The sequence below is a fragment of the Rheinheimera mangrovi genome, from assembly GCF_003990335.1.
Lineage (GTDB): Bacteria > Pseudomonadota > Gammaproteobacteria > Enterobacterales > Alteromonadaceae > Pararheinheimera > Pararheinheimera mangrovi.
The window spans coordinates 1530996-1587957 of record NZ_CP034683.1 but is presented as its reverse complement, the minus strand read 5'-3'; the positions used below and the strand labels follow the sequence as shown (position 1 = coordinate 1587957).

General features: G+C 43.6%; 61 protein-coding genes and 1 tRNA gene (2 of these 62 only partly in view). 21 read left to right on the top strand and 41 right to left on the bottom strand.

What is annotated here, in order from left to right:
- The 12 genes from pseF to EK374_RS07205 form a co-directional block, all read left to right on the top strand.
- Positions 1-289, top strand: the 3' portion of a protein-coding gene (gene pseF, locus EK374_RS07260) for a pseudaminic acid cytidylyltransferase (RefSeq protein ID WP_127021509.1). 410 nt of this gene lie to the left of the window's left edge; only the last 289 of its 699 coding nucleotides appear in the window; its start codon lies off the left edge, out of view; its stop codon occupies positions 287-289.
- Positions 283-1371: a UDP-2,4-diacetamido-2,4,6-trideoxy-beta-L-altropyranose hydrolase gene (gene pseG / locus EK374_RS07255; RefSeq protein ID WP_127021507.1), complete on the top strand. Its 1089-nt coding sequence runs from the start codon at positions 283-285 to the stop codon at positions 1369-1371. Before pseF ends, pseG begins: the two co-directional genes overlap by 7 nt.
- Before the next feature lie 26 nt (positions 1372-1397).
- Positions 1398-2462, top strand: a complete 1065-nt coding sequence (gene pseI, locus EK374_RS07250) for a pseudaminic acid synthase (protein ID WP_127021505.1) — start codon at positions 1398-1400, stop codon at positions 2460-2462.
- A gap of 150 nt (positions 2463-2612) precedes the next feature.
- Positions 2613-3167: a GNAT family N-acetyltransferase gene (locus EK374_RS07245; protein WP_127021503.1), complete on the top strand. Its 555-nt coding sequence runs from the start codon at positions 2613-2615 to the stop codon at positions 3165-3167.
- A 1-nt stretch (position 3168) separates the two neighbouring features.
- Entirely contained in the window at positions 3169-3426 is a 258-nt protein-coding gene (locus EK374_RS07240) for an acyl carrier protein (RefSeq protein WP_127021501.1), read from the top strand.
- Entirely contained in the window at positions 3426-4172 is a 747-nt protein-coding gene (locus tag EK374_RS07235; RefSeq protein ID WP_127021500.1) for an SDR family NAD(P)-dependent oxidoreductase, read from the top strand. The genes EK374_RS07240 and EK374_RS07235 overlap by 1 nt, the downstream gene beginning before the upstream one ends.
- Positions 4169-4372 (top strand): hypothetical protein, encoded by a 204-nt coding sequence (locus EK374_RS07230; protein ID WP_127021498.1) that lies wholly within the window; start codon positions 4169-4171, stop codon positions 4370-4372. The genes EK374_RS07235 and EK374_RS07230 overlap by 4 nt, the downstream gene beginning before the upstream one ends.
- Positions 4362-5450, top strand: coding sequence for a LuxE/PaaK family acyltransferase (locus EK374_RS07225; RefSeq protein ID WP_127021496.1), 1089 nt, complete (start codon positions 4362-4364; stop codon positions 5448-5450). Before EK374_RS07230 ends, EK374_RS07225 begins: the two co-directional genes overlap by 11 nt.
- Positions 5447-6622, top strand: a complete 1176-nt coding sequence (locus tag EK374_RS07220; RefSeq protein ID WP_127021494.1) for an acyl-CoA reductase — start codon at positions 5447-5449, stop codon at positions 6620-6622. The genes EK374_RS07225 and EK374_RS07220 overlap by 4 nt, the downstream gene beginning before the upstream one ends.
- Before the next feature lie 219 nt (positions 6623-6841).
- Positions 6842-8143, top strand: coding sequence for a phosphoenolpyruvate mutase (gene aepX / locus EK374_RS07215; RefSeq protein ID WP_127021492.1), 1302 nt, complete (start codon positions 6842-6844; stop codon positions 8141-8143).
- On the top strand, positions 8144-9274 hold the full coding sequence (aepY, locus tag EK374_RS07210; RefSeq protein ID WP_127021490.1) for a phosphonopyruvate decarboxylase: 1131 nt from the start codon (positions 8144-8146) through the stop codon (positions 9272-9274). It abuts the gene before it with no gap.
- Entirely contained in the window at positions 9261-10442 is a 1182-nt protein-coding gene (locus tag EK374_RS07205; protein ID WP_127021488.1) for a phosphonoacetaldehyde reductase, read from the top strand. The genes aepY and EK374_RS07205 overlap by 14 nt, the downstream gene beginning before the upstream one ends.
- On the opposite strand, the gene EK374_RS07200 is transcribed toward EK374_RS07205, so the two are convergent.
- Positions 10396-11856, bottom strand: coding sequence for a glycosyltransferase (locus EK374_RS07200; RefSeq protein WP_127021486.1), 1461 nt, complete (start codon positions 11854-11856; stop codon positions 10396-10398). The two genes, EK374_RS07205 and EK374_RS07200, sit on opposite strands and share 47 nt — an antisense overlap.
- A gap of 82 nt (positions 11857-11938) precedes the next feature.
- Here EK374_RS07200 and EK374_RS07195 point away from each other — a divergent pair, with 82 nt between their 5' ends.
- Complete coding sequence (locus tag EK374_RS07195; protein ID WP_164731837.1) at positions 11939-13186, top strand: CDP-glycerol glycerophosphotransferase family protein; 1248 nt, start codon at positions 11939-11941, stop codon at positions 13184-13186.
- Here EK374_RS07195 and EK374_RS07190 read toward each other — a convergent pair.
- The 38 genes from EK374_RS07190 to EK374_RS07005 all read right to left on the bottom strand — a co-directional run bounded on the left by EK374_RS07190 (position 13169) and on the right by EK374_RS07005 (position 49208).
- Complete coding sequence (locus EK374_RS07190) at positions 13169-13558, bottom strand: nucleoside-diphosphate sugar epimerase/dehydratase (RefSeq protein WP_127021482.1); 390 nt, start codon at positions 13556-13558, stop codon at positions 13169-13171. The two genes, EK374_RS07195 and EK374_RS07190, sit on opposite strands and share 18 nt — an antisense overlap.
- A gap of 25 nt (positions 13559-13583) precedes the next feature.
- Entirely contained in the window at positions 13584-14486 is a 903-nt protein-coding gene (locus EK374_RS07185) for a nucleoside-diphosphate sugar epimerase/dehydratase (protein ID WP_127021480.1), read from the bottom strand.
- 59 nt (positions 14487-14545) lie between these two features.
- Positions 14546-14953 carry a nucleoside-diphosphate sugar epimerase/dehydratase gene (locus tag EK374_RS07180; RefSeq protein ID WP_127021478.1) on the bottom strand — a complete coding sequence of 136 codons (408 nt, stop codon included), beginning with the start codon at positions 14951-14953 and terminating at the stop codon, positions 14546-14548.
- On the bottom strand, positions 14946-16754 hold the full coding sequence (locus tag EK374_RS07175; protein ID WP_127021476.1) for a methyltransferase: 1809 nt from the start codon (positions 16752-16754) through the stop codon (positions 14946-14948). The genes EK374_RS07180 and EK374_RS07175 overlap by 8 nt, the downstream gene beginning before the upstream one ends.
- A 14-nt stretch (positions 16755-16768) precedes the next feature.
- On the bottom strand, positions 16769-17524 hold the full coding sequence (locus tag EK374_RS07170; protein WP_127021474.1) for an aspartate/glutamate racemase family protein: 756 nt from the start codon (positions 17522-17524) through the stop codon (positions 16769-16771).
- 7 nt (positions 17525-17531) lie between these two features.
- Positions 17532-18224 carry a class I SAM-dependent methyltransferase gene (locus tag EK374_RS07165; RefSeq protein WP_127021472.1) on the bottom strand — a complete coding sequence of 231 codons (693 nt, stop codon included), beginning with the start codon at positions 18222-18224 and terminating at the stop codon, positions 17532-17534.
- A gap of 11 nt (positions 18225-18235) precedes the next feature.
- Positions 18236-19474 carry a DUF711 family protein gene (locus EK374_RS07160; RefSeq protein ID WP_127021470.1) on the bottom strand — a complete coding sequence of 413 codons (1239 nt, stop codon included), beginning with the start codon at positions 19472-19474 and terminating at the stop codon, positions 18236-18238.
- The gene (locus EK374_RS07155) at positions 19471-20142 is read right to left on the bottom strand and encodes a phosphocholine cytidylyltransferase family protein (protein WP_164731836.1); all 672 of its coding nucleotides are present in this window, start codon (positions 20140-20142) and stop codon (positions 19471-19473) included. Before EK374_RS07155 ends, EK374_RS07160 begins: the two co-directional genes overlap by 4 nt.
- Positions 20139-20537 carry a ParB N-terminal domain-containing protein gene (locus EK374_RS07150; protein WP_127021466.1) on the bottom strand — a complete coding sequence of 133 codons (399 nt, stop codon included), beginning with the start codon at positions 20535-20537 and terminating at the stop codon, positions 20139-20141. The genes EK374_RS07155 and EK374_RS07150 overlap by 4 nt, the downstream gene beginning before the upstream one ends.
- Before the next feature lie 53 nt (positions 20538-20590).
- Entirely contained in the window at positions 20591-21364 is a 774-nt protein-coding gene (locus tag EK374_RS07145) for an NTP transferase domain-containing protein (RefSeq protein WP_127021464.1), read from the bottom strand.
- Complete coding sequence (locus tag EK374_RS07140) at positions 21361-22497, bottom strand: DegT/DnrJ/EryC1/StrS family aminotransferase (protein WP_127021462.1); 1137 nt, start codon at positions 22495-22497, stop codon at positions 21361-21363. Before EK374_RS07140 ends, EK374_RS07145 begins: the two co-directional genes overlap by 4 nt.
- On the bottom strand, positions 22494-22901 hold the full coding sequence (locus tag EK374_RS07135) for a sugar 3,4-ketoisomerase (RefSeq protein WP_127021460.1): 408 nt from the start codon (positions 22899-22901) through the stop codon (positions 22494-22496). Before EK374_RS07135 ends, EK374_RS07140 begins: the two co-directional genes overlap by 4 nt.
- The gene (gene rfbA, locus EK374_RS07130) at positions 22892-23770 is read right to left on the bottom strand and encodes a glucose-1-phosphate thymidylyltransferase RfbA (RefSeq protein ID WP_127021458.1); all 879 of its coding nucleotides are present in this window, start codon (positions 23768-23770) and stop codon (positions 22892-22894) included. Before rfbA ends, EK374_RS07135 begins: the two co-directional genes overlap by 10 nt.
- Before the next feature lie 15 nt (positions 23771-23785).
- Entirely contained in the window at positions 23786-24265 is a 480-nt protein-coding gene (locus EK374_RS07125; RefSeq protein WP_127021456.1) for an acyltransferase, read from the bottom strand.
- Positions 24266-24450: 185 nt separating this feature from the next.
- Complete coding sequence (locus tag EK374_RS07120; protein ID WP_127021454.1) at positions 24451-27294, bottom strand: 6-hydroxymethylpterin diphosphokinase MptE-like protein; 2844 nt, start codon at positions 27292-27294, stop codon at positions 24451-24453.
- Positions 27295-27311: 17 nt separating this feature from the next.
- Positions 27312-27611, bottom strand: coding sequence for a hypothetical protein (locus tag EK374_RS07115; protein WP_127021452.1), 300 nt, complete (start codon positions 27609-27611; stop codon positions 27312-27314).
- Positions 27611-28051 carry a flagellar export chaperone FliS gene (fliS, locus tag EK374_RS07110; protein WP_127021450.1) on the bottom strand — a complete coding sequence of 147 codons (441 nt, stop codon included), beginning with the start codon at positions 28049-28051 and terminating at the stop codon, positions 27611-27613. Before fliS ends, EK374_RS07115 begins: the two co-directional genes overlap by 1 nt.
- A 12-nt stretch (positions 28052-28063) precedes the next feature.
- Positions 28064-29524 carry a flagellar filament capping protein FliD gene (fliD, locus tag EK374_RS07105; protein WP_127021448.1) on the bottom strand — a complete coding sequence of 487 codons (1461 nt, stop codon included), beginning with the start codon at positions 29522-29524 and terminating at the stop codon, positions 28064-28066.
- Between the two features lie 14 nt (positions 29525-29538).
- On the bottom strand, positions 29539-29943 hold the full coding sequence (locus EK374_RS07100) for a flagellar protein FlaG (protein WP_127021446.1): 405 nt from the start codon (positions 29941-29943) through the stop codon (positions 29539-29541).
- A gap of 77 nt (positions 29944-30020) precedes the next feature.
- Positions 30021-30845 carry a flagellin N-terminal helical domain-containing protein gene (locus tag EK374_RS07095; RefSeq protein ID WP_127021444.1) on the bottom strand — a complete coding sequence of 275 codons (825 nt, stop codon included), beginning with the start codon at positions 30843-30845 and terminating at the stop codon, positions 30021-30023.
- A gap of 324 nt (positions 30846-31169) precedes the next feature.
- Positions 31170-31994 carry a flagellin N-terminal helical domain-containing protein gene (locus tag EK374_RS07090; RefSeq protein WP_127021442.1) on the bottom strand — a complete coding sequence of 275 codons (825 nt, stop codon included), beginning with the start codon at positions 31992-31994 and terminating at the stop codon, positions 31170-31172.
- A 237-nt stretch (positions 31995-32231) separates the two neighbouring features.
- A complete protein-coding gene (locus EK374_RS07085) occupies positions 32232-33062 on the bottom strand; it encodes a flagellin N-terminal helical domain-containing protein (protein WP_127021439.1) in 831 nt (276 codons plus the stop codon).
- Positions 33063-33313: 251 nt separating this feature from the next.
- A complete protein-coding gene (locus tag EK374_RS07080) occupies positions 33314-34144 on the bottom strand; it encodes a flagellin N-terminal helical domain-containing protein (protein WP_127021437.1) in 831 nt (276 codons plus the stop codon).
- Between the two features lie 326 nt (positions 34145-34470).
- Positions 34471-36018: a glycosyltransferase family 1 protein gene (locus tag EK374_RS07075; protein ID WP_127021435.1), complete on the bottom strand. Its 1548-nt coding sequence runs from the start codon at positions 36016-36018 to the stop codon at positions 34471-34473.
- A 38-nt stretch (positions 36019-36056) separates the two neighbouring features.
- Positions 36057-37283, bottom strand: a complete 1227-nt coding sequence (gene flgL, locus EK374_RS07070; protein ID WP_127021433.1) for a flagellar hook-associated protein FlgL — start codon at positions 37281-37283, stop codon at positions 36057-36059.
- Between the two features lie 2 nt (positions 37284-37285).
- Positions 37286-39313: a flagellar hook-associated protein FlgK gene (flgK, locus tag EK374_RS07065; protein WP_127021431.1), complete on the bottom strand. Its 2028-nt coding sequence runs from the start codon at positions 39311-39313 to the stop codon at positions 37286-37288.
- A gap of 62 nt (positions 39314-39375) precedes the next feature.
- Entirely contained in the window at positions 39376-40389 is a 1014-nt protein-coding gene (gene flgJ / locus EK374_RS07060; RefSeq protein WP_127021429.1) for a flagellar assembly peptidoglycan hydrolase FlgJ, read from the bottom strand.
- A complete protein-coding gene (locus EK374_RS07055) occupies positions 40390-41487 on the bottom strand; it encodes a flagellar basal body P-ring protein FlgI (RefSeq protein WP_127021428.1) in 1098 nt (365 codons plus the stop codon).
- 13 nt (positions 41488-41500) lie between these two features.
- Complete coding sequence (flgH, locus tag EK374_RS07050) at positions 41501-42181, bottom strand: flagellar basal body L-ring protein FlgH (RefSeq protein ID WP_127021426.1); 681 nt, start codon at positions 42179-42181, stop codon at positions 41501-41503.
- A gap of 10 nt (positions 42182-42191) precedes the next feature.
- Positions 42192-42980 carry a flagellar basal-body rod protein FlgG gene (gene flgG, locus EK374_RS07045; RefSeq protein WP_127021425.1) on the bottom strand — a complete coding sequence of 263 codons (789 nt, stop codon included), beginning with the start codon at positions 42978-42980 and terminating at the stop codon, positions 42192-42194.
- Positions 42981-43002: 22 nt separating this feature from the next.
- Positions 43003-43746: a flagellar basal body rod protein FlgF gene (locus EK374_RS07040; RefSeq protein WP_127021423.1), complete on the bottom strand. Its 744-nt coding sequence runs from the start codon at positions 43744-43746 to the stop codon at positions 43003-43005.
- A 175-nt stretch (positions 43747-43921) separates the two neighbouring features.
- Positions 43922-44326, bottom strand: a complete 405-nt coding sequence (locus EK374_RS07035; protein WP_127021421.1) for a hypothetical protein — start codon at positions 44324-44326, stop codon at positions 43922-43924.
- Positions 44327-44420: 94 nt separating this feature from the next.
- The gene (flgE, locus tag EK374_RS07030; protein ID WP_127021419.1) at positions 44421-45770 is read right to left on the bottom strand and encodes a flagellar hook protein FlgE; all 1350 of its coding nucleotides are present in this window, start codon (positions 45768-45770) and stop codon (positions 44421-44423) included.
- A 20-nt stretch (positions 45771-45790) separates the two neighbouring features.
- Positions 45791-46540, bottom strand: a complete 750-nt coding sequence (locus tag EK374_RS07025; protein ID WP_127021417.1) for a flagellar hook assembly protein FlgD — start codon at positions 46538-46540, stop codon at positions 45791-45793.
- Between the two features lie 11 nt (positions 46541-46551).
- Positions 46552-46968 carry a flagellar basal body rod protein FlgC gene (flgC, locus tag EK374_RS07020; RefSeq protein WP_127021415.1) on the bottom strand — a complete coding sequence of 139 codons (417 nt, stop codon included), beginning with the start codon at positions 46966-46968 and terminating at the stop codon, positions 46552-46554.
- Entirely contained in the window at positions 46968-47369 is a 402-nt protein-coding gene (flgB, locus tag EK374_RS07015; protein ID WP_127021413.1) for a flagellar basal body rod protein FlgB, read from the bottom strand. Before flgB ends, flgC begins: the two co-directional genes overlap by 1 nt.
- 62 nt (positions 47370-47431) lie before the next feature.
- Positions 47432-48271 (bottom strand): CheR family methyltransferase, encoded by an 840-nt coding sequence (locus tag EK374_RS07010; protein WP_206099300.1) that lies wholly within the window; start codon positions 48269-48271, stop codon positions 47432-47434.
- A gap of 7 nt (positions 48272-48278) precedes the next feature.
- Entirely contained in the window at positions 48279-49208 is a 930-nt protein-coding gene (locus tag EK374_RS07005; protein WP_127021411.1) for a chemotaxis protein CheV, read from the bottom strand.
- A gap of 212 nt (positions 49209-49420) precedes the next feature.
- Between EK374_RS07005 and flgA the strand changes: the two genes are divergently transcribed.
- From flgA to flgN, 3 genes are all read left to right on the top strand, one after another.
- Entirely contained in the window at positions 49421-50056 is a 636-nt protein-coding gene (gene flgA / locus EK374_RS07000; protein WP_164731835.1) for a flagellar basal body P-ring formation chaperone FlgA, read from the top strand.
- A 76-nt stretch (positions 50057-50132) separates the two neighbouring features.
- Positions 50133-50474: a flagellar biosynthesis anti-sigma factor FlgM gene (gene flgM, locus EK374_RS06995; protein ID WP_127021407.1), complete on the top strand. Its 342-nt coding sequence runs from the start codon at positions 50133-50135 to the stop codon at positions 50472-50474.
- Positions 50471-50905, top strand: coding sequence for a flagellar export chaperone FlgN (flgN, locus tag EK374_RS06990; RefSeq protein ID WP_127021405.1), 435 nt, complete (start codon positions 50471-50473; stop codon positions 50903-50905). The genes flgM and flgN overlap by 4 nt, the downstream gene beginning before the upstream one ends.
- Before the next feature lie 141 nt (positions 50906-51046).
- On the opposite strand, the gene EK374_RS06985 is transcribed toward flgN, so the two are convergent.
- On the bottom strand, positions 51047-51502 hold the full coding sequence (locus EK374_RS06985; protein WP_127021403.1) for an LPP20 family lipoprotein: 456 nt from the start codon (positions 51500-51502) through the stop codon (positions 51047-51049).
- Positions 51503-51708: 206 nt separating this feature from the next.
- On the opposite strand from EK374_RS06985, the gene EK374_RS06980 reads away from it, so the two are divergent.
- Entirely contained in the window at positions 51709-52866 is a 1158-nt protein-coding gene (locus tag EK374_RS06980; protein ID WP_127021401.1) for a flagellar assembly protein T N-terminal domain-containing protein, read from the top strand.
- A 23-nt stretch (positions 52867-52889) separates the two neighbouring features.
- Here the strand turns inward: EK374_RS06980 and EK374_RS06975 are convergent.
- A tRNA-Arg gene (locus EK374_RS06975) sits at positions 52890-52964 on the bottom strand.
- A gap of 126 nt (positions 52965-53090) precedes the next feature.
- Here EK374_RS06975 and EK374_RS06970 point away from each other — a divergent pair.
- From EK374_RS06970 to EK374_RS06955, 4 genes are all read left to right on the top strand, one after another.
- On the top strand, positions 53091-53957 hold the full coding sequence (locus EK374_RS06970; RefSeq protein ID WP_127021399.1) for a class I SAM-dependent methyltransferase: 867 nt from the start codon (positions 53091-53093) through the stop codon (positions 53955-53957).
- 92 nt (positions 53958-54049) lie between these two features.
- Entirely contained in the window at positions 54050-55174 is a 1125-nt protein-coding gene (locus EK374_RS06965; protein WP_127021397.1) for a DegT/DnrJ/EryC1/StrS family aminotransferase, read from the top strand.
- A gap of 12 nt (positions 55175-55186) precedes the next feature.
- Positions 55187-55990: a phytanoyl-CoA dioxygenase family protein gene (locus tag EK374_RS06960; RefSeq protein WP_127021395.1), complete on the top strand. Its 804-nt coding sequence runs from the start codon at positions 55187-55189 to the stop codon at positions 55988-55990.
- Between the two features lie 238 nt (positions 55991-56228).
- On the top strand, positions 56229-56962 hold the 5' portion of the coding sequence (locus tag EK374_RS06955) for a methyltransferase domain-containing protein (RefSeq protein WP_164731834.1). It continues 397 nt past the right edge of the window; the window shows 734 of its 1131 coding nt (coding positions 1-734); its start codon is at positions 56229-56231; the stop codon falls past the right edge of the window.

Genomic DNA, 56962 nt, shown 5'->3' with positions numbered 1-56962 from the left:
TTTTAGTTTTCCTATTCAGCGCGCTTTATATCGTACTGAACAAGGCAGAGTTCAGGCTGTTGATCCCGCATCTATCCCAAAACGCTCACAGGACTTAGCTGAAACTTTTCATGACGCAGGTCAGTTCTATTGTGGTCGCAGCCAAAGCTGGCTGGATGCCAAAGCGGTGTTTTCAGCCAGTTCTTATCTATATGAGCTGCCACAGCATTTAGTGCAGGATATAGATACTGCAGAGGACTGGCTGCGCGCTGAGCTGTTGCATCAACTGTTGTCAAAGCAAACATGCTAAAACGCAGAACCGCTTTGTTTCGTGTGGATGCCTCAGCAGTGATAGGTTCAGGCCATCTGATGCGTTGCCTGACCTTAGCCAAAGCCTTGCAGCAATCGGACTGGCAAGTACAGTTTGCCTGCCGGGCTCATCCAGGGCATGCAATTGAATGGCTGCGCGAACAGAAGTTTGATGTCATCGCACTGCCACAACCTGTACAGACCCAAGCCAGTGGTTATGCCGCCTGGCTCGGCGTGACAGAACAGCAGGATGCAGTGCAACTGAGTGAGCAATTGCAAGCGCCAGTGGATTTATTGGTGATTGATCATTACGCTTTATCCAGCATTTTCGAGCTGGTCATGGCAGGTTTTTACCAAAAGCTTTTGGTGATTGATGATTTAGCCAACAGAGCCCATCAATGTGACTATTTGCTGGATCAAAATCTTTATCCGGATATGCACAGTCGTTACACAAAGCTGGTCAACCCCGAAGCTCACTTATGGTTAGGCCCTGCTTATGTCTTGCTGCGCCCAGAGTTTGGCCTGTATCAGCGCACTGCCCAGCTACAACCTGCACAATTTTTAGTCTTTTACGGTGGCACAGATGAGCTGAATTTAACCAGTAAGACGATAAAAGCCTTACAGCAACTTCAGAAAACCGACTTTGCTGCCGATATTGTGATAGGACTTGCAAATCCGCACAAAGCAGAACTTGAACACCTTTGCGCTGACGACCTGCGTTTGACTTTGCGTATTCAGACCCCGCATATGGCAGAGTTGATGAGCAAAGCCACTTTAATGATTGGTGCCGGCGGTTCTACCCATTGGGAGCGCTGTGCTTTGGCCTTACCTGCTTTGGTGGTCACTTTGGCGGACAATCAGGTCGCCAGTACATTAGCTTTGGTTGAAGCCGGGGTTTGTGCTTATCTTGGGCGTGGCGAAGATCTCACAGTTACACAATTAACCAACGCAATACAGCAACTGCTGGATAATCCAGAGCGGTTGGAAATAATGTCAGACAAAGCTGGAAAACTGGTACCACAAGGCGGCGGTTGTGCTGCTATTGTAGAGCGACTTAGCCACGAAATTCAGGCCGACCATTAAGGCCTTAGCAGTACAGGAACACAAAGATGAGCAACGCAGCTTTTCAGGATATTCAGTTAGGCCAGTATAAAGTAGGGCCTTCTCATCCACCTTTGATTATTGCTGAGCTGTCCGGCAATCACGATCAGTCGCTGGATAAAGCTCTGGCCATGATAGACGCAGCTGCAGCGGCTGGCGCTCAGGCCATTAAATTACAAACCTACACAGCGGACACCATGACGCTGGATATAGACACAGGCGAGTTTTATATCGAAGATAAAAACAGCCTCTGGCATGGTACGACTTTGTATAAGCTGTATGAGATTGCCTACACCCCCTGGGACTGGCATCAAGCCATCTTTGAGCGCGCCAAAAGCCATGGCATGCTGGCGTTCAGCACCCCTTTTGATTTAACAGCAGTGGATTTTTTAGAATCGCTGGATGTGCCTTGCTACAAAATCGCCTCTTTTGAAAATATCGACCATCCGCTGTTGGCGGCAGTGGCGAAAACCGGTAAGCCAGTCATTATGTCAACCGGCATGGCCAGTCAGTCAGAACTGGCTGAATCGGTGGAAGTGCTAAGAGCAAACGGCTGTAAAGATTTAATTTTACTTAAATGCACCAGCAACTACCCTGCCCGTCCTGTCGATGCCAATTTACTGACTATTCCGCATTTAGCTCAGCTGTTTCAGTGTCAGGCTGGTTTATCGGATCACACCACGGGTATTGGTGTCTCTGTTGCTGCCGTGGCTTTAGGTGCCACTGTGATTGAAAAACACTTTGTGCTCGACAGAAGCGAAGGTGGCGTCGATGCCGAGTTTTCCTTAGAACCGAACGAGCTTAAGCAACTGGTGGAAGAAACCGCCAAAGCTAAAGTAGCCTTGGGTCAGGTCAATTATGGCTGCACTGAAAAAGAAATAGCTTCACGTAAACACCGCCGCTCTTTGTATATCGCTGCCGATTTAAAAGCAGGCGATACGCTCACTACTGAAAACTTACGCGCTATCCGGCCAGGTTTAGGTTTGCCACCTAAATATCTGCCGATGCTTTTAGGTAAAACAGTGACTAAAGATGTGGCCCGAGGCACAGCGATGAGCTGGGATTTGGTTTGATGCTAAACCATGGCTGTCAAAAACAAAATTGTAGGGGCGGGGCTTGTCCCCGCCCGCCTAATAACACCGCGGTGCAGATGGGTCTTGCCCCCGCCCGTCCAATGACACCTCGGTGCAGATGGAATAATCATCATAAAAGGCCGTGCAGTAATGTGGCATAAAGAAGATATCAGCGCCTTTAATGTAGTATTAAAACCTTTGCAGCAGGATGATTTGGCACAAGTACTGATCTGGCGCAATAGCCCGGAAGTCAGCAGCCAAATGCTGGATCAAAGTGAAATTAGCCCAGAGCGGCAACAAAGCTGGTTTGAACGTATATCCTCTGATCCACGCCAAATGCAGTTTGTAATTTATTATAAAAACCAGAAGGTTGGAGCCTGTAATTTAAAAAGCCCTGCAGCTTTGGCTGTGGCAGAATGTGACAGCTTAGAAGCAGGCTTTTATTTAGGTGAAGCCAAATACCGCGGTACTATACTGGCTTTTTTTGCCGCCTTAGCACTAAACCAGTATGCTTTTGAACAGCTGGCGGTTAAAACGCTGAAAGCTGTGGTGAAAAGCAGTAATAATGCAGCTTTACGCTTTAACGAACAATTGGGGTATCAAGCCGATGCGGTGCAGCCTTCAGAGGATATGGTGGCCATGACTTTAATACCGCAGGCACACCAGCAAGCCGCCGCTAAATTCGCAACCTTTATCCGGAATTAATATGAGCAACGAGCTAATTCAAACCAACACAGCCAAACTCACTACCGCTTTTGCCAACGCTTTAGTAGTGGCAGAGAGTCAAATTCATGATGATTTAGCCTACAACAGCATCAAAGAGTGGGATTCCACCGCCCATATGCTGCTGATTGCCGAGCTGGAAAACGTATTTAATCTGATGCTCGATACCGACGATATTATTGATATGAGTTCGGTCGCTAAAGCCAAAACCATACTAGGTAAATACGGAGTTGCATTTTAATGGCGGCTCATGCGCCTGTCAGCCTTATTACAGGAGCCAGCCGCGGCATAGGCCGGGCTACAGCGCTAAAACTAGCAGCTACAGGTCACGAGTTGATTTTAGTGGCGCGGGATGCAGCTGCTTTACAACAAGTACAAGCTGAATGTCAGGCGGCAGGAACGCAAGTTTCTATTCACATAGTGGACATCACAGACCGGGATGCCCTTGTCATACTCTTTAAGCAACTACAAAACCTGCTGCAAGGCAAAGCACTAACTAATTTTGTACATTGTGCCGGGGAAATGCATGAAGCACCTCTTAGCTTTACCCGACTAGCAGATATGGACCATCTAATCGCGCTGAACTTAAGCGCTACAATTCAGTTATGCCAGCTCGTAAGTAAAATGATGCTTTGGCACCGTAGCGGGCATTTACTCTTATTATCTTCTAAAGTGGCTGAATCAGGTTCCGCAGGACAGGCTATTTATGCGGCTACGAAAGGAGCCGTATCCTCATTGGTAAAATCCCTTGCTAAAGAATTGGGCCCTTTGGGTATCCGTGTCAATGCTGTTGCACCAGGTTTTATTGAAACTGATTTAACAGCCCATTACAGTGAAGAGAAAAAACAGCTCTTGATGCAGAATATCAGCCTACGCCGCCTGGGACATGCAGATGAAGTAGCCGCAGTGATCAAATTTTTATGCTCAGACGAAGCACTTTATGTCACTGGCCATATTCTGGCTGTTGATGGTGGTTTTAGTCTATGAAAGGTTTAATTTTTACACTCAAAACGCAGCTCGCTGATGATTCTGCCTCTCCTCAAAAACCTGATTTCAGCTCGCCGAACGCTTTACTGCAGTCTTTATTCAAAGCATTGCAATTGAATGTGATACTTGCGTCTATCAAGAAAAAAGCTGATGTTTTGCACCTATTTTGGATTAAAACGGAGAGCTCATATGCTGATTGAACGTGAGCCATATAGCCTGAGCGCAGCGGAAAAACAGCCCTTGCTGTTGCAAGAGCTTAATGCGCTGACCCAACATCATCAACAGCACTGCTTGCCCTATCAGCATTTGCTGACTGCTCAATGGCCTGATGAAGCACAAAACTCAGCACAGACCACAGCTCAGTTACCTTATCTGGCGGTACGGCTATTTAAGCAACTCAAGCTGCAATCAGTACCTGATGCAAATGTGTTTAAAGTGCTGTATTCCAGTGGCACTACAGGCACACCGTCCCGTATTGTGCTCGACAGCGCCACGGCAGCTATTCAGTCAAAAATTCTGGTGAAAATAATGCAGCACTGGTTAGGCAAAGCCCGTTTGCCGATGCTGATTATTGACCACCCAGGCGTGATTAAAGATCGCAGCAATTTCTCCGCCCGCGGCGCCGGTATTCAGGGCCTGTCCTTTATGGGCCGTAATCATTGTTATGCCCTCAATGATGATATGAGCATTAACTTTGAAGCTGTTGAACAGTTTTGCCAGCAGTTTGGCGATGGTCCTGTCTTTGTGTTTGGTTTTACTTATATGGTCTGGCAGTTTTTTATTCAGCAATTAAAACACCAGCAAAAAACTATTTCGTTGCCAAAGGCTTTATTACTGCATAGCGGTGGCTGGAAAAAACTGCAGGACCAGGCCGTCGACAATACCACCTTTAAACAACAGGTACTGGCTCAAACCGGTATTGGCAAAGTGCATAACTTTTACGGCATGGTAGAGCAAGTCGGCGCTATTTTTGTCGAATGCGAACAAGGCCATCTGCATTGTCCCAGTTACGCCGATGTGCTGGTACGTACACCGGGCAGTTGGCAGACAGCAGCAGTGGGAGAAGAAGGGGTGTTGCAGTTAATCTCCACTTTGCCCCGCAGTTATCCGGGCCATAGTTTGTTATCAGAAGACCGCGCAGTGCTGTTAGGCGAAGACAACTGCCCTTGTGGCCGTATGGGTAAATATTTCCATATTTTAGGCCGCTTGCCGCAGGCCGAAGCTCGGGGCTGTAGTGATACCTTCTCTCCATCAGCAAAGCAGGAAACCGCCCTATGAGCTGGATTCTATTAAACCCTGCAGCGGTCGCAGCAGAACTGCAGCAACCTTTTGCCGAACAAGATTTTGCTTATTGTCAGGCCTTGTCTGAAGCTTTACTAAAAGCTCCCCAAAGCCGGGATTTTCCGGATTTAATAGCCTTGGGTTTCTGGTTACGGCAGGCTAATTTAAAGCCTCTGCTGGCGCCTTATCAAACAGCTAAATTTTTGCGCCAACCTCTGGGGTTAGTATTTCATAGTGCCCCTGCCAATGTTGACAGCTTATTTGTTTATTCCGGTATTTTAAGCTTGCTCTGCGGCAATAAAAACGTCATTCGTTTATCCAGCCGAAGCGGCGGCAGCACAGCGGTATTGATTGAAAAAATCCGCAGCTTGGCCGACGCTTATCCACAGCAAAATGCTCGATTCCAGTTAGTGCAATGCAACTATGACAGCTCTGAATTAAAAAATCTGGTCAGCACTGTGGATGGCCGGGTGTTATGGGGTTCAGACCAAGCCATACAAGCGCAGCGCCAATTGAGCATGCCAGCCCATGCCCGCGAGTTAAGCTTTGGCCATAAGTTCTCTTTGTGTTTGCTTGACGCACAATCACTGTTGGATACAAATCAGCCTGAATTTACACAGCTGGTACAGCTGTTTTATCGCGATCAACTCACCTTTGCCCAACAAGGCTGCTCTTCCGCCAAAGCAGTGATTTGGTTAGGGAATACGCAGCAAGTGCAACAAGCGCAGCAAAAATTTTGGCCTGTGTTAACCGAGCTTATCCAGCAGAAACAACCTTTGAATGCCAGTGAGCAGTATCAGGCGTTAGCCACAGCACAGCAGTTGATTATGAGCAGTGAACACCAATTGATGCTGACTCAGCAGCAAAGTATTTCCCGTTTGGCTGCGAGCAGCTTAGAAGCAGGATTTATTCATCAGCATCAAGGCTGCGGCTTATTTATCGAACTGCAGCTTTCAGAGCTACACCAATTAAGCCCAATGCTGACTCAGGCGCATCAAACTTTAACTGTGTATGGCATAGAAACGATGCTTCTGAAAAACTGGCTGGCAACTGTGCATACAGGTTTGGATCGGGTGGTCCCAGTAGGACAAGCATTGAGCTTTAGTCCGGATTGGGATGGCGTGAATTTGATCGAGCAGTTTAGCCGTAAGATGGTGTGTGTGTTGTAAATTTACAAGACATCATAACTGTACTGTTGTTCTGTTTGTTTTTATCTACTTAAACAAATTATCAGTAGATAAATAATAAGAAATGATAAAGGTATCAGCGGAAAATTCCGGCCAGACAGCAGAAAATAACAAAGAATATGTAAATAAATTTCAGCGTTGGACGATAACCTGTCTGGGTTATACGTCTGACCTCCTCCGTATTATGATTCAGGGATTTTTATGACAAAGACAGTATATGTAGGCATGAGTGCCGATTTAGTTCATCCAGGCCACCTGAACATTCTGAAAAAAGCGGCTGAATTGGGTGATGTCACCGTAGGTTTATTAACAGATCAAGCTATTGCCAGTTATAAAAGAGTGCCTTTTATGACGTTCGAGCAACGTAAAATTGTGATCGAAAATATCAAAGGCGTAAGCCAGGTGGTCCCGCAAACCACTTTGGATTACGTGCCAAATCTGGAACTTTTAAAACCTGATTTTGTCGTGCATGGTGACGACTGGCAAGACGGTGTGCAGGCAAAAACCCGGCAAAGAGTGATCGATGCTTTAGCCCAATGGGACGGAAAGCTGGTAGAAGTACCTTACACTCAAGGTATATCCTCTACCCGTTTACACGCTGCAATGAAAGAAATTGGTACCACCCCTGACGTGCGTCTGCGTTCGCTGCGTCGAATGTTGGCAGCTAAACCTTTAGTTCGCTTTTTAGATATACACAACGCCTTGTCTGGCCTGATCATCGAAAATACGAAAGTAAATACAGCGAACGGATTGCAGGAATTTGATGGAATGTGGGGCAGTAGCCTGACCGACTCAACCGCCAAAGGTAAACCTGATATTGAAGCTGTTGACGTATCATCGCGTATGGTGACCTTGAACGAAGTGCTGGAAGTAACCACCAAGCCTATTATTTATGATGGTGATACAGGCGGAAAGACTGAACACTTTGTTTTTACAGTTAAAACACTGGAACGTCTTGGTGTCTCTGCAGTGATCATAGAAGATAAAACAGGCCTGAAGAAAAACTCCTTGTTTGGCACTGATGTCGAGCAAACTCAGGACAGTATTGAAAACTTTTGCGCAAAAATTCGTGCTGGTAAAAATGCACAGGCTACTCGCGACTTCATGATTATAGCCCGCATTGAAAGCCTGATTTTAGGCATGGGCATTGATCACGCGATGGAGCGGGCTGAAGCGTTTTTGGACGCTGGAGCTGATGGCATTATGATCCACAGCAGAGAAAAAACGCCAGATGAAGTCTTTGAATTCTGCAAAAGATATAATCAGCTAGAAAACCGTAAAACCTTGGTGGCTGTCCCTTCCAGTTACAATAAAGTTACTGAAAAGGAACTGATAGACCACGGCGTGAATGTGGTGATCTATGCCAATCAGTTATTGCGTAGTGCATATCCTGCAATGGTCAAAACAGCACAGTCTATATTGACCCATAGTCGCTCTGCGGAAGCCGACGCCGATATGATGCCCATTCAGCAAATTCTCGAATTGATACCCGGAGGCAAATAAATGATAAGCCCGGCGGAGTTTTCTGCAGAGCTGAGTAAGCTTGGCATCCACTTCTTTACCGGAGTACCAGACTCTTTATTACAAAGTCTATGTGCTTACATTGATGATACCTTGCCAGCAGGCCAACATACGATCACTGCTAACGAGGGCGGTGCTTTGGCGATGGCGGCTGGTTATTATCTGGGTTCAGGTAAACCAGCTTGTGTTTATATGCAGAACTCAGGCTTAGGTAATGTGGTCAATCCCCTGACGTCACTGACCGATGCGCAGGTCTACCGCATCCCCGCCTTGCTTATCATTGGCTGGCGCGGCGAGCCCGGCGTCAAAGACGAACCTCAGCATGTCAAACAAGGCCAGATCACACCACAAATGTTAAGCTTGCTTGATGTGCCCTATTTCAGTTTGACTGCAGCCAGTGACTTCCGAGAAGTACTTTTACAAGCCACCACAGCTATGCAGCACACTCAAAGCCCAGTAGCCTTGTTGGTTCATAAAGACACATTCTCTGCTTATACATCTGCAGCGGCATCCATCGCATCCAGCCAATTCAGCCGGGAAATGGCCCTCAAGACTCTACTACAGCTGACGGACGACAAAACAGCGCTCATAGCGACTACAGGGAAAACCTCGCGAGAGCTCTATGAACTGAGAGAGCAAGCAGGCCAATCACAACGCGACTTCTTAACTGTAGGCTCAATGGGTCATGCCAGTTCAATAGCTCTTGGGCTGGCACTGGCAAGGCCTGATCGAAAAGTGGTTTGTCTGGACGGCGATGGCGCATTATTAATGCATCTTGGTGCTGCGGCTATCATAGGACAAAGCAACGCTGATAATTTGTTACACGTAGTACTGAATAATGGTGCTCATGAGTCTGTTGGCGGCCAACAAACTGTCGCAGGAGATATCGATATTCAATCGATGGCGCTTGCACTTGGCTATCGCCATTATTACAAAGCATCGTCAGTTGCTGAATTGCAGCAGATATGGCACGAATGTGCGGCGGTATCTGGACCGAATATGCTTGAGATCACTATTGCTTGTGGTTCAAGAGCTGATTTAGCCAGACCAAAAAGCACACCAGAGCAAAACAAATTGGCTTTTATGGAACATCTTGGTCATGTCAGTGAATAACCTTTGGACACATTACCAACCGGTGCGTATTTGTAGCGGCCCTTTGCAGCAGTCTCTGCGATCTGCATTGCAACTGGTCCTGCCGGAACAGTCTTCTAAAGCTCAAACTTCCGTACTCCTAATCACTACAGCTGGCTTCACCAAACGTGGTGTTACAGCCCAACTGGCAGAGTGGCTTTTGCCTTTTCAGCTACTGGTAATAGATCAGGTCACTGCCAATCCGGATATAGACAGCATTGATGACTGGATCGAACAGTATGCATGCTATCCGGTTGCAGCGGTAATAGGTTTAGGAGGCGGTAGTGCCATGGATGCGGCTAAAGCCATGGCGGTAATGCTGGCCTTGGCTAAAGCCGAAAGCTCACCTCTAAACAAGTTATTTCGAGAAAAAAGTATCAAACAGCCGAATTCCAGACTACCGCTGCTGTTAATTCCAACTACCGCAGGTACTGGCTCTGAAGTAACGCCTTTCGCTACTATTTGGGATAACAGACACAAGCAAAAATATTCGCTGGCCAGCGACAGTGTTTATCCGGATGTCGCACTATTGGACGCCAGCCTGACCTTGAGTCTGCCAGCAGATGAAACTCTGTATTCAGGTTTAGATGCTTTGTCGCACAGTCTTGAATCATTGTGGAATAAGCACAGTACGCCTATGAGTGAAGCCTATGCAAAACAAGCTATTGCTTTGTTGGCGGATCATTTCATAACAGCCTTATTAATGCCATCCAACCTTGAAGCCCGGCAGGGGATGCAAACGGCCAGTTTGTTAGCAGGTCTGGCGATCAGTACAACAAGGACAGCTATCGCCCACGCGATTAGTTATCCTCTCACTAGCCATTATGCCCTACCCCATGGGCTTGCATGCAGTTTTACCTTGCCAGCTCTACTGGAAATGGTGCAATCCTCAACAAACTGTGCTCATCTGAGTTCTACTCTGCGACTTGCCCAAAACTTATTGCAACAACTGCCACTGGAACAGGCACTACAAGCTAAAATCAATTTTCCGCAGATTTATAGCCATACAAATGAAATGTTTCACCCAGACAGAGCAGGTAATTTTATCATGCCATTTGCCGCCTCAGATCTGACACAGCTGTTGCAACGCACTGAAGTACTGCTTAAAACGGCACAAGTATCAGTAGAGCTGACAGCGCTATTACCATAGTAACGACTATAGATATAATAAGGGCAGAGGTGAGCGCAGCGGCGACCCCTGATGGATAGGGCTGAGTAATGCAGGCATAAGATGCCCGGCTGATTTTTCCAGCCGGTATGTCCAGCTCCTCGGTTAGCTTAGCTTTAATTTCATGAAAAAATGTACTTGCGACAATAATACAATCAATAGCGTCAATGCCCTGCTTTAATTGGACAGGACTGATGACAGGCAAACCACAGAATTGACCACCGTGCAGCTTGGTATTATTGTCGCACACAGCAACAACATGAAACCCTCCGCTAAGATTGGCCAACGCTCTCTCACCACCAGTACCAGCACCAAATACAACTGTACGCAGAGCAGGCGCGTAATCTGCATTTAAAAGACTGTCGTGATGCCGGTATTGAGTCTTGCCAAATCTGTAGCGCAGAGCCCATAACACTTGAAGCGCTCTGTAACGAAAAAATCGTACCCGCTCACCAGTACCGCCCTTTAAGAGAAGCAATCGACGATGACGCGAGATTAATATCTGCCATATTGTCGCAACCACTGTCACATCAGCGCTCGTTTGTCCCGACTGCACGGCGCTTCGGTAATCAAGCCATTGCTGGGTTGTAAGTTGGTGCAGTCGAAACACACCAACCTTATTAGCGGCAAACGTCATTGTTTCCTGCAGCAGGTTTTGATACAACAATGGTATGTTTAAGACTTTGGGCTTAGGCTTGGTTGGTTTTGCAGTAAAGTTATTCGCATGCCGGCGATACTTCACCAGTTCTTGGGGGAAATAATGCATACCATCTGCGAGTAATGCCCTGAAATACATCAAGTGATCTTCGTAGGATGGCTCTGCAGCAGGAGTACCAAACTTGATATAGACATCAGTTCTGTACGCCAGTGCGGCTCCAATATAAGGTAATGGATACGGATGTCTCAGATAGTCATGCAATGCCATGCTTTGAGGCCATTGAAAGGGTTGTTCCTGGACCCTGTATTGCACAGTTCGGCTGCCTGCAAATGAATGTCCCAACTCATTAATTTCTTCAAGCCCATGTGCAACCAGCGCAGGCTTGCCATGAGCAAGCCATTCTTCAACAATTCGGCTAACCCTGTTTGGCGCAGAAATATCATCACCTGCAGATGCGACAACTAACTCACCATCCACAAGATTATCCATAATATGGATAAAATGCCGACCTATCCCCAGATTCTGAACATTTCTATTGAGCGTCAACTGATGCGGACCACGATACTGCGCTGCAATAGATTCAACAAGACGGTAAGTATCATCAGAAGATGCGTCATCTGAAATAATAATCTGCAGGTTACTATAATCTTGCGCCAGTGCAGCATTGACAGCCTGCTCGATAAAATCAGCCTGTTGATAGCAAAATACAAACAATGACACTCGCGGCAATAAAACCATGATACCCCCAACATTTTGATTTATTTTATACAGTTATCACTTTACTATGTCACTGACTATAATCAACTTTTCAGAGTTTATTATGAACTGGACGACATTTTTTACATTTCTTGGCTACCATTGGCGCTACCATGCAGCACTTATTGCGTCCTGGCTGATTCCACGTAGTAAGAAAATCTGGGTTGTCGGAGGTTCAAAAGGTCTTCGCTTTGCAGATAATGCCAGACATTTTGCTCTACAAGCTCGTCGCAATTGGCCCAAGCAAACTATTATTTGGATATCCCCATCTGCAGAAGTGCGAGCTCAAGCGATCGAAGCTGGCATTATGAGTTTTCACCCAACAAGTATGAAGGGACTATGGTATGGGTTTAGAGCTGATTGGCATATTTTTGATGTTAGTTTCACAGACATACACAGGTTTAGTGGTATAGGAGCGAAATGGTTAAACCTTTGGCACGGTGTGCCGCTAAAAAGTCTGGACAACATTAAACCCTGGCAAAGTAAAGATATACAAAGCCGACTGCATGACTGGTGGTATCGCAAGAACAGCCAACATCATAAAAAGTATCTAGCCTACCCAACACAGGCCCATTTTGAATATATGAGTATGGTACTTGAGCTGCCTTTAGAGAATGTTGTTGCAGCCAACCTGCCACGTAATCAGCAATTACTCGATGCAGCATGTCCTTATTTATCATCTGAAGAACTTCAACTGCGCCAGCAACTAAAACAAACCGGAAAAACCTTGATAGGTTACTTCCCTACCTGGCGTGATACAGGTATGGATAAGTTTATGGGCGCAGCGAGTACTGAAGATATTAATGCGCTCAATGCATTGCTGGAAAAATACAACGCCTTACTGATCACAAAATGGCATAGTTGCTCCTATGTTGAATATCAGCACAGAGGAGTCAGCCAAACTGCTGCAGAAATTAACCAAACCCTTGCGCAATCATCACATATTATGGCGTTATCTTTTCTGTGCGATCTGAATACAGTGCTAGATTGTTGCAGCATGCTTATAAGTGACTATTCGGGTGTATTGATAGATTACTTATTGCTACAACGACCGATCATTCAAATCCCCTATGATCAAGAGGAATATAAAAACTTTACTGGTGTATTACCCGATTATGAGCAATTTTCAACCGAAGCAGGCCCATTAACAAAAAGCTTTTCTCAGTTGTTAAATCAATTAGAAAGTTACTTAAGCCATAGCGATGATTGGGAAAAAGAATATAAACTTCGCCAAGAGAAGTTAGCGAATTACTATTTTTCAACTAAAGAAAGCATGACTAAGTTAGAACATTTATTACAACCAGTACAGTAATGCTGCGACCACTACAAAAGCGGATAATATCCAGAAAGCTGCAACAGTAAAGGCTGCAATATAATAAAGAGGATTAGCTTTTGTTAGCATAGATACAGATAAACGTATAATTTTTTCAGGAGAAATCTTTTCTTCGAAAATCAGCTGGTGATGGATCTGTAAACCATAGGTGCTGGCTATAACAATTTTATCTACCGGAAAATCGCGCAATTCCTGTGGTGAAATGATCCGAAATCCATTTAACATTTGTCCATGTTTGCGTTTATCATTGTCCACAAAAACGACTAGCTCGTAATCATTCTTAAGATATTCATACGCATTCAACCCACCACTGCCTGCACCAAATAAAGCAATTCGCGGTTTTATCTCCATAATGACATCCTTTTCACTAAAATTATTAATAAACTTTCTTTGAATGTAAGCCAGCAGCTTTAAACTGTTCAAAACTAGATTCTTGCAAGTTTGCATAATCCGTCAATTGCATCTCTCGCTTTGGTACCTTCCAGTCTCCATAGACAAAACTTAAATAAGATTCGCTGTCTTTGGGTACCGGAACCTCAACCCCATTCCACTTTAACCAATCTTGAGCCGAAAAATGTTTGGCTGGCGCATACCACATTCCCAAACTGGGCATATGTCGGCTTTGACCTTCTATCTCCTCGCGCACACTGAAAGATACAGTAAAAGGCCTTATTTCTTCAGAATTCTGCCAACGAAGCAACACGCTTTGGATCCGCTCGTGGGCATCACACAATACGTCTATAGACCAACCTTCAGGCGCAGATAAACTAACCATTTGTTCAGCAAGCCAATGTGAAAAAAATGGAGCTAAATCCGGGGTAATGGCAAAGTCGACATCATCATCCCAGGGGATTATATCGCCGTCACGAACCAACCCCAACAAAGTACCGAAGTCTACCCACAACATCAGTTGATCATGCTGAGCTTGCTGAGATAACTTAGCTATCAGCTGACTCGCCAGAACTAATGTTGCCGCATGCTCAAATGGCTTAAGCGCTTTGAGCTGCTCCTTCGCAGGCACAACAATCAACGCTTCATCAATTAGGAGCTGGTCAATAAGTTGCCTTCTGACATCAGCAACCCATTGAGTCGTAATCACAATTTTATCGTAATCAAGTAAGGATAATGCGTCGACACCATACACAGGTAAACCCGCGTATTTGCCGCCATGTTTACGACTGTCATTATCTATAAAGCCAACAAAGTGGCAGTGCTCTTTCTGATTATTTATATAGTTAACCGCACCGGGGCCTGCACCAAATAACAGTACTTTTCTCATAACGACGTCCTAATGCAATTATTGAAGCAAAAAAACCAATGAAAAAAATAGCGTAGAGTTCATTTCCACACCAAAACTTTCACGCCTGCAAGCTCTTTCATTGTGGACAACTGATAAGATATTTCTGCATGAAACTGAGATGCAATACAAATAACTTCAATATCAGAGATGTTTAATCCTTGAAGACTTCGCACTTCAACTCCATCGATAAAACTACCAGTTTTATTTAAGTCGTTATCCAAAAAACAGACGACTTTACAAATATGTTTTGATTGCCTGAAACAACGGTAACCCGCCTGGCCAGAACCAAATATTGCAATCTTCTTATTTTCAAAGCCTGCAAAAAACTCTGTTGCGGCTTGGAACTTCAAGTCCTTCTCATGCCTTATTTTTTGTAATCCATTTAATAAATTAGCTATGTTCTTATGAGTACTTAATTTTCCACTCCAGCTATCTAATTCAGACATGCCATCCCCCTCCTTTGCGAACAAAATCGAGTAACCGACCTAAGACTCTCTCACCACAATTACCATCAAATTTAGTGAAAAATTCAGGTATTGCGTTTACCCTTTTCTGTCTGAGCTCATCTTTCCCATCCAGTATCTTCGTCAAATGGTTTGTAAGACTTTCTTTAGACTCAGCTTCATAACAAAGATGGACCAATTTATTGCCCTCATCGTTCAAACCAAGTCCTCTTTTGTTTTTCAAATATATGATGGGTTTACTGGTCGAAAGAAATTCCATGAGGAAAGAACTAACATCAGACAAAAGAACAGAGCTAACAAAGAAGGAATGGCGATAATCTTCCCTTTCATCGACGATCACGCCTATCGAACGAAGTTCAATTTTCAGTTCGTTGATCTGGTCAGCAGAAATAATATTGAGATTAACTAATTTTTTCCATAAAAATGGATGTGGTCTAAATATAAGAACTGCATTTTCCTGTTTAGAAAAGAACTCGAAAATGAGCTCACTAAATATATCAAAGGTAGACCACATTTCCTGATCAAAACTGAAATGAGGATTCCATAGTACGGCTTTTCTATTTCCTATCTCTTGCACAAGCTCTTGATCAATATTGAACAGATGGAGATTAAAAAGCCTATCCATCCGAGGGTGCCCCGTCACTGATATATGCTTATCTCCCGCAGGACAATATTTTCTAAACATGTCTCTGGCACCTTCTGAGCGAACAAAAATATTTGATGACTCTAGCGCTACAGGTTGTGCGTACTGCAATTTAAGATTAACAGTCCCGCCTCCGACTTCCAATCCATAGGGAACATAAGCAACCGAACCAACTATGTTTTTTATAACATCCACAGCTAATGGAATGGGCCGTGTCGAATCATAGGGAGACGTATAAAGGAAAACATCAAATGCTGAATTTTCTATATCGATTTCATCATAAAACACAAATGGAATGCCTTTTTCGGCTAGGTCCATTTTTATTTTATTTTTATTCCAAACTATATCTTGATGTAAAAATGGGCTGACAATAATAGTACAATCAACCTCACTAGAATTCGAAGCTGCATTCCAGAACGATTCGACATTACACCATGATTCAGGCAGTTGATATAGTATGGCCACGTTCATCTTTCCGTCGACCGCACTCTTTAAAAGCTTCTGTCGTCTTGGCTGCTTGCGGAACAAATATAATACGCTTACCTGGCCTGCGTTTTTACCCTGATGAAGCTCATGACGTTGTAATAAGCTGTAACCATATTTTTCAAACTCAGCAAGATAATTTTTTTCAGCGCGATAAATGGCTTCATAACTATCGTCGTTATAGTATACATCTTGGTTGCCGGAAAGCATCAACGAGTCTTTAACTACAAGATAACCACCTGCATTTAGTGACTCATCTATTTTATGAACAATGCTTTTAAAGTCATCATCTTTTGGAAGGCAAGTGAACACTCCCATGCAGGAAATGATATCGAAGTGCTCATATATACTATCTTTTAATAGATCCAGAACCTGGAATTTAATTTTTCCGGATGAGCCATACTTCTCTCTAGCTAAATCAATAAGATGCCCCGACAAATCTACGCCTACAGCTTCTTTACACTTTTTAGCAAGCACCTGAGTGAACTCGCCGTCTGAACACCCAATATCAAGAAGACTACTGTCAGATTCAAAATAAGGCAGGATATATGTATTTAAAATGCTGTGCTGCTTTTTATACATGCTGTCAGGAGCGAGCTTAGAACGTTCGGCATTTTTCCAAAAATCATGAGCCAACTCTCCAATCACTCTATTCATAGTATGTCCAGTTATTAGGTTCTGATAGCATATGATGGCAAGCCCATTAAAGATAAAACCTGCTTTGCCATTGCAAGGTTTGACTCAGCAACGGTTGCGAAATACTTGGAACAGGGGGCGGACAATGACTTAAGCTCTGTACATCCTAAGATAACTCCATCCACGGCCGCATTTTTTAGATCACTCAATAGTATATTAGTGTTAACCAATGTTTCCGGTTGGATCATACCTTTTACTTTCATTTCTGTGATCGCTTGCGATACAACGTTTTGCTGCTGAGCAGTCAAATGCTCCAACTCAAAGCCATATTCGCTAAGCTTATCGTTATAAACATTGTACTTCGCCGATGCTTCTGAAGATAAAACGGCAACTTTAGTGGCGCCATTTTTTCTTATTTCATTTACAGTTGCATCAATAATGCTCACGACTGGAATGACGGCATCCGTAGTCCATCTCGAATAGAGGATGTGGGCAGTATTGCAAGGAACAACAGCAATGGTTGCACCTTGAGCAGCTAAATCATTAATAGACTCAAGAATAAAAGGTGAAGGGTCTCTTTCGCCTAATTCGAGATGTCGACCTCGACTTGGAATTTTTGTGTTGATATCACAAATGACTCTGGGAAAATTCCAGTCTTTGTCAGCTTGGATTAAACCATAAAATATCTGTAAAAAATCAAGTGTTGCCCAAGGTGCAACACCAACGACGCCTAACACACCTTCAGTCTCAGGCCAGGTCACGACATTATCCACTGGATAGATTTTTGCCATAGCATCACTACCTGAACATAAATAGCCGTAGTCTTGTTTCTGAATATTTGTTTAGAGGGTGGCCCTCTTCAAACATGTTTTCGTCTTTGATCAAATGAAAACCTGCATCCGAAAATGCCTTTTTATACTCGTTTGCAGTTCGGTAATTTGCGGAATAGTTTTGTCCCAAGTGCTCAGAAAAGCGATCATCAATTTCATATCGACTCTCAACAGCTGTACCATCTCTTAGTATCAGCAAGCCACCTTCAGCTAAAAAGCCCCTCAGCTTTGTCAGCAACTCATTGGCTTGTCCGTCCGTCAAATAGACAAAAAGTCCGGAAATAAATATCAAATCAAATTTATGTTCAGTAGAAAATTTCTCTGCTGCACTGACAACACACTGAACCTGATCAAGACCTCTTTTTTTAGCTTCAGCCTGAGCGATCTCCACCAAACCTGCTGCATATTCAACCGCAATAACGCTAGCGGCACCACGTTCGGCAAATCTGAAACTCCACTGGCCAACACCCGCACCGAGATCCAGAATATCTTTGCCGTTTAGATCTGGCAGCCAGGAAAATACTTTTTTGGTTTCATCGTCAATTTTGAGCTTCAGATTCTCTGGATCGTGTTCAAGGTTAGCAACGGACTCAATAGCAACCTTCTTATAAAAATTAGCTCTGCTGTCCCAAAATTGTTTTACCTTATTCGGATTTATCATGATTTATCCAATTATCTGTCTGAACCGTAACGCCATTCAGCGTCAGCCAGTATAGGTTTTGAAGCACTAATCCCAGTTTCCATGACTCGTCCATCACATAGGAAGTCAAGATTCAACTGGGTATATTCATTGACTGATTTATTTGGAATAGGTAATAAACGAACTCCCAATGGCTTATTAAGTCGTATAGCCAAAGCTGAGATATCTAAGATTAATCCGGCAATATCTTCACTAAAAGTCGTCGACGGGATAGGTACCATATCAATACCACAGCCACAAACCGTTGAGAAAAGAGCAAGCTTCTCTAAACTTAAAGCTCTTAAATTGTTAGCATGAGCCAGACCATTGTCTTCAAGCACTGAAAACATCACGCCATTAAATCCCACCAGGGTTGCGTTTGCACGATGAGCTGCAACTTTAATAGCATCCGTTAAGACACTTGTCATAAATACAGTACCCAAACAACCAACCGGAGTGGGTCCCAGACTTTCAATAACACTGGCAACAGATGTTTTTCCATCAGGAAAAGGGGCAAATGAGCCATCAATACCAAGAAAATGTACACCAGATGCAGCCTCTAACTCCCTGCCAAATTGCTCGGCCTGACTAAAGGCACTTTGCAGCTTCAAAATAAGTTCATCCTGAAACTGTGATAAAGTCCATTGCTCTTTGCGTGCACGCTCAGCTATAGAGAGCGCACTGTCTGTCGTTTCTAGTGCAATACTAAAACCGGCTTCAGCCCCCTCATGTCGAGAAAATGGAAAAAACGGTGTTCCGGCATTGCACGCTGCGGATACTCCTAGTCTGAAATTATCAATACCATTGGAACTTCGTCTTGATAGATTCGTGATAAATTTACTGGCTTCGTAAGCCCCGGCAATTGAAATGGTTTTCTGTTTCGCCACTATTAGGTTTACGAAAAGCTGTGAATCCCTGACTATAAGGTTAAGAACTTCATCAAGTACAGCAGCACTGGCATTAGAATCAAACAGATTGATAGGTAAGCAATACCATCTGGCACCTGCTGATGCGGCCAGATCCCGCACTGTATCAATGACTGATCTCAAACCACCTTCAGTTACATCAGAATTAAAATCTGGTGCAGGCAGTGTTAAACGGGCTGTCCTGAAAGGCAGATTAAACTTTTGACTAATTAGCTCAGAGTGACGATTAAATGCTATCAGTTGCTGCGTCAGATGCGTTTTCGACTGAGTAAAAACAGGTACACCTATAGTCAGTGAACGTATCATAAGCCTCTACTTTCCTGTATCAGTTGCATATAATCAGTGGGAGTATTAACTTCAAAATAGAAATCGTTTTCCAGACTGACAGATTTAACATCGCTGAGAGCACAAGGAAGCAACTGACCTGCAAATAAATTGGTGTGGCCTAAACATTTGCGTCGCCATTCTCTTAGAACATCTGGCGAACTGATTTTAAATAAGCCGACAGATTCCGGATGTGAAATGCTTTTTAATGGGCCCTGGTAGGTTTCCATTACACAGCCTTCAGAATTGACAACACAATGTATGGCAGTCAGGCTGCGTTTCTCTCTGCCAGATGTCAACACTACATCTCCGTCTATAGCTTCTAGCCTTTCAATCAAAGATGATGTCAGAAATATGTCCCCCGACACTATATAAGCTGGCTCATCTGTCAAAGCCAACGCAAGGCTCATGGCATTATTCGTCAGAGCCCAATCCGGGTTATATACAAAGTGAAGTGTCGGGTAGGCTTGCATAATCTGTATCGCCTGAAAACCAACAACTACCGTTATTTTTTTACCTGCAAATGCATCAATAAAATAGTCGAGTATGGTTTTACCCGTTACGGGATGTCGGATTAAAACTTTACAGATTCCATCTAACTGCAAACTTTTTCCTGCAGCTAAGATAATGACGTGCTCTACTTTTCTCAAGCTTCTAACTCCGACAGCGCATAATGGCAAACAGGTAAACCGCCATGTGGAAAGCCATGTTTTACCGTTTTATAAGGATAGATGTTGCCGACCAAAGCTCTTTCTGTCACTTTCTGCCAATCAAAACTATGGTTAGCTCTCAAACTCCATACATCGACTTCAGAATAAACATAGCGCACAGCAGGAACACGTTTTAATCCCAATCGAATAGCAACCTCCATACGATGTTGACCATCCAATACCAAATCATGTTCAGAATCAAGAGCAATAGGTAAGCGCCATACCCCTTCATTTTTAATTTTATTGACCAGCCACTCTACTCTTTTTTTACTATGTCCTTCGATATGCTTTAGTCGTTCTACCGGGACTAACTCTATTTCTACAAACTTAGACATACCACACCTGCCTGTTTAAATTTCATGATGCCTTGTGCGGAAATCAGCAAATTTCATGCCGAATTCGTTAATAAAAACGCCTGACTGATTTTAGAAAACTGCTCTGCGGTGTTAAAAGAGGAGGCAAACTCATCTGTTAACTCAAGCACACGGCAAGGTAAGGAGCTAAGCTCCCGACTCCAGGGCGTTAAATAATATTGCTTTGTCGTATCTGCGATCGATCGCTGCCGAATAGCTCTGTCATTCTGAACTTCGTCTGGGCCTACTGCCAGCATCCCTATCATCTTGTTCCACCCATCAAACTTCGAATCATAGGCTGGTTGGTAATCAATAGCGGTGATAAGCCCTGTCTTGTCTGCAGAAACAATGCCCCCAGTTAACTCTTTATGGTAATGGCCTTTACAGACCCAATGAGAAGTGGAAAAAAGAGGCGCAGCAAAAATTTTATCCCAAGCAGCATCATTCAACAGCAAATCAGTTTCAATAATTAAATAGCCTTGTTCAGGGTTGCTTAGAGCTGCAACACCTGTTTCAACCGAAAGTATATTGACATCATCTTCATATCTATCGTTTCTGGCGACTTTTATTCTACTACCATACTTACGTTGTAAATGTTGCTCAAGGAACTCAGCACAATAGCCAGTTACCACAACAACTTCGCCGTCATTTCTGGTGAGAATGGCCTGCAGCATCCAGTCAATCACTGCTTTACCGCCACATTCCAACATTGCCTTTGTCTTCCCTAGAGTCATGTCTCCCATTCGACTCCCTTTACCCGCAGCAAGCAATATAACGTTATGGCATATTTTAGCGGAAACTTCGGTCATAGCTTGCCCTTCTCAGATAAAGTTGTAGCTGCCATATAGGCATTACAAACATCAATAACTTGCGTTATTTGAACATCTGTCATAGTTGGGTCTATTGGCAAACTCAACACTTGTTCCTGCAAGAGCTCAGTAATCGGTAACTGCAAATGAGCATAGTCAGCATATGCCAATTGTTTATGGGGTGCACAGGGATAATGAACCAAGGTTTCTATCTGGTTTTCAGCCAGCCAGGCTTGTAACTTAATGCGCTGCGTTGTTCTTATTACGAATAGATGCCATACATGGCGATTATGATCAGTGATAAGAGGTAACGTAATTACAGGGTTTCTAATTTCAGCCAGGTATCGCAGGGCAATAGCTCGACGAATTTGTATGTCAGCATCTAAATTGGCTAGCTTAACCCTCAACATTGCCGCTTGAATGCAATCTAATCTGCTATTCATTCCCTGATATTGATGAATATATTTGTGTTCCGAACCATAATTGCCTAAAGCTCGTATAACACTGGCTAATTGCACATCATTCGTTGTAACGGCTCCAGCATCTCCTAAGGCCCCTAGATTTTTACCTGGATAAAAACTAAAAGCTGCCGCATGACCAAAACTACCAGCGCGTTTCGATGACAAGACAGCGCCATGAGCTTGGGCAGCATCTTCCAGAACCAGCAAATTGTGCAGCTGAGCAAATTCAAGCAATGAATCCATATCCACCAATTGACCATACAAATGCACCGGAATTACAACACGGCATTTGTTCGTCAGCACCGCTTTCACAGATTCTGTAGTGATTACATAGCTGTCGGGATCTGGCTCTGCAAACACCGGCACTAACTTGTTATCTGTGATGGCCAGCACAGTCGCTATAAATGTATTGGCAGGTACTATGACCTCGTCATGATCTTTCAATACCCCCTGAACTTTCCAGGCAGCCAAAGTCAGTCGCAAGGCATCCAAACCATTGGCGGTTCCTACGCAAGCTTGGGTTCCACAATAGCTTGCGAAATCAGCCTCAAAATCTTTTACTTCTTGTCCATTGATATACCAACCAGATTTTATGACCCGTTCGCAAGCAGCTAACAACTCAACTTCATCACGCTGATTGATGGCTTTGAGATTTAAAAATGGAACTTTCATTTATTTTCACTCCGGACAACATCCAGGAATACGTCATAATTCCGAATGTAATCAGACTCATCATAATGCTCACTAGCCAACACCATAATCACACAGTCATCACTAAAATCATGCATTTCCCGCCAGATTAAATTCCCAATTAGCAGTCCTTGCGTTGGCCGGGACAATACCACTTCTTCTCTAGCGGTACCATCATCCAGAATGAAACGGCAGCTGCCGTGAACACAGAAAGCCAGTTGCTGTAATTGTCGGTGAGAGTGCATACCACGTGGATGGTCAGCGAGGTTAAATAAGCAATAAACTCTTTTGATATCAAAAGGAATATGTTTACCCGCTTCAATTGATACGAGATCTCCTCGCCCATCGCCAAAAATAGGGAGTTCAAGCAATCTGATTAACGACATGGCATATCCTTAATTAAATACTTCAGATAAGCACCGTAGCTACTTTTTCCCAACAAATTTGCTGTATGACATAACTGTTCCGCACAGATCCAGCCTTGGTTAAAAGCAATCTCTTCCAAGCACGCAACTTTATAACCTTGACGTTTTTCTAGCGTTTCAACAAACTGCGCGGCCTCTAACAAACTTGAGCAGGTGCCTGTATCAAGCCAGGCAAAACCACGCCCCAGAATATCGACATGCAAACTTCCATCTTCCAGATAAGCCTGATTAATTGAAGTAATTTCTAATTCTCCACGGGCGGACTTTTTGACTTGTTTCGCAAAATTAACCACCCTGTTGTCGTAAAAGTACAATCCTGTTGCGGCAATATTGGATTTCGGGATAGAGGGTTTCTCTTCTATTGAACAAACTTTTGAGTTTTCGTCAAATTCTATAACGCCAAAGCGTTCTGGATCTTTCACTTGATAACCGAAAATTGTCGCACCATAGTCTCTTGAACGTGCATTTTGTAGTTTGGGTGTGAAACCTTGGCCGTAAAAGATATTGTCTCCAAGAATAAGACTGACCGGGTGATTCTCAATAAACTCCTCACCTAGAATAAAAGCCTGCGCTAACCCCTCAGGCTTTGGCTGAACTTTGTAAGTCAGCTGAATCCCAAACTGGCTGCCATCTCCCAATAACCGCTCGAAGGCACTTTGATCTTCGGGTGTAACAATAAGCAAAATATCCCTTATACCAGCCAACATCAAAGCAGAAATAGGATAATAAATCATCGGCTTGTCATACACAGGTAATAACTGTTTTGATATCCCTTGTGTTATTGGATATAAGCGTGATCCACTGCCGCCGGCCAGCACAATACCTTTCATAAATGTTTCCTTTTGTTATCCGCTGGAAGGCAATGTATGCTCAAGCATACGGAGCACCTTGGCTGGATTACCTGCAACCACGGCAAAATCAGGAACATCTTTGGTCACGACAGAGCCCGCCCCAACCATCGCACCTTTACCAATCCGGACTCCGGGCAATAAAGTAGCATTAGCACCAATACTCGCTCCGTCTTCGACTATAACGCCTACAAATTTTGATGGGTATTGTCTGGAGCGTGGGAATGGATCATTGGTAAAAGTCGCATTTGGGCCAATAAATACATCATGCCCAATTCGGGTGCCCTCCCATAAAAAAACACCCGATTTTACAGTGACACGATCACCAATAATCACATCCTGTTCTATAAAGGTATGAGCACAAATATTACATTCTTGGCCAATAGTTGCCCCTTTTAAGACCACCGCAAACTGCCAAATTCTGGTTCCTTGACCAATTTGATGGGTGCTAACGTCTGCGCGTTGATGAATAAACATATTGACCTCTTAACTCTTTACCCCGTAAAGACTTTGTCCCAATCAATGCAAGATAGAGGAACGCTCATCAGCCCAAGCAAAAGCAAATTTGATGACTTGTATTTATATCGACACTTTAAGCTATCAACTTTAACTTGAAGATCCGCTTTATAAAATCCAAAAGCACCGGTCAGCCAAATTCAATTTCAAGTCTTCACACCTGATTGTTTTGAAGGTCTGAATAGATAATTAACAGAAACAGTGTCGAACGCCAAAGGGTTAGTTAAATACAAATTCTTACCTTGCTCCAAATATCGCCGCCAGATCGCCAAAATCTGATTAAATGTATCCAATGCACCATTATTTTCGGCGGTGATATTAGCTGCAACTTTAGTCAGTACAGCAGAAATAAAGTTGGAGCTGCCGTGAAACAGGAAAAACGTGATATCTTTTTCCGCAGCAGCTCTTGAACGCATAAAACTCCACTGTTTACTGATTAAATCACGTGCAGACTGCATGTCAGTAGCATCATCAGCCAACAAATCAAACCATTGCTCCATTGAGGTTTTATAAAGTTCAGGAGACATCTGGTCATAGATTTTGTCCGATAAAGCGGGTAAAGCAGGGTAAAATGCGTCAGAAAGCAGCTCTTCTAACTGTTGGTACTTTTCCTGTAAAGCTATTGGTTCCAACAAAATGTTGTCGGGCAGTAGAGGTATAGTGCCATTAATTTTCACACCGTCGCTACAGTTATAAACCTCAACTTTTCTTCCAGCTTTTGTGATGGCTTGTTCTATTAACTTACGCGATACATCAAATTCAGCTTTTGTGTAGACTTGCTCCCTGAAGTTTCCTGGCGACGGTACTCCCCCTCCATGGTGAGCCTGATAATTGTACGCCTGCGACCCGTCAACTTTGAAATAAGCTGAGTGCTGGGAGTGATGGCGGTTGATATCAATAAAGCCAAGATCAACCCCAAATAGGTAAAAACACTTCCAGCCTAGTTTAATACTAAAGTTCATCACTAAGTTAGTCACGGTCGGATAGGCGTACGCCAGAGACGCCACCTGAAAACCATTCTTTCTCAGGCCATTGTCGAAAATATAACTGGACGCTTCGCCGTCTTTGAAACACAAATAAGTCGCTTTAAACAAAGCTGCGGTGTCAGGGTGAATGCCATTTACACTCAGCAGATTGATTTTACTTAGATAATTCAGATCCTTAATTTGTGTGATCCAATCGTATGTCGCCCTACACTGCTCAATTTCGGCATGAAAATCTGGGCAGATACCATTATTGAATAAAGCCTTTAACGCTGTACCGCAACTGATGATGATAACCTGGTCTCGATACACTTTTAGGTAATCAAAGCACTGATCAAGGCTAGGGCCATTACCTACTATGAATACTGGCAGATTCAATGCCTGATGATGGCCATATTCATAGTTAGCATTTTTCAGGAAACGCTGTCCTGAACTCAGGCTATGATAGGTGTGAGCGATACCAAAACGAGCATGATCATAATACTCACCCATCGCCAGCACGACTTTAAGTTCTGCTCTTAAATCGCCAATCGCCTTTTGCATAGCAGTATTGTAATAACTGCTCAACATATAGGTGTCGGCAATCGCATAGGCTCCAACCTGATAAAATTGAGCCATAAGATCATAAAAATAATGGCTACCATCCCCACCAAGGTTCAAATAAATCCGTCCACCATTCGTTTCGGCTTGAGTAAAAATAGCAGCCCAATCGGTAACCCAAAGACTGGCTGCAAAAAAGTCTAAATTAGGCTCACAAAGAAATAGATTTTTAATTTGACGCTGTTGCGACAACAGTTCGATATGCTGTCCTAAACCAATACCAAAAATAATTAGTGTTTCAACCTGCTCAGGCAATTTGCTTTGCTGAGTCAGTATTTTTTCAATCAGAGGTTTTAACTCAGCAATTTTGGAAAAGTGTAAATAGTTTCGAAACTTATAGCTGGTTCTTTGACTTAGAACCACGTCATCCTTAAAAGGGTGTTCGATAAAGTAGTCAACTAAATGAGACGATTCTATAGATAGATCCTGATGGAACAGCGCATGACGTTTTTGATGATAAAGGTTAGGGTTGCCATTGCTATCGCTGACTAATTGCCAGGATTGTATTTTATACCCTTGCATTGATTTATATACGTCAGGGTAATACTTTTTCAACGCATCCATATTGGCGTCATATAAAGCTTGTGTACGCTCTGTTTTATAGAGCTGTGGCTGATACTGCGCTAATAAATTAGTTGCCCTCTCAGGCACATAGTCCATCGCACCTTTATATTCAGTAAACTGATGGCCTATCTGAGTCAAAGCGTCTTTATCGCCTGAATGCTGCAGCAAATAGAAGATGACATCATCCATCATCGGATGAAATTGATGGCGATATACGAAAACCTTATCAAGGGTTTGATCAAAGCCGAGTAGCTCAGTTAATTCTGAGGGGGCAGCTGAAGCGTCAGAGCCTATTTGTAAAAAGATATGAGTTCCCATGCTTTGGGCAACTTCCAATAACTGTTTCCAATTATTGGCCTGTACAGAACACAATAAAATATCGACGTTGGGCTCATAAACAACCAAATAACGGATATGGGCATTCATGACCAGTTCGTTCAAGTGATACCCCAAACCTAAACCGAACACCAATAACACATCAACCTGCTGCGGCAACGGCTCATGCCTTAATGCTTGATTATCCTTTGCTCCTTTGAGATTAAAATAAGCAGCTTGCTTATAATAATCTTGGACTTCAGCGATAACATCCTGCCGCACAGCACTTTCGTAAAATACGCGACCGGTAGCAAAATCAACAATATTTAGTTCCGCATCTTTCGTGCAAAACAGCGAATATTGCTGCATTTTGTGCTCATCAATCAAACTAACCAAGCTAGGGATGTGGTGTCGAAAGGCGTCAATATTCTGACGAATATTGCGATTGATAAGAACAGAAACTTGTTTTTCAAGAGCTTCTTGCTGGGTGACATCATCGAGAATTTGGTAATTGATATATTTCAGCATAAAGGCATGGCACCTGCTTAATTATTGTCTCCATAGCTTTGATGCGCTTTTTTACCTTTACGTAATTGCAACATCCTGACAGCTACAGCACTTCTTTCTGAAGATACTTGTTCAGTGATAAGACTAACCCACTGCAAGTTGTCTGCCAATATACTTTGTAAATCAGGAATTTGTTGAGGGTTTTCGCAGAGTCGCAGCAAGGAGTGATCAAACTCTTGCCACAACTCTGAAAACTTTTCTATAGGATATTCTTCCTGCGCCAACAGCTCATTTATCTCCTGACGCTTGGTCTGTAAAGCAGTAACTAAATCAAGCATCAAGCAGATGCCAATTTTGCTTGATTTTGGCGCTCAGCTAACAATTGGAAGCCTTTTTGCCTGTCTTCAAGCGGAATGGCATCCCAGCCAGATTTAATTTTAATCATAATTTCAATCACATCATCTATCTTTACCGTACTACTTTCACGGCTCGCCTGCATCAGATGATTAACCATAAAATCATATAACGACCATAGGTTTTGCGATACTTCCCCTCCAACATCCATATCAAGAGTGTGTTGCAAAGCAGAAATAATACTCATGGCCTTAGACACAGTGCGAGATTTCTCTGCAAAATCTTTCCGGTCCATTGCTCCTTTGGCTTTCGCCATATTTTCAAGAGCTCCCTGCATTAATAACTGGATAACTCGATGCGGATCTGCAACAGCTAAATCATCTTTGATCCCTACAGATTTGTAGGCTTTAATACCGTAACTCATAGCAAGCTCCTGTTAACTACCATATTTTGGCAGGTTTGCCAGTTGCTGCACCAGGTAACTGGAAGTACTTTGTAATTGACCTAAAGTCGAATCCAAAGCTCCGTATCGCTGACGCAACGTATCTTCGTAGCTCACTATATATCGTTCAAAAGCTTCACGATCTTTAGTATTATTTTTCAATTGGTCTTTCAGTGAAGTTTCTTTGTTCACTAAAAGACCATCTCGATTAGTAAATTGGGAAATCAGCTCATCCAGGCTCTCAGAAATGCCGTCGTCGCCACCAAATAAGTCAGCGATTTTATCGTAGTTATTTTCCAGCACATTATCAAAGCGCTGGCGCCCTGAATCCCCGCCATATAAACTTGTGGTGGAAATTTCCAATTTGCCCTGGTCATTAAATGTGATCCCCAAGGCATATAAATTATTTAGTTCTGCACCACCAGACGAAAATGCACTACCTAAGGTTTTAGTCACCTGACTCATAATGCTGCGGACCATAGGATCACTACTTAATGCGCCGCCCTCAGAAATAACAGTTTTACCGTCGTCGCCCAAAGTACGATTTTTAGTCAGAGTCTCAACTTCACTCAGCAAACTGTTGTAAGCGTTCATAAAAGCTTTGATTTTATCTTCAGCAGCTTTTTTGTCAGTGTCAATGGTTAAAGTGGCATTGTTAGCATCGGGTGTTACAGCTAAAACTGTCAACTCGGTATCTTGTATCGCATTCGTAAAGGTGTTGTTTTCACTGAATACACTGATACCGTCAATCACGACTTCAGCATTAGCCGCTTTAATAGCAACATCGAGGCCACCGGAGGCAGGATCACTGTTACCAAAGGCTTGAGTCGAAAGACTGTCAAGTTCGGCATTATCACTTGTGATCTTTAATTCATTACCTTCACCAGTAATGGATGATGTCAGCACTAGTTTAGTACCTACGCCTTCGCCAGCATTAATAATGTTAGCGCTGACTCCAAAGTTACCACTGGCGCTGTTCACCGCTTTACGGAATTCGTCCAAAGTCATATTAGCTTTGACGTTTACATCGAAAGTTTTGCCGTCAGCTTCAAACGTGAGCTTACCCGCTGTAGCACTAATCACGGCTGATGGGCTGGTATAAGCTTCATTAGCACTTTCGATCCTACTACCTGTGGCCAGAGATTTAACTTTAATATCAAAACTACCAGGCGCGGCTGTACCGCTGGATTTGGCCTCCAGATAAGTTTTGGTATCTGTAGGCTGTTTGATGCTGGTCGTCCTGGCCCTGAGTTTATCGTCTCCTAATGCAGTCAACGTATCTTTAAATTTAGTTAAAGCAGATTTTAATTTACCAAAACCAGAAAGAGATGAATCCAGCTCCTTTTTTGTCGCATCAAGACGAGTTTCTTTAGTGTTCCGTTCCACCGTAACTAACTGTGTAACTAGACTTTCAAGATCAAGTCCTGACGCTGCACCTAACGACCGGATCGCCATGATTCATCCTCTCTTTATATAGTTTTATCGAACATCAAACCTGTTGCTGAACCCAAATCTTCCTGCAATCTTTTGATGGCCTTGGCCATAGTCAGCACTTCTTCAGACGGGATCTGACGAATCACTTCTTTGGTTTCAAAGTCAATCACTTTCACCACAGGTTTACCAGATTCTTCATCGACTGAAAAATTTAAAGTACGCCCCTGAGAATTAACAAACTGGTTAACATTCTCAACAGCTTCACCTAATTCGTCCGTAGTCACAGCTTGCTCTGCTTTCACAGTTTCAGTCTTTTCTTTGGATTGTGGCGTCGCTAATTCGGGACCACCTTTCATTTTGTTCAGCTCAACTTCACTACTTGCAGCAGCTTTGGGGGCTATTGGCTGATAGCCAAAATTACCCGTAATTACTGAACTCATTTGCTTCTACCTCTGTATCGGCAAGCGAAGCGAAGACTTTAGTCTTCGCTGCTTACTCTTTACCTAAAAGGCCACTATTAACCTAATAAGGATAGTGCAGTTTGAGGTCTGGTGTTAGCCTGAGACAGGATAGTTGTACTGGCCTGCTGCAATATCTGTGCCCGTGTCAGTTCTGCTGTTTCCTTGGCAAAATCTGTATCGCGGATCTGGCTACGGGCAGCTGAAACGTTTTCAACGATGTTGCTTAAGTTACGGATTGTAGATTGGAACCTATTTTGCAGCGCACCCAAATCAGCTCTTGCACTGTCGATAGTTTTAATTGCGGCATCAACATTAGTTATTGCCGTGCCAGCATTAGCAACGGAAGATACCGATAACTTAGACAGACTTAAACCCGACGTACCGTAACCACCAGTCAGCTTCAAAGCCACTGTAATATTTTGATTGGCATTGGCACCAACCAGGAAATTGGCAGAGAACTTACCATCTAATAAATTAATTTTACCGAACTGAGTATTCGAAGCTATACGGCTGATCTCAGTTTTCAGCGCAGTTACTTCTTTTTGCAAAGCTGCTCGGTCTGTTGAATTATTGATACCGTTTTGTGACTGTACTGCCAGAACGCGAATACGTTGCAAAGAAGTTGTGATTTCTTCCATCGCACCTTCTGCTACTGAGGCAACAGAGATACCGTCATTTGCGTTACTAATAGCTTGGTTTAAACCATTGATTTGACTAGTTAAACGGTTGCTAATCTGTAAGCCTGCAGAGTCATCAGCAGCGCTATTGATACGAAAACCAGAAGACAAACGTTTGTATGAGGTATCCAATGCATTGCCAGATGTTAATAACTGACGCTGTGCGTTTAACGCGGATACGTTGGTGTTTACTGCTAAAGCCATAAGTCACTCCTTAAAGTCGCGACGGGTCTGCAAACCCTTGACACAACCTTTCTTGTTAAGCGGAACCCCGCAATTCTCGCCAAACTGCAATTTGGCTTAACTAGCTATCGGCAAGCAACTTCAGGACTTTAATAAAAAAAGGCAATTTTTTTCCAACTCGCGGCAAACTATTTCACTTATCCTTATATTTCATAAAGTTACGAGTGAAATTATTTTTAAGAAAAAAATAAATTCCGTGTGTTTTTTTCTTTTTCATAAAAAAACAAAAAAAAAGCCCCATGTAGGGGCCGTTTTCATTACCATGTCATTAAGCTACTTGATGAATTAACCTAACAGTGACAAGGCTGCTTGTGGACGCTGATTCGCCTGAGACAGGATAGTAGTACTGGCCTGTTGCAGGATCTGCGAACGAGTCAACTCTGCGGTTTCTTTAGCAAAATCAGTATCTCTGATCCGGCTGCGCGCTGATGACACGTTTTCCACAATGTTACTCAGGTTACGAATTGTCGATTGGAACCGGTTTTGTAAAGCACCCAAGTCCGCTCTTGTGCTATCTATCGTTTTAATTGCCGCATCAATACTGGTTAGTGCAGTTCCTGCTCCAGCAACAGATGACACTGACAACTGAGACAAACCTAAACCTGAAGTTCCATAACCGCCAGTAAGCTTTAAGGCAACTAAAATATTTTGTCCTGCATTCGCTCCCACTAAAAAGTTTGCTGAGAATTTACCATCAAGTAAGTTCAAACCGCCAAACTGGGTTGTGGTTGCAATACGGCTTATTTCCGTTTTCAGCGCCGTTACTTCTTTTTGCAAGGCAACCCGGTCTGCAGAGCTATTGATACCATTTTGCGATTGTACTGCCAGTACCCGTATACGCTGCAGAGAGTTAGTAATCTCATCCATTGCGCCTTCGGCCGTTTGTGCCAGAGAAATGCCGTCGTTTGCATTACTTATTGCCTGGTTCAAACCATTGATTTGGCTTGATAAACGGTTACTGATCTGTAAACCCGCCGCATCATCAGCTGCACTGTTGATACGAAAACCTGATGATAAACGTTTAAACGCTGTATCCAATGAACTGCCAGAATTAATTAACTGACGTTGTGCATTCAAAGCTGATACGTTGGTGTTGACATATAATGACATGGTGTCATCCTCCGGTTAGTAAATAAATAGCCATAAAGCCTTTCCTTTTTTCCTTTGGCAGGAGCTCCTCGCTATAGGTGCGTCAGAGCAATGCCATAAAGTTGGTCGTACGGTTCAGGCGCCCAATGCCCTCCTGAACCAGTGCTGTTCGTTTTGTCCCCTCGGTCATCGCAGCTTTTGCTGCATCACTACCTTGGGCTTACTCAGTCGCTAAACTTAAAAGTTTTGCTTTGTCCGTTACCCTTGTAACAGCGACAATGCCGACTGTGGTCTTTGGTTTGCCTGCGACAAGATGGTGGTGCTGGCTTGCTGCAATATTTGCGAGCGTGTCAGTTCTGCCGTTTCTTTCGCAAAATCTGTATCTTTAATCCGGCTACGTGCAGCCGAGATGTTTTCGACTATGTTCGACAGGTTGCGTATCGTCGACTGAAAGCGGTTTTGAATCGCACCTAAGTCTGCGCGCTTGGAATCAATCACGTTAATCGCAGTGTCTATCTGCGTTAAAGCTCTCGAAGCGCCACTCAAACTATCGATATTCAATCCAGCTATACCCAAACCTAAGGAGCCAAAACCACCTCCAGCTCTGGAGATATTCACGCTAATAGTCTGGCCAGCATTGGCTCCCACCAGGAAAGTCGACGAATAACTACCATCTAACAATCTCACGCCACCAAACTGAGTGGTTGTGGCGATACGACTAATTTCAGTCTTTAAGGCCGTCACTTCTTTTTGCAGCGCTACGCGATCTGAAGAACTGTTAATACCGTTCTGCGATTGCACTGCCAAAACCCTGATGCGCTGCAACGCATTGGTAATTTCATCCATGGCCCCTTCCGCCACCTGGGACAAAGAAATGCCATCATTGGCGTTTCTAATCGCCTGATCCAGGCCCTGTATTTGGGCTGTCAGGCGGTTGCTGATTTGCAAACCAGCTGCATCGTCTGCTGCGCTATTAATGCGAAAACCAGACGAAAGTCGTTGAAACGATGTATCCAGAGTTTTCCCTGAATTTATAAGTTGCCTCTGCGCATTCAGCGCCGAGACATTAGTATTTACAAATAACGCCATAACTTTTCTCCTGAGCGTTTATTGAACAATAAGTGGACACGTCATTTTATATTTAATCTAACCCACTCAAATAATGTATCGGCAAACAATATTATTCCTTTAGCTGTATTTATATATATTTAATAAATAATACATTCCACTAATAGACACAAATAAAAAAGGCCATACAGCAACGCCGTATGGCCAAAGAGCATAAAGCTCAGGAGTCGTACTAAAAACCGATTCAATATGTAGTATTTCTTGTTGAATAATTAGCCTTGTAATAAAGACAGCGCTGCTTGCGGTCTTTGATTTGCCTGAGACAGAATAGTTGTACTCGCCTGTTGCAAAATCTGTGAACGAGTCAAATCTGCAGTCTCTTTTGCGAAGTCCGTATCTTTGATCCGGCTTCGTGCTGCTGAAATATTTTCGACAATGTTCGATAAGTTACGGATAGTGGACTGGAAACGGTTTTGAATCGCACCTAAATCAGCCCGCTTGGAGTCTATAACGTTAATCGCAGCATCGATCTGTGTTAACGCTCTTGAAGCTCCTGCCAGAGTGTTTATGTTCAGGCCACCAATGCCTAAGCCCGATGAACCAAAACCACCACCAACCCTGGAGATATTTACACTAATGGTCTGGCCGGCATTGGCTCCAACCAGGAAAGTCGATGAGTAACTGCCGTCTAACAGTTTTACACCACCAAACTGAGTGGTCGTAGCAATACGACTAATTTCAGTCTTCAGTGCCGCTACTTCTTTCTGTAATGCAACTCGGTCACTCGAACTGTTAATACCATTTTGTGACTGTACAGCAAGTACCCGAATTCGTTGTAAAGCGTTGGTGATTTCATCCATCGCGCCTTCTGCAACCTGAGACAATGAAATACCATCATTTGCATTTCTTATTGCTTGATCCAAGCCATTAACCTGACTTGTTAAGCGGTTACTTATTTGTAAGCCTGCTGCATCATCTGCAGCACTATTGATACGAAAGCCTGAAGACAAACGTTGAAATGCTGTATCTAAACCTTTGCCTGAATTAATTAGTTGCCTTTGGGCATTTAACGCCGAAACGTTAGTATTAACAAATAAAGCCATGGTATATCTCCTGAGTTTTATATATGCAGAGTAATTATTTTATTGTTCCCTGCTTAATTACTGTATCGACATCAGGAGATTTTTCTTGAGGGATTTATTTAATTTTATTGAATAAATAAATGAATAAAACATTGTTTAGATGTGGGCGCATATGGAGTTAACTATAGTATCGGCACTATTCTTCAAAACTTTAATAAAAAAGGTCATTACTGCCATTTAAATAGAAAAATCCGTTCCTGTGCAGAATTTATTCAACGTCTACGCAGGAACGGATGGGTATCAGATAACAGGTTGAATGTCAGTTTAAACCCGTGATTGGGCGGGAATTAGTTTTGTAGTTGATAGATATAGCTATCGTAGTCAAGCAGCAATGTGCGTACTGTAGCAGAGGAGTCTGTTGCCCTTGCTGCAGTATCCAGGCAATTTTGGTTATAAGAGGCTTCAAATTTTGCATCGGTCAGGTAACGCTGTATAAAAGCCAATCGTTCATTGTCTGACGAGAAGACAAAGTCATCACCTATGTATTGGTATACATCGCCATAAGCTTCGGTCAACACAGGAACTCCAAGACTTAAGGCTTCGATAGCGGAAGTACCACCACCCTGACGCTTGGGGTTAAGCATAAAATGGCAACCTGCGATCAGATCTATAGCATTTTTAATCTTGCCACTAAAGTAACTGCAAGCCTGTATATCAGGAGGCAACTGGTCTATAGCTTCCGGACCTATAAACACAAAAGCTGAATTTGGTAGTGTTGCTTTAATAGCAAGCAAGGTTTCAACGAAATCATTACGAATTTCAAGTTCAAGTCGATACCCAACCACAGCAAAATTTATTACCGGATCTGTAACTTTACTGCTCTTTTTACAACTAAATTGACGTAATCTGAACGGCAAACGGCTGGTTATTACTGGGTGAACCAAATTTAAAAATTTCACTCGCTGAAGATCTTGCTCGGTCAGCTCTCGATGTAGCACAGGAACAGCATAAATAGGGGTAACCAAGGAAGTGACACAAGGTACATTTAATACAGGTCTGCTTTGGGCAATAAACTCAAGTACCGGGTTTAGGCCCCCTACTCCGACAATAAAACGTGGATTTAGCTGATTAATGACATTAACTAAGTACACTAAATGCTCTTGATCATCCATAGGAGTGATTTGCATAAAATCAAACAGTTCACCCCAACATTTTACGACGTTGCCATTGCTATGAGCATGATTTTTTTCCGTATCGAGATCAAACAGTCTGTCACCAGTAAAATATTCATCAAGCACGTTACTGAAATAAAAAGGCAAAGGCATTGGATATAGGTAGTGTGACCTTTTAGGCACAGATGTACAACAAATGACCACTGGGTGCTTACCCATGGCTTTTAAAGCACTTGCATAGTTCAGTATGGTTAGCGTAGGCCCATGCTGGTTTATCAGAAATTGATTCGTGAGTAAAACAACAATCTGCTCATTGCCATTACCAATGAGTGGACTTACATGACTATATTTTGAACTTTCATTGCAGAAGTTTTCAATCATAATCCGATAAAGGGGAGCGTAATCCATTGCTACAGTCTGACCAACAAACTTGGCGCGCATTAACTGGTTGTAAAGCATATTCTGTTGTAAAAAGGGTAATGCACTAAACAAAGCTTTAAATTTGTTCAGATCGACATCATCGCCCCCGAGTAGCAACAAATGCATTTTTCGCCACAAGATCAATGCAGTTGACTTTGCAGTGAAACCTTTCAGGCTATCCAGTTTGGCTTCTGCAGACAAAGGAGAAAAATGACGACTTTCCCACTGATTAAAATCATGCACTGGCCAGTCATTTTGTTGTAGATAACGTTGATCAAAACCTGAGAGTTCTTGCTGAAACATGAAGGGCTTCCTTGCCAGACAAAAAGGAGAATTAGTTTTTAATTGATGTAGTTAAATAAACTCAAGCTAGTCACTCTATTAAAAGTAGCCTGCACGGCTTGTAATGCGGTTTCTTGTTTTACAAGTTCAGTAATGCCTGTACTGTAATCCAATTCGACTATATCTGCTTTATGAGATTTAGTTGCAATAAGTACATCCTCATTGCTGCCAAAGATACTCTCAACCACATTCAGACGTCCGCCTATAGATGATATTGCAGAGTCCACTTTAGCGGATGCATTGTCAATTTCCACTGTAGCATCCAGAATGCGTTCATTTAAAATGTCACCGCTGTTACCTGCTTCTATGCTATCAATCAACCCGGTTAGAGAATTCAGAATATTGGTTTTTTCCGGCGGCTGCAGGCTAAAATTAACAGTACCGCCAGGTGCTGGATTTGTGACATCAATCGACAAGCCTTTATAGTTAATAGGCTCCCCCTCAGTGTAAGTACCAGTGACTGCTGGCACCATAGCTGCACCGTTGCGCTGAATTTCATAATTCGATGGTGCTGAAAACACCACGGTATAATCATTATTAGCAGGCGTTAAACCGTCATAATTTTGTTTATAAAAATTATCAAATACACTTTGATTCGCTACTGTGACTTTCGCTGCAGTGATAGGAGCACCAACTGTCGGATCTGAGGTCTGAAAACGTTTGTCGACACTGTCAAAAATGTTACGACCGCTATCATTAGCGGCTATTGATATAGATAACGACAACTGGATGTATTTTTGGCCCTCGTCACCGTTAAATTCATATTGACCAGTAGTAGGGTTCAGACTGTAGGGCTGAGTCTGATCCTGAAAACCAGAAAACAAATACCCGCCCAGTTCATCACGGCGATTCATTAAATCAAACAGTTCATCACGGATATTACCCAACTGGTTACCAATAGCCTTCCGATCATCTTCGTCATAAGTACCATTACCTAAAGACAAAGCCAGCACTCTGGCTCTATCCATAGCACCACGGATATTGCTAAGCACAGTTTCTTGCAGTTCAAGGCCATTGCGAGCCGCCGTATTGCTATTCTGGTATTGGCTTGTTTGCTGAATACTGGCCTCCAAACCTACAGCTCGCGCAGCACCAGAGGGATCATCAGCAGCAGTAAGAATTTTGGTTTGCTTGTTCAGCATTAAGCTTGCAGTTTGCAACTTATCCTGAGTACTTAAAATTGAATCCAGGCTCTGGCTATATTTCATATTGAAAGTAGTACGCATGATTACCTCGAAGCCTGCAACAGGGTGTCAAAAATTGTTTGTGACGCTGACAAAATTTTAGCCGCTGCGGCATATGTTTGTTGAAACCTGACTAAGTCAGCAGCCTCTTCATCCAAGCTAACACCGGAGAGAGACTCGTGCCAGGCAGTCGTTTGTTCCAACAAAGACTTTGAAGATGCAGCAGTGACGCGAGCCTGGCTAGTTTGAGTACCTACAAAACCAACTAATTCCGAATAGGCCTGATTAAAAGTTTGATATCTATCGGCATTTACAGTGCTTGCCGCATCAACCCGGACCAAGTCTGTATTTTGCAGATTACCTAACATTAAGCCATTTCTATTGTCTTCGAAACCACCGGTGTTGTATTCGATACTGAAGGTGTCGCCTACCTGCGGGACGCCTTTCACTGAAAAATCAAAACCAGCATCGGCAAAGTTAACGCTAGCCGCTAGTAGGTTCTTATAATCAGCACCTGCGAATGTAACAGTTTCAGTAATAGCTGGAGTACCTGAGTCTTCAATCTGAAATTGATTGTTACCAAGATAAGTGACAGAAATAGGGCCATCGGTAAAGTTAGCGGGCTGCGATAATCTATTACCGGCCTGACCTACACTACTGATAGAGAGTTGATCTATTTCAGCATTACCTACATTTGTCAGCGTTTTCTCCCCCTTAAGCGGCGACGCAAAAGCGAGTGCTTCAGGGCGATTGGTCGCCAAGCTGATGTTTTGCGCCACATTACTCAGAGGTTTTAAGTCAAATCGATCACCAGTTGCAAAAGCTGGAGCGCCATTCGCAAGAGTAATGTTTAATCCAAAAAAATCGTTGCTGTCATCTGAAGATACTGTCACTGGAAAGACGACTCCGGTACGACTGATGGCCGTTCCGGGTATCACATTACCCGACGCATCAAGAGCTTCCACTGTAAAAGCGTCTGCAGCAGTAAAAGTAATACGTACATCATTGGCAGGAATATTTTTGCCCTGACCTGGTGCCACAGAGGCAGTAATTGTCCCAGAACCAGTATTACCACTAAAAGGCCAGGCAGTAAAAGTAGGTAAGGTGAATAAGTCGCCGCCCAAATTACCATCAGCATTCATGCCCAAACGATTCTGCGCATTAACGGCGTCAGTAAAAGCCAATGCCAGTTGACCTAACTCCTTCTGCGCAGGCTCCAAAACCTCGGAACGGAACTCTAAAGAACCACCAATTTTTCCACCCAGCTGAGTTTCAGAAACATTAATCAGTACGTTTGGATTGCCGCTTGCTCTGAGCTGCAAAGTTTTTCGATTCTGATCAGGATTACCGACCACACTGAACAAACTGAATTTGCCACCTTCAATCACCAAAGATTGGCCACTGCCCAGAAATATTTGTTTGTCGCCGTTAGGAGCATCCAGCACATTAATATCAACCAGTTCAGACAACTCTTTAATCGCCTGGTCTCTTTTGTCGAGTAAATCCAGTGGGGCAGGCTTACCTGGACTATTGCCGTAGGCAAGTATTTCCTGATTCAATTGAGCTACAACTGTTATTTTTTCGTTGGCTGATAAAGCATCAGCTTCCAACTGTTGGCTAATGTACTTGTTCTGCTCTGTCATCTGATTTGACAACGTATTGAATTTATTCAATAACGTCTGAGCGCTCCCCATCACCAACTGGCGTGACGCAGCATTAGTCGGATCATTGATTGCCGTTTGTAGCTGGCTGAAAAATGAAGATATGCCATTAGAAATACTATTAGACTGATCAGATAATAGAGTATCCACACGGCTGGCTTCAGATAAGTACTGGTTTGCATAACTGACAGTTGATGTATCCCGCCACATTTGCTTTTGTGCAAAGTCATTCACCAAACGTTCTGTCACACCGCGTCCTACTCCAAGCCCTAGTACATTGGATTCAAATTCGGTGCGCTGCCTGCTATAACCAGGCGTATTAAGGTTAGCGATATTATTACTTGTAGTTGAAAGCAAAGCGGTGCTGGCCAGTATGGCAGAGGTTCCAATCCGAAGTAAATTATCTGACATCTAAATCTCCACTAATACCCGCAGCATCTCCACCTCATTCATCGGCAGCACTGGCTTAATCTTTAATTTGCACGATTCTCTAGCAGATTTCGTGCCTGTTTAAACGTTTCGCTATTAAATACCGATAAAATCTTTTGAGCGTAGTTCGGATCTGTGGCATAACCTGCAGCCTGAAGCTGCTGAAAATAGGCTTTAGGGTTATCAGCCATCGCCACAGCCTGCTGATAACGCGGATTGGATTTAATAAAGTCGACATAATCACCCAGACTTTGTTCTGGCGATTCATAAGCGCGAAATTTTGCTTTTTCTTTTTGTGCCACACCTTGTCGATACTCCAGAGTATCGACCACGGCAACATCCCCTTGCCAGCTGTTATGCGCTTTAATACCAAAAAAGTTAAAGCTGTTATTGCCTTCAGCCGTTTTAAAAGTGCGTTGCCCCCAGCCGGTTTCCAATGCCGCCTGAGCTAGCAGCGCCAAAGGCTCCAAACCCAGTTTCTGCGCAGCTTGTCTGGCCGCTGGCATTAGTTTTTGAATAAACTCACCCGGACTTTCAAAAGTCCAATCATCGTTATCCGGAGCAGGTTCAGAAGCCAAAGTTTCAGTCATCACCTGGGGGGCAGTTGCAACTATAGGCTGTGCAACCTCAGTTGATTTTTTAACTGGAACTACAGCCGGAACTTCAGAACCTGCAGTGGCTTTTAAATCACGCACAGATGCAGCATCTGTTGGCATTTTCAGCATTGAAGCGGGGGTAGTCTTGCCTTTTGTCGGCCGCAGTTGCTGCACCAGCAAATCGGCTAAACCTAAACTGCCTTTTTCTGACAGCTCGGTTGATAACTGTTTGTCGTACATATCCTGATAAAACTTGGTCGCGTTACTGTTGAGAACACCTTCATCTTCGAATACTTCATTGGCTTTGCGCATACTACTGAGCAACATCCCCATAAAAATAGATTCGAACTGTTTGGCCGCTTGTTTCAGCGCTGCATCGTCATCATTTTTGCCTGAGCTGTGTTTCAGCTGCGCCAGGCCGGTTAAATCATGATAATTGACCTTGTTCTCAACTTTACTCATTTAGATCACCACAAGTTCACCATGAATGGCGCCCGCTTCTTTTAAGGCTTCTAAAATGGCCATCAAATCACCTGGCGCCGCGCCAACTGCATTGACGGTGCTAACTAAGTCGTCAAGCGTAGTACCCGGATCAAATTTAAACATCCTGGATTGATCAGGTCTGACATCAATAATAGTGTTTTGCTCTACAGCAGTATCTCCGCCAGCCAAAGCATTGGGTTGCACTACAGCTGGATTCTCGGCAATAGTCACAGTCAAGCCACCATGAGTCACAGCTGCCGGGAATAGACGTACGTCCTTTCCTATCACTATGGTACCGGTTCTGGAGTTGATAATTATTTTTGCCGACTGACTGGCGGGCTCCAATGTTAAGTTCTCCAAGGTAGATAAATAGGAAACACGCTGGTCCATATCTCGAGGAGCACGAACTTGTACTGAAGAAGAATCTAGGGATTGCGCTGTACCTGGCCCTATAAAGTTATTAATGGTTTCGGCCAGCGTTTTAGCTGTAGTGAAATCAGCCCGGTTTAAATTAAAGGTAATAAAGTCACCATCAGCAAAAGGTGACGGCACTTCACGCTCGACTGTTGCACCATTCGGAATTCGGCCTACTGTTGGCGTGTTCACCAAAATTTTTGAACCATCAGCCCCTTCAGCGCCTAAACCACTGACAATCAGCGAACCTTGCGCCACAGCATAAACATTGCCATCTAAACCTTTCAGAAAGGTTTGCAGCAAAGTACCACCACGCAAGCCTTTTGCACTTCCCATTGAAGATACAGTGATATCAATAGTCTGACCCGGTTTGCTAAATGCTGGTAGTTCAGCATGCACAGCGACAGCTGCTACGTTTTTGATCTGAGATTTCATACCAGCAGGCATATTAATGCCAAAATTTGTCAGCATGGTTCTGAAGCTCTGCTCAGTAAAAGGGCTTTGTTCCCCCGTGCCAGGCAAGCCGACAACCAGACCATAACCCACTAACTGGTTACTACGAACGCCCTGTACGCTGGTTAAATCTTTAATTCGGGCGGCTGAAGCCGGAAAACACAAAGCGGCTGACAGCAAAACTACAAAAAGGCATTGGATAAGTTTCATCATGTCACCTGTGTTAAAACGGCCACAACACACCGTTAAAGAAGCGGGTTAACCAGCCAGGTCCCTGACCACCATGAGTCGCACCTGTGCCACTGTATTCAATACGGGCGTTGGCGATTTTGGTCGACTCGACTGTATTTTTTGAATCAATATCTTCAGCACGGATCACGCCAGTTAAACGAATAAACTCTTTGCCCGTATTCAGTGTCAGCCATTTTTCGCCACGGATCACCAGATTACCATTTGACATCACCCGCAATACGTTCACCGAAATGTCACCCGTTAAACTGTTGCTTTGGTCCGCTTTTGAATCACCTTTAAAGTCTGAGGTTGAGTTGGCACCAAACTGTAGCGTATTGCCAAGCACACTGACGTCACGACCTGCTAAACCCACTATAGGATCAAAACTTGCTTTGCTGTCTTTACCAAACTCAGTTTTAGCTTTTTTGCTGGCTTGCGTATTTTCTCTCAGCACCACAGTAATGATGTCACCTGGACGGCGCGCTTTGTTATCTGAGTACAGCCCATTAGACAACCCTTGCGCAAACAAGGAGCCGTTGTTAGACAGCGGTACTGCTTCAGGCTCAGGAGGTAAAGGCGCAAAGTTCGGGTCATCCGGCATTGGCTCATTAAAGCTGCCTGCACAACCCACACAAAGTTGCACTGTTAAAACGAGCAGAATTAACTTGTTCATCCACTTACTCCTACAGCTGCTGAATAGCGGTACCCAGCATCTGATCAACAGTTGAAATCACTTTGGAATTCATTTCATACACGCGCTGACTTTCAATCAGGCTGACCAGTTCTTCCGTCACATTGACGTTTGACGTTTCCAAAGCGCCCTGCACCAGAATGCCTCGCCCTTCCAGACCAGGAATACCTTGAACCGGATCACCGCTGGCGGCCGTTGCAGTAAATAAGTTTTGACCTACAGGTTCTAAACCTGCCGGATTGACAAAGTTAGTGACTGTTAACTGCCCCACTACCGCCTGATCGACCTGGCCAGGTAAACGCACAGACACTTCGCCATCCTGTGAGATAGTGATGCTTTGGGCATCTTCGGGGATCACTATATTCGGCTGAATTTGATAACCTGCGCCTGAGGTCACCAGATTACCTTCACTGTTCGTAGTAAACTGGCCATTACGACTGTAAGAAGTGGTGCCGTCAGGCATTAGTACTTCGAAAAAGCCGTGTCCCTGGATCATCACATCCAGACTACCTTCTGTGGTGACCATATTGCCTTGGGTAAAGCTTTTTTGAGTCGCGACCACTTTAGTACCTGCGCCTAACATCAAGCCATTCGGCAACTCTGAGTTTTGTGACGAACGACCACCAGGCTGATTAATGTTCTGATACAACAAGTCTTCAAATACAGCGCGGCTTTTCTTAAAGCCAATAGTGCTGGCGTTGGCCAGGTTATTTGAAATCACCGAAATATCACGCTGCTTCGCGTCCAAACCGGTTTTACTGATCCATAGAGCTGGATGCATGCTAACCTCCCAGGCTTAAGCCTTAGACTACTCTCATAATTTGATTGTGTTGCCGATCAATCTCTTCGGCCGTTTTCATCATTTTGACCTGTACTTCAAACTGACGCTGTAAACTGATCATCTGTGTCATTTCGCCAACGGCATTTACGTTACTACCCTCAACTGCTCCGCTCATCACTTTGACCGTTGTATCCAGTTCTGCGACTTCTCCGTCTTTACGCCGAAATAAACCGTCAGCGCCTTTTTCAATATCCTGAAACTCAGGTTTGACTAATTTAAGTCTGGCCACTTCCTGCATTACGTTGGCAGGAGCTCCCTGCGGCCGGATACTGATAGTGCCGTCGTTGCCTATTTCCATTTTGGCTAGTGGCAGAGGCAGCTGAATAGGACCATCTTCACCTATCACGTTCAGGCCGGAAGCGGTTTGCAATTCACCCGTTGGGCTCAGCTGCATATTTCCCGCTCTGGTATAGGCTTCATTGCCATCCGCATCCTGTACTGACAGCCAGCCTTTTCCCTGTACTGCGACGTCTAACTCACGCTCTGTAATAATAAATGAGCCATCGTCAAAATTTTGACCAGGTCGTTCAGTCAGTGAAAACACCCTTGTAGGCAAACCTTCACCAAAAGCCTGCATAGCACGAGCCTGCTCTAAATCTGCTTTAAAGCCAGTTGTGGTGCTGTTTGCAAGGTTGTTCGCTTTGATACTGATGCCATTCATGTTCTCTTTGGCACCGCTCATTGCGATATAAAGTAAATGGTCCATAGTCAGGCCTCCACTTGAGATAAGATAAGTAAAGCAAGACTGATGCCAAGAAAAAGGTGCAGACAGGGGTACACAAAGTAGAAGCCTGCTAAACTATTGTTTTCAAATACATAAGAGAGAAGTAATGAAGAAGGAATTAGGCGTGGTCTTATGTGCTGAAGCTACGCAAACTGGCTTATTCAGAAACTGAGGTAAATTTGAATCTGCTGATCAGAGAAAATGAAGAATTGGCAGAGGTATAGTTTGAATTGGTAACCTCAACTTCGGCACGGACTTTTACAGCAACAAGCATTGGTGTTTTAAAAAAGTAATGTTGGGGCTTGGTACAATTGTACGTTGCAAGCAGCGTGTGAGAGGCGTCAAACAAACGCAAAGTACAATCGACAGATAAAGTGTTCACAGGATTAAATCCGACCATTACTAAACGATCAAGATGAGCAGGCTTATAGATGTCAACGGTCCGGCTTTGAGAAGCACCCGCTTTAAGCACAAAATCAGTGGTCACCAATTGGTCCTGCTCAGCAGCGCTGCTGTAAAATGCCAGCAATAAGCCAATAGCAACAATTTTTTTGAACACCATACAACCCTCCGGAGTAAAAGCGACGGCATGACGCACCAGATACGAGCTACCTATAAAAAAAGCCACCCGGAGGTGGCCTAAGGACATGTTTACACTATCGGATCTGCAGCACTGTATTTTGTAACGTACTGTTAACCTCCAATGCCCTGGAGTTGGCCTGGAAGTTACGTTGCGCTGCGATTAAATCGACCAATTCATTGGTCAGGTTCACATTCGAACTTTCCAGTGCTGATGCGTTAATAGAACCAAAAGTACCAGAGTTAGCTTCACCCGCTAAGGCTTCACCCGAAAGCAAACTCTCGCGCCAGGAGGTGTTACCAGACTGCGTTAAACCTTGAGGGTTAGCAAATTTCACCATAGCAACCTGAGCTAAATAGGTCTGATCGCCATTAGAATAAGATGCCATAACCTTACCTGCCGCATCAATATCTACGCTAGTTAATCGTCCCACTGTGGTGCCATCCTGACCCAAAGTACCCACTTCAAATTTAGAAGCATACTGAGTAGGCAATTTTGTACCACTTTCATCACGGAACTGCACAGTGATGTCATTGCTAAACTGCGCACCATTGGTTAAATAACCGTTCAGAGGGTCGTTTAATCCCGTACCTACGCCAGCCGGCAGAATTATATTCGGTAACGACGCACTCGTAGGTAAAGAAGGAACACCTGTTGCATCAAAGTCCATTGTGATAGGACCAATAGCGGAATTGGGCGTTAACGGACCACCTGAAGGCGAAGCAGGAACAGTATTATTGTCATCCATCACCACATACACTTCCCAATCGTTATCTGTCGTTGGTGCTTCACGACGGAAGTACATGGTCAAGATATGAGGCTCACCCAAACTATCATAAATAGTAGTAGAGGTGGTTCCATTGTAACTTGCCGGATCTACGGGATTAAAAGCGACTGTAGGGGGCGTATTGCGAGAGTCCACATTCATGGTAACAAACACGTTCGAGGTCGCTCTTGGCGCGCCCGCCGTGTTTGGGATCTGTATAGGCTGAGTGGTGCTTAAGCTAACTGATGTGGTGTTGCCATTCGCAGGGTTCACAGGAAATCCCTGTAGAAAGCCACCATTATTGTCAGAGATAAAATTGTTTTTATCCAGCTTAAAGGCACCAGCTCTGGTGTAGGAATAATCACGGTTACCAATCTCAGGCGCGACCGCAAAAAAACCGTCACCGGTAATAGCTAAATCCAGTGAGTTATTGGTAAATTTTAACGAACCCTGAGAAAACTGCTGCGCCACTTTCGACGTCGTAACACCGTCACCTACTTTAGTTTTGTTTGAACTGAATACTGAAGCCGCATATACATCCGCAAATTCAGCCCGTGATTCTTTAAAGCCCGTGGTATTGACGTTGGCGATGTTATTCGCAGTGGTATCAATATCCTTTTGAGCGGCGGCCAGGCCACTTAACGCTATATTAAAACTCATAAATCACCTCAATTCATTGATTAGGTTGCAATTTCTTCAATATCAGATAATTTTTTCTGGCCTTGGCCAAGCACATTTAGGAGTAGACCCTGGGTGGTGCCATTGCCTAATGTAATACTGGTTACAGGAGCATATACAGAGGTCACTATCGCTTCATTTTTACCTGCAATTGTCCCCTCAACTTCAATGGTATAAACACCTTTAGGCGCCAGTTCCATTACTGGTTCGCCTTTTTCATTCACTTTTGGTGTGCCATCTTCATTTAGCGCCTGAGTATCGGTCGCACCGTTCCAAGGGAGTTGTAAACGCCCAGCAACAGCATCTGAGTCAGGAATACTGACCGAACGCACCACCACGCCATCAGCGTTTTTAATCCGCACTTTGACGTTAGTTGCGTTTTCAGGAAAACTAGCACTGGCTACCATGGTGTTTTCGCCGTCAAATTCCATTTTATTCGACTTCACTAACACATACTGCCCCACGAGAGAGGACGCCTGTAACGCCTGACTGGAGTTCATCGTAGTGGCAAAATCTTTAAAGTTGGTATTCAGCGAAGATATGCCGTCAGCCATCGTAAAGTTGGTCATCTGCGCTATCATCTGATCATTTTCAACCGGTTTGGTTGGATCCTGATAAGCCAACTGCTGCGTTAACAGCGCAAAAAAATCAGATTGGGTTAAGGCGCCATTGTTGTTATTTTCCGTTGTAGTGGCTTTATCGCCCCAATACAAACCATCTAAGGCACTGCCTTCATTACTTACATTACTCATACCCTACCCCTTTACCTTTGACCCAGCATCAGCGTGCGGCTGACCATTTGTTTAGCTGCATCAGCCACCTGCACATTGGTCTCGTAAGAGCGTGAGGCGGAAATCATATTGGCCATTTCTTCCATAATGTTAACGTTAGGCTTGTAGATATAACCTTTTTCATCAGATAGCGGATGATGAGGAGCGTATTCAACATTCAACGGAGCGTCTGATTCCACAATACCTAACACCTGAACTTTAGCCCCTTCCTGGCCTTGCTGAGCTTGTTCAAGCGCAGTAGCAAACACGGGGTGACGGGCTCTGTAGGTTTGGTCAATGCTGCTGCTAATGCTGTTCGCATTCGCCATATTACTGGCTGTAGTATTTAAGCGTACTTGCTGCGCGGACATGCCGCTCCCAGCTATATCAAAAACGTTATACAGGCTCATTATTGCGTACCTCCGCCAATGGCCTTTTTCAGGCCGCTTATACGACTGTTCAGGAAATTCAGCGTGGTTTGATACTCCATGCTATTGCGGGTAAAGGCATTCCGCTCTTCATGGATATCAACGGTGTTGCCATCCCCTGTATCAGGCTGATTTGGAATACGGTATTGAGAGTCAGCATGGCGGGCTGTAGAGATTTCAAAATGCCTAGGATCAGTGCGGCCAAGCGACCCGGACTGGCGCGACTGAGCACCTGCTAATGCAGTTTGAAAATCCATGTCTTTTGCCTTGTAACCCGGAGTATCGGCATTTGCGATATTTTCGGCCAAGACTTGAGAGCGTTTGTCACGGATCAGTAGTGCATCTGGGTGAAGCCCAAATGCTTTTTCGAAGCTGATTGCCATTTTTGCCATCCTGTCTTTCAGAGATGGCAAATATTAAGCAAAACTCAGGCCATAATTTTTTATCAGGTTTTTTTACGGTAGACGATGCCAGGATTACAACGCACCATATCAAAGTCGTTGTTCAGGCTGGAGAGAGACTCAGAAGCGCCAAGAAACAAGTAACCACGCGGGTTTAGAGCTTGTGAGAACTGTTTGATAATTTTCATTTTTACTTCAGGAGAGAAGTAAATCAGTACATTGCGACAAAAAATAATGTCAAATTTGCCCAACAGCGTATAGCTGTCGAGTAGATTTAAATGGCGGAATGAAACGTTTTTACGGACGGCATCTTTTAGCCGCATCATGCCGTTACCGGAATCGTCAAAAAATTTACTACGCCGCTCGGGCGATAAGCCACGAGACAAAGCCAAACCATCGTATTCAGCGCGTTGACAGTGTTCCAGCATCGCATTGGAGATATCCGTGCCTAGTATATGCAGTCCCATAGGAAATGCAGAGGGACGCCCCTGCTGGTATTCCAGCCCAGTCATGGCAATAGAGTATGGCTCCTGACCAGAAGAACTGGCCGCTGACCAAATTTTGACGGTTTTATGATCTTTCTCAAATTCAGGTAAAATTTGCTTTTTCAGAAGCTCATAGGGGTAGTTATCACGAAACCACAAAGTTTCGTTAGTGGTCATAGCGTCAATCACTGCGGAACGCAATTGCCTCTCAAACGGGCTTAACGTTTTGTTTAATAGTTCAGAAAGCGACGACAAACCAAAGCGCTGCATCAAAGGCGCCAGGCGACTTTTGACCAGATACTGTTTGTTATCACCCAGCACAATACCGCACTGCTGCTCGAGGAAATCCCGAAACAGACGATACTCACTTTCCTGCAGTTCTTTGTTTGCCACTAACATAAAACCTCTAATCAGTATGCAACCATTTCCGCACGGACTCGGCTAACTCATCCGGGTTAAATTTCGCAATAAAATCGTCTGCGCCAACTTTTTGCACCATCTGCTGGTTGAATACACCGCTGAGCGAAGTATGCAAAATAACATGCAGTGGTTTAAGCCTCGGATCCAAGCGAATTTCAGCGGTTAGAGTATATCCGTCCATTTCTGGCATCTCGATATCAGAAATCAACAACCCAACTTTGTCAGTGACCGAGCCTTGACAGGCTGCCGCGGTTTCTTGCAGGTAAGTTAAAGCTTCACGGCCATTGTTGACCAGATGCATTTTCACCCCTAAGCCTTCCAACGCGCGTTTTACCTGATTCCGTGCTACGGCAGAATCATCAGCGATCAGAATTAATCTGTCACCTAAATCTTCACTGATCGTCGACGTCAGCACATTACTGCTGATGGTGGTTGGTGAAGGAGAAATTTCTTCCAGAATTTTTTCAACATCAATAATTTCGACCAGCTCTTTATCAATTTCAGTAATAGCAGTCAGGTAACTTTGCTTACCACCAGTTCCTTTTGGCGGTGGCATAATTGAAGCCCAGTTGATATTGATAATACGTTCAACAGACTGAACTAAAAACCCCTGCACTGAACGATTGTATTCGGCAATGATAATAAAGCAGTCTTTGGTGTTTTCGATGGCGCGACCACCTGTTGCCAGACTTAAGTCAATAACGGAAATTGTCTGGCCGCGGATATGCGCTATACCCCTGACGTATTTGTTTCGTTTAGGGATAGCAGTTAATGGCGGGCATTGCAGTACTTCACGTACTTTAAACACATTAATACCAAAACGCTGGCGACCACTTAAGCGGAATAATAAAAGCTCCAGTCTGTTTTGCCCAACCAATTGAGTGCGCTGATTGACTGAATCCAGAATACCCGCCATAGAAGACTCCCCTGCCTGAAAGAATTAGTGGTCCTAGAAAATCGGGAACGATTCTTGCTTAGGTCACTCTAGAATGAAAAATGACTGAAAATTGACATACTTAAGTATGTTATAACCCTTTGCCGATAAAGCATAGCTGAAACCATATGAAAATGTACGATAAATTTTTGCGATACCCAGCGTTCTGCGCTTTGTCAGCCACAGTTTTTTTTGTGGCATTTTCCCTGCAAGCGGCAAGTTTCAGCCCACAACAATTAACTGCGGCAACAAAGGACTGGTTAAAGCAACAAAATGAAATCCCACAGGATGCGCACAGTCAACTATCAGCTCTGGATTCACGTTTAGGAATAAAAGAATGTGATAAGGCTCTGCAGTTTAGTTTTGCCGGGCCAGTGACCAATCAGGCCACAGTGCAAATCCGCTGCCAAAGCCCAAAGGTATGGCAATTGTTTGTCACAGCGCGTTTTAGTCAACAAACTGAAGCTGTGCATAGTGTACGGAATATCACTTTAGGTTCTTTGATCACAGCCGATATGTTAACGCTGGGACAAGCAGATCTGAGGCTGGCCCGTGGTTCTTTAGTGAAAACCCCTGCTTCTGTTATAGGGGCAAGGGTAAAAAGAACCCTGTCTGCCGGACAAGTTGTGACATTGCAGGATCTTTGTCTTGTATGTAAAGGCGATATAGTTACAATTAGTGGTTTGAATAACGGTCTTGAAGTCAGAACTGTTGGTGTAGCCCAGATGGATGGCATTTTGGGTGATCAAATTCAGGTGACCAACAGGCAGTCCAACAGAACCATAGTTGCAGAAGTCGTTGCGGTGAAAAAAGTTGCAATAAAATTTTAAATTCTGACTAAAGTTTTAGCGGGTGCTGCCGTTATACAAAGTAAGGGATCCGAAACCGGATAGAGAGGGTAGAAAAATGGCGATCAATGTAAATACAGGCCTGCCAGTCACTCAACAAGTGAAAGCGGACAAGGCCGAACAACAAAACATTCAAAAACAGCAAGTTGTACAACAACAGGCCGTTCAGCAGCAGGCCACTACAGGCACAGCTGCACAAAAACAGGATTCAGTATCGCTGACTTCTCAGGCGCAGCAATTCAGCAAAGCCCAGGAAAAAGCAAAAACCAGCTCAGGTATTGATCAAGAAAAAGTTGATAAGATCAAACAAGAGATTTCTGAAGGCAAATACAAAGTGAACGTAGAACAACTGGCGCGTCGTATCGTGCAGTTTGAAAGCGAATTTTTCAGTAAAAAATGAGCACCCCCCATTCTTCTATTCTCACCCTGCTAAACGAACAAGAGCAGCACCTGGATGTGCTGCTTTTGTTGCTTCAAAAGGAGCTGGACGCCATCCGGACCCGCGATGTTGAAGCACTAAAAACTAATACTGATGAAAAAATCCAAATTCTTGATTTAGTTCAGACTACAGACGAGCAATTGACATCGTCGCCTGAGCTTGCTGAGGTAAAGCAGCAAGATTGGTTTAAAGAACACTTACAAAGACTGGAAGACAAGCTGGCTCAATGCAAGTTTCAAAATCAGGTAAACAGTCAAAGCGTAGAGCAAAGCCAACTGGTGATTGAGCGCTTTAAAACAGAGCTGTTGCAGAGCCGTGGTCGTGCTGGTTTAACCTACACCAATAAAGGCAAAGCAGCTCAGGTCGATAAAGGGCCGGGGATCAAAGCTTGAAAAGTCGGTGCTTTAGCACTGACCCGCCTATATAGTCCAACATAGCATTCACTATCAGCATTTTGTATCTGACATCAACTGCCAGTTTTTTTGAATTAGTCTGCAGGATAAGGTCAGAGCCAAGGCTACTGACCCTGTCGATCAATAGTACTTCACATTTTTAATGCGGCGGGTTGGCTGACTGTTCAGATACAAATCGTATACCTGCTTAAAATCCAGTTCGAGCTCTGTCGCGTACACATCGCCCACAGGGTAAGTTTTCACTACACGAGCGCCGCGGATAATTCCACTGACTGATGAATTCAGTTGATCATTTCCAATCATCATTTGTTGCATATTGGCTTTAGCGTCAATTCTTTGGCCATAGACTTGCTCAGCCAGCTCTCTATAGGCTTCAAGCTTAGACGCTTTCATCGCCATCAGCATGCGCTCCTGTTCTGTAGCGCCGGGTTGCTGGCTTAGTGGAGCATAACCTACAGCTTTTAAGACAGGAAAACGCTGGGGCTCAACCGTTTCCCATTCCACGTGACGGTCAGCCACCATACTGCAGCCCGTTAATAAAGCCAGCAACAATGTGCTGGTGGTAATTTTTATCATTATGGCGCCTCTACCTAATTGAATTAGCTTTACTAATACAGGATGCACAATCCGTGCCTGAAGTGAAGACCTCAACCGGTATCGGCAAAAAACCGCAGAGGCGCGGGCTTGTCCCAGCCCTTCTGCAATTCCTAGTCAATCCCCAACTTAAAATTCAGGCACGACTTTTGCTACACCCCTTATAAATATTTTCTTTGGGGGTTGTCATGCGTTTATCCGCACTAAGCTTGTCACTGCTGGTTATATCGATTCTGCCCACTTTGGCAGTGGCAGATTGGTATGAAGCAACTGGCCAGGCTGTACTTCGAGGCGGCGATACTGCAACAGCCAGAACTCTTGCCACTGAAGATGCTGTGCGTAAAGCCTTGTTGTATTCAGGCGCTTCAATTCGCACGGTGCAACAAGTAACTGACGGTTTATTGACCCAGGAGTCTGTGTTTTTACAGACTCAAGGCGAAGTGCAAAATGTGCAAATTGTCTCGGAAGCCGAAGAAAACGGCTATATCAATGTGACGATACGAGCCGACATTTATCCTGATCAAAACCAATGTGCCAATCTGCAGTTAAAAAAAGAGCTACTGATTAGCCCGTTTTTTATTGAGAACCGCGAACAAGCTATTGCAGGACAACTATATGAGCTAGACCAAGCCAGCACTAGCTTATTTATCCGGAAACTGGAAGAGTCCTCAGGCTCAAGCTTACTTAAACTGTTACCTCAATCTATCCGTCAGAAAGAACTTAGTTATGCAGATCGCGGTGCTTTGCAGCGTAATTATGGTGGGCGCTATTTACTCAAAGCAAGTTTAGGTGATGTGTCGTTAGGAGAACGAGTCGGCACTAACTGGAGTTTTTGGTCTGACCAAGATCGTGAACGTTTTTTTCAACTACAGCTAGAATTGTCTGATATTCAAGAGCAGAAAGTTCTGTTCAGCCAAACCTATCAAACTTCAGCCGTGTGGGAGTTTCGTGATACAACAGTCATCAGCCCTAAAACTCAGCGTTTTTGGCAAACCGACTATGGTAAATCCATTGAACGTGTACTGAATGCTGCAGCCCAGGATGTCGAAGAAGCGTTGCGCTGCGAAACCATACTGGCAGATGTAACCCTGGTCAACCAACACAAAGTGCTGCTTAATCTTGGTAGCAAGCAAGGGCTAAAAGTTGGTGACGAACTGACGATTTTGCACCGCCGCCAGCACAAAGACAGTCTTGGTCAATTGCAGGATCAACTGACAGTGAGTGAGCTTAAAGTCAAAATCACCGAGCTGACGCACAACAATGCCTGGGCTGAGAGCGTCAATATGGATTTACTGGCCAATGTGCAAGTGGGTGATGCCGCGACCTTAGTCAATGATAAAAAGTAAGAGACTGAAAAATATAAGCGAAATGGCCGCCCCAACAGGAATCGAACCTGTAACTGCCCCTTAGGAGGGGGCCGTTATATCCATTTAACTATGGAGCGAATAAACCTCGTTGAATGAGTAAGTTAACATAAATTTGTGACCGCGAACACTGCACAAGAGCCAAGTGAACATTTGTTGAGCAAAAGCAAAAAACCAGAATTCAATCAACTTTTGTAGGATTAAGCATGTTAAAACCTGAAGCAGCGTTAAAGATAAGTACAACAACGCAAAACTATATTAACGAAATATCTCCTCAAATCGAAGGCTGGTTTTACCCTGTCGATATGATGTTGTTTGCAATGACAGAAGCCTTTCATCAGAGCATTTCTGCTTCTGGAGATATAGCTGAAATAGGCGTATGGAAAGGGAAGTCTCTCGCTTTACTAGCCATGCTCGCAGACAAATCGGAATGCATCTACGCAATGGATTTATTTTTTGATGATTTATTGCAACAGACTCAGTCGAACATAAGCACTTTTACCACACCAGAGCAGTCTGCCCGTATTCATTACGTCACAGGTAATACAGCTGACTACAGCACAGACTATTTAAGAACTTTGTTTAAGAATAAGCTTCGCTTTTTACATATCGATGCTGGCCACGAATATCACGAAGTCTTGCATACTTTAACCCTGACTGCGCCTTTTATGCACGACTACGGCATTATTTCCATGGATGATTACCACGACAGAGAGTTTCCTGGCGTCCATGCAGCGACTCTGGATTATTGTTATGAAACAACAAAAGGTCTTTGGGTACCATTTCTGGCAGGTGGCAATAAAATCTATCTGGCAAACCCAGTCTATGCAAAACAATTCCAGTTATTCCTTTGCAAGGAAGCATATTTCAGGGACAGCATGAGATTAAGTAGAATAAAAGACTCTATAGTCCTCATTATTCAGAGTAAATTGCCGATGAAATCAGAAGTGATCCAACACATAATTGAACAGCAACTCAATGGCCTGAAATCTGCATCAGAACTGAATGAGTTGACTCAAAAAGCAAGGCATCACAGCCAGACTGAGTTGGCCGCTTTGCAACCCAACAATTAGTTTGGCATAAAACATGCTTTGCTTATGCAAAGCAAAAAATGAACGCAACCAGAACATGTGCTTGCGTTGACACTGATTCAGGCGGTTCTATCATGACGCATAAGCCTATTTATGTAACCCAACCAGCTCTGCCACCATTGGAGGAGTTTATCCCCTATTTGCAGCAAATATGGGAAAACAAAATACTAACCAACGGTGGTCCTTTTCATCAGCAGTTTGAACAAGCGCTGGCAGACTACCTGGGTGTTAAATACGTCTGCTTATTTGCCAACGCAACTATAGCCTTAGTGACTGCTTTACAGGCGCTACGAATCACTGGGGAAGTCATTACAACCCCCTACTCTTTTGTCGCGACTGCTCATTCGTTAAAATGGAACGGTATACAACCCATTTTCGTCGACATAGATCCAACAACCTGCAACTTAGACCCAGCAGCCATAGAGGCGGCCATTACTCCCCAGACCACCGCCATTATGCCAGTGCATGTCTATGGAAATCCGTGTAATGTCGCCGAAATTCAACGTATTGCAGAGAACTATAACTTGAAGGTTATCTATGATGCGGCACATTCCTTTGGTTCCAGACTTGATGGTATCAGTTTGTGTGCTTATGGCGATCTTTCGGTACTTAGTTTCCATGCCACAAAGGTATTTAATACTTTCGAAGGTGGAGCCATCATTTGCCACGACGCCAAAACCAAAGCACATATTGACCATTTGAAAAACTTTGGATTTGTTGACGAAACCACTGTAGTTGCAGCTGGTATCAACGGAAAAATGAGTGAATTTAATGCAGCCTTTGGTTTACTCCAGCTTCAATACATAGACAACTATATTGAAAAACGAAAATTACTCGCCCAATTGTATTTTGAACACTTAAGCAATGTGAAAGGTATTAAGTTTATAAACTTTCCTCCAGAGCACAGCTCCAATTATTCTTACTTTCCGATACTGGTTGAGAGTGACTATCCACTAAGCAGGGACCAGCTTTATCACACCATGAAAGACCAAGGCATTATGGGGCGTCGTTATTTTTATCCATTAATTAGCGAGTTCCCTATGTACAGAGGATTGCGATCTTCAAAAGCTTCAAACCTGATGAATGCTAAAGCCATATCAGACAAAGTGATCTGTTTACCAATCCATGTCGATCTTTTGGAGGAAGATATAAATCGGGTGATTGAAGTTATTAAATTTTATGCTTCGAAATCTAATTAAGGAGATTCAGTCATGATAACAGCCCCTGTCGAAGAAATGATTGATCTTATAAAACAAGAGCGGCATATCGAAGAGTCTCTTGACATCGATCTGTTAAAGAAAACCGGCTGTTTCGTATTAAAAAATGTGCTGAGTAAAAAAACAATTCAAAAATACTACTCAGCGTATCAAGAAGAAACGAAGACCGGACAACTAAAAAGAACACAGCACCATATCACTGAAATCAAAGTAACCGAAAGCAGCTTACTCGTTAATATCCTGAAAGAGCCTGAATTTGTAGCAGTAGCAAACAAATTTTTTCATAGTCAGGTCGGCGCTGATTTTGTCAGAGTTGTTAAAAAAGATGCGATCGACACCGCAGCCGTATTCCTGCATCAGGACACAGGCTACCAAATAGGCAGTTTTGAGCGCTATTCCCTCTTCATTGCCCTGACCGAATGCAGCCCGGCAAATGGCGGCTTGGCGCTGTATCCAGGCACTCACCATTTTGGTTATCTAGGAGATGCAGGAGAAATCAACGACGTATTGCCAGCAGACTACCCTCTTTTGGAACCAGATCTGAAAGCTGGAGACATCATCATCATGCATTCTGCGGTTTGGCATAAATCGGCGCAAAATCGCATAGGTACGGAACGAGTATACCTGGAGGTGCATCTTCAACATATCGATGAGCCTACGACAAAATTTGAAATCTGTGGCGAAAAAACCTCACCTTGGTCACTGACTTTAAGTCCAAATGAATTGTTCAAGAGCTCTAGAACGCAAAAACTTCAGGGACTCTATAAAGAACTCAATAGTTATAAATCTCAAAAATAAAACATAATCAAAACTGTGTTATTAGAGAGTTTAGTGTCGGCGGGTACGTTATTTAGCCCATAGCTCCGCGAGCTATAGCTCAAATCAATAACCAGGCACTGAATAAAAAATAAATCCCGCGCATATAATGCAGAAAATTAAAACCAGATGAAGCAAGGTGGATTTAATTCAAAAAATTAATTAAACAAATTTACATAATTGAATTCCCCTAGAAAGAATGAATATCAAAGAGGTGTGTATGAAAGACTTTTCGGTATGCCCGGTATGTAATCACCAGCTATTAAAGATAGAAAATAAATTCTGTGAAATCAGATCTAAACTTATTTATAATGAGCTGGATTTTAAACAATACCTATGCCCACATTGCAAACACTCTTGTACGTATCACAATGTTCCTCTGGAATTAATATATAGCGCCGAAAGTGCACTGCCAACCGACAGACAATTTGGTGATTTAAGGTTGGATTTTATTAAAAAACACTTAGATTTAGTTAGTGTCAATGGTATGGCGATTGAAATCGGTGGTGGGCCCGGTGAACTTGCCGAGATGCTAAGATCCGAATGCACTCATGAAAAGGCCTTGGTTGTCGACTTCGTTGATAGAGTAGCTTTCGAGAACTTGAACTTTGTATATTCAGATTTAAACAACTCTGACGAGTCATTGATTCGCTCACTAGATAAGTACAAAATTAATAACAAAAAAAATGTATTTCTTTTGTCTCATGTGCTGGAACATATTTTCAATCCAATAGATATTTTACGCGAGTTAAAAAAATTCGACCAAAGTTATTTCTTTATAGAAGTCCCTGATTTTGGCTCTTATCATGATTCAAGTGTCTTAAGGTATTCGATCAACTGCCCTGATCATATTCATTACTTTAATTCAAATTCATTCATTTCGCTCATTCAAGATGCTGGACTAAATATAATCGCATTTGAACGTCAATCAACGCCCTACGTACCTGCATTAAG

What these genes read in the sequence shown, in the direction of transcription:
- flgH (WP_127021426.1), bottom strand. Translation starts at nt 42,181, where the DNA reads ATGAACAAGTTAATTCTGCTCGTTTTAACAGTGCAACTTTGTGTGGGT.
- EK374_RS07125 (WP_127021456.1), bottom strand. Translation starts at nt 24,265, where the DNA reads ATGTTTATTCATCAACGCGCAGACGTTAGCACCCATCAAATTGGTCAA.
- EK374_RS07180 (WP_127021478.1), bottom strand. Translation starts at nt 14,953, where the DNA reads ATGTCTGAATTAGATAGCTGGAGTGGAAAATTAAGTACTCATAAGAAC.
- EK374_RS06985 (WP_127021403.1), bottom strand. Translation starts at nt 51,502, where the DNA reads ATGATAAAAATTACCACCAGCACATTGTTGCTGGCTTTATTAACGGGC.
- flgB (WP_127021413.1), bottom strand. Translation starts at nt 47,369, where the DNA reads ATGGCAATCAGCTTCGAAAAAGCATTTGGGCTTCACCCAGATGCACTA.
- flgG (WP_127021425.1), bottom strand. Translation starts at nt 42,980, where the DNA reads ATGCATCCAGCTCTATGGATCAGTAAAACCGGTTTGGACGCGAAGCAG.
- flgC (WP_127021415.1), bottom strand. Translation starts at nt 46,968, where the DNA reads ATGAGCCTGTATAACGTTTTTGATATAGCTGGGAGCGGCATGTCCGCG.
- flgJ (WP_127021429.1), bottom strand. Translation starts at nt 40,389, where the DNA reads ATGAGTAAAGTTGAGAACAAGGTCAATTATCATGATTTAACCGGCCTG.
- EK374_RS07115 (WP_127021452.1), bottom strand. Translation starts at nt 27,611, where the DNA reads ATGCTTGATTTAGTTACTGCTTTACAGACCAAGCGTCAGGAGATAAAT.
- EK374_RS07095 (WP_127021444.1), bottom strand. Translation starts at nt 30,845, where the DNA reads ATGGCTTTAGCAGTAAACACCAACGTATCCGCGTTAAACGCACAGCGT.
- EK374_RS07085 (WP_127021439.1), bottom strand. Translation starts at nt 33,062, where the DNA reads ATGGCGTTATTTGTAAATACTAATGTCTCGGCGCTGAATGCGCAGAGG.
- EK374_RS07040 (WP_127021423.1), bottom strand. Translation starts at nt 43,746, where the DNA reads ATGGACCATTTACTTTATATCGCAATGAGCGGTGCCAAAGAGAACATG.
- EK374_RS07100 (WP_127021446.1), bottom strand. Translation starts at nt 29,943, where the DNA reads ATGAGTTCAGTAATTACGGGTAATTTTGGCTATCAGCCAATAGCCCCC.
- EK374_RS07145 (WP_127021464.1), bottom strand. Translation starts at nt 21,364, where the DNA reads ATGACCGAAGTTTCCGCTAAAATATGCCATAACGTTATATTGCTTGCT.
- pseI (WP_127021505.1), top strand. Translation starts at nt 1,398, where the DNA reads ATGAGCAACGCAGCTTTTCAGGATATTCAGTTAGGCCAGTATAAAGTA.
- flgE (WP_127021419.1), bottom strand. Translation starts at nt 45,770, where the DNA reads ATGAGTTTTAATATAGCGTTAAGTGGCCTGGCCGCCGCTCAAAAGGAT.
- EK374_RS07165 (WP_127021472.1), bottom strand. Translation starts at nt 18,224, where the DNA reads ATGATAAATCCGAATAAGGTAAAACAATTTTGGGACAGCAGAGCTAAT.
- EK374_RS07205 (WP_127021488.1), top strand. Translation starts at nt 9,261, where the DNA reads ATGTCAGTGAATAACCTTTGGACACATTACCAACCGGTGCGTATTTGT.
- aepY (WP_127021490.1), top strand. Translation starts at nt 8,144, where the DNA reads ATGATAAGCCCGGCGGAGTTTTCTGCAGAGCTGAGTAAGCTTGGCATC.
- EK374_RS07150 (WP_127021466.1), bottom strand. Translation starts at nt 20,537, where the DNA reads ATGTCTAAGTTTGTAGAAATAGAGTTAGTCCCGGTAGAACGACTAAAG.
- EK374_RS06970 (WP_127021399.1), top strand. Translation starts at nt 53,091, where the DNA reads ATGTTAAAACCTGAAGCAGCGTTAAAGATAAGTACAACAACGCAAAAC.
- EK374_RS07005 (WP_127021411.1), bottom strand. Translation starts at nt 49,208, where the DNA reads ATGGCGGGTATTCTGGATTCAGTCAATCAGCGCACTCAATTGGTTGGG.
- EK374_RS07160 (WP_127021470.1), bottom strand. Translation starts at nt 19,474, where the DNA reads ATGATACGTTCACTGACTATAGGTGTACCTGTTTTTACTCAGTCGAAA.
- EK374_RS06960 (WP_127021395.1), top strand. Translation starts at nt 55,187, where the DNA reads ATGATAACAGCCCCTGTCGAAGAAATGATTGATCTTATAAAACAAGAG.
- EK374_RS07135 (WP_127021460.1), bottom strand. Translation starts at nt 22,901, where the DNA reads ATGTCGTTAATCAGATTGCTTGAACTCCCTATTTTTGGCGATGGGCGA.
- EK374_RS07190 (WP_127021482.1), bottom strand. Translation starts at nt 13,558, where the DNA reads ATGGAGATAAAACCGCGAATTGCTTTATTTGGTGCAGGCAGTGGTGGG.
- EK374_RS07195 (WP_164731837.1), top strand. Translation starts at nt 11,939, where the DNA reads ATGAACTGGACGACATTTTTTACATTTCTTGGCTACCATTGGCGCTAC.
- EK374_RS07080 (WP_127021437.1), bottom strand. Translation starts at nt 34,144, where the DNA reads ATGGCTTTATTTGTTAATACTAACGTTTCGGCGTTAAATGCCCAAAGG.
- EK374_RS07175 (WP_127021476.1), bottom strand. Translation starts at nt 16,754, where the DNA reads ATGAATAGAGTGATTGGAGAGTTGGCTCATGATTTTTGGAAAAATGCC.
- EK374_RS07035 (WP_127021421.1), bottom strand. Translation starts at nt 44,326, where the DNA reads ATGGTGTTCAAAAAAATTGTTGCTATTGGCTTATTGCTGGCATTTTAC.
- EK374_RS07230 (WP_127021498.1), top strand. Translation starts at nt 4,169, where the DNA reads ATGAAAGGTTTAATTTTTACACTCAAAACGCAGCTCGCTGATGATTCT.
- flgN (WP_127021405.1), top strand. Translation starts at nt 50,471, where the DNA reads ATGAGCACCCCCCATTCTTCTATTCTCACCCTGCTAAACGAACAAGAG.
- EK374_RS07225 (WP_127021496.1), top strand. Translation starts at nt 4,362, where the DNA reads ATGCTGATTGAACGTGAGCCATATAGCCTGAGCGCAGCGGAAAAACAG.
- EK374_RS07240 (WP_127021501.1), top strand. Translation starts at nt 3,169, where the DNA reads ATGAGCAACGAGCTAATTCAAACCAACACAGCCAAACTCACTACCGCT.
- EK374_RS07200 (WP_127021486.1), bottom strand. Translation starts at nt 11,856, where the DNA reads ATGGTTTTATTGCCGCGAGTGTCATTGTTTGTATTTTGCTATCAACAG.
- flgL (WP_127021433.1), bottom strand. Translation starts at nt 37,283, where the DNA reads ATGCGTACTACTTTCAATATGAAATATAGCCAGAGCCTGGATTCAATT.
- EK374_RS06965 (WP_127021397.1), top strand. Translation starts at nt 54,050, where the DNA reads ATGACGCATAAGCCTATTTATGTAACCCAACCAGCTCTGCCACCATTG.
- fliS (WP_127021450.1), bottom strand. Translation starts at nt 28,051, where the DNA reads ATGAGTTACGGTATTAAAGCCTACAAATCTGTAGGGATCAAAGATGAT.
- flgM (WP_127021407.1), top strand. Translation starts at nt 50,133, where the DNA reads ATGGCGATCAATGTAAATACAGGCCTGCCAGTCACTCAACAAGTGAAA.
- EK374_RS07140 (WP_127021462.1), bottom strand. Translation starts at nt 22,497, where the DNA reads ATGAAAGTTCCATTTTTAAATCTCAAAGCCATCAATCAGCGTGATGAA.
- fliD (WP_127021448.1), bottom strand. Translation starts at nt 29,524, where the DNA reads ATGGCGATCCGGTCGTTAGGTGCAGCGTCAGGACTTGATCTTGAAAGT.
- pseG (WP_127021507.1), top strand. Translation starts at nt 283, where the DNA reads ATGCTAAAACGCAGAACCGCTTTGTTTCGTGTGGATGCCTCAGCAGTG.
- EK374_RS07120 (WP_127021454.1), bottom strand. Translation starts at nt 27,294, where the DNA reads ATGCTGAAATATATCAATTACCAAATTCTCGATGATGTCACCCAGCAA.
- rfbA (WP_127021458.1), bottom strand. Translation starts at nt 23,770, where the DNA reads ATGAAAGGTATTGTGCTGGCCGGCGGCAGTGGATCACGCTTATATCCA.
- aepX (WP_127021492.1), top strand. Translation starts at nt 6,842, where the DNA reads ATGACAAAGACAGTATATGTAGGCATGAGTGCCGATTTAGTTCATCCA.
- EK374_RS07220 (WP_127021494.1), top strand. Translation starts at nt 5,447, where the DNA reads ATGAGCTGGATTCTATTAAACCCTGCAGCGGTCGCAGCAGAACTGCAG.
- EK374_RS07090 (WP_127021442.1), bottom strand. Translation starts at nt 31,994, where the DNA reads ATGTCATTATATGTCAACACCAACGTATCAGCTTTGAATGCACAACGT.
- EK374_RS07055 (WP_127021428.1), bottom strand. Translation starts at nt 41,487, where the DNA reads ATGAAACTTATCCAATGCCTTTTTGTAGTTTTGCTGTCAGCCGCTTTG.
- EK374_RS07245 (WP_127021503.1), top strand. Translation starts at nt 2,613, where the DNA reads ATGTGGCATAAAGAAGATATCAGCGCCTTTAATGTAGTATTAAAACCT.
- flgK (WP_127021431.1), bottom strand. Translation starts at nt 39,313, where the DNA reads ATGTCAGATAATTTACTTCGGATTGGAACCTCTGCCATACTGGCCAGC.
- EK374_RS07025 (WP_127021417.1), bottom strand. Translation starts at nt 46,540, where the DNA reads ATGAGTAATGTAAGTAATGAAGGCAGTGCCTTAGATGGTTTGTATTGG.
- EK374_RS07170 (WP_127021474.1), bottom strand. Translation starts at nt 17,524, where the DNA reads ATGGCAAAAATCTATCCAGTGGATAATGTCGTGACCTGGCCTGAGACT.
- EK374_RS07185 (WP_127021480.1), bottom strand. Translation starts at nt 14,486, where the DNA reads ATGAGAAAAGTACTGTTATTTGGTGCAGGCCCCGGTGCGGTTAACTAT.
- EK374_RS06980 (WP_127021401.1), top strand. Translation starts at nt 51,709, where the DNA reads ATGCGTTTATCCGCACTAAGCTTGTCACTGCTGGTTATATCGATTCTG.
- EK374_RS07010 (WP_206099300.1), bottom strand. Translation starts at nt 48,271, where the DNA reads ATGTTAGTGGCAAACAAAGAACTGCAGGAAAGTGAGTATCGTCTGTTT.
- EK374_RS07075 (WP_127021435.1), bottom strand. Translation starts at nt 36,018, where the DNA reads ATGTTTCAGCAAGAACTCTCAGGTTTTGATCAACGTTATCTACAACAA.
- EK374_RS07235 (WP_127021500.1), top strand. Translation starts at nt 3,426, where the DNA reads ATGGCGGCTCATGCGCCTGTCAGCCTTATTACAGGAGCCAGCCGCGGC.